This is a genomic window from Pseudomonas sp. PDM15, assembly GCF_014851565.1.
Lineage (GTDB): Bacteria > Pseudomonadota > Gammaproteobacteria > Pseudomonadales > Pseudomonadaceae > Aquipseudomonas.
The window spans coordinates 56,335-112,464 of the sequence record NZ_JACVAA010000002.1 but is presented as its reverse complement, the minus strand read 5'-3'; the positions used below and the strand labels follow the sequence as shown (position 1 = coordinate 112,464).

Here is a 56,130-nt window from a genome sequence, read left to right as displayed (position 1 = left end):
TTCGCGCCCAGGTGGCGCAATGGATCGCCGACGACGAGGTGCAGGTGGTGCTGATCACCGGCGGTACGGGCTTTACCGGCCGCGATAGCACCCCGGAGGCGGTGCGCTGCCTGCTGGACAAGCAGGTGGATGGCTTCGGCGAGCTGTTCCGGCAGATATCCGTGGCCGATATCGGTACCTCCACCATTCAGTCACGCGCCCTGGCCGGCTTGGCCAACGGCACCCTGGTGTGCTGCCTGCCGGGTTCGACCAACGCTTGCCGGACCGCCTGGGACGGCATCCTCGGCGAGCAGCTGGACAACCGCCACCGCCCCTGCAATTTCGTCCCGCATCTGAAGCAGGCTTCCGCCTGCGAGAGCCGCGGATGAGCCTGCTGCCTGTTGAAGAGGCGCTGCAGCGCCTGCTCACGCTGGCCGAGGCCACGCCCATTCATGGTCGAGAAATAGTCGCGCTGGCCGCCGCCGACGGTCGTGTGCTAGCCACCGATCTGGTGGCCGGCCTCGACCTGCCGCCCTGGCCGAACAGCGCCATGGACGGCTACGCCCTCCGCCTGGCCGATGGCCAGGGCGGGCCGCTGCCGATCAGTCAGCGCATCCTCGCCGGCCAGGCTTCCGAGCCACTGCAACCCGGCACCTGTGCGCGCATCTTCACCGGTGCACCCATGCCGGCTGGGGCCGACACAGTGGAGATGCAGGAGAACGTCGAGCTGCTGGCCGATGGCCGAGTGCATTTCCGCGAGCCGCTCAAGGCCGGGCAGAACGTCCGCCCTCAAGGCCAGGAGACCCGCGCCGGCGAAATGCTGCTGCACGCCGGCACCCGCCTGGGCCCGGTCGTGTTGGGTCTGGCCGCGTCGCTCGGCAGCGCTGTTCTGGCGGTGCGGCGCAAGCCGCGAGTGGCGGTGATCTCCACGGGGGACGAGTTGATCGAGCCCGGCCACCCGCTGGGTCCGGGGCAGATCTACAACAGCAATCGCAGCCTGCTCTGCGCCTGGCTGCAACGCCTGGGCTGCGAGGTGCGCGATGCCGGCATCCTGCCGGACGATGCGCAGCGCACCCGCGAAGCGCTGGCGGCGCTGGGTGATGCCGACCTGATCCTGTCCACCGGCGGCGTGTCGGTGGGCGAGGCCGACTACCTCGGCCAGGTCTTGCACGAGGAGGGTGAGCTGGCCCTGTGGAAGCTGGCGATCAAGCCGGGCAAGCCACTGACCTGCGGCCACTTCCGTGGTGTGCCGGTGCTGGGGTTGCCGGGCAATCCGGCCTCGACTCTGGTGACCTTCGGCCTGCTGGCGCGTCCCTATCTGCTGCGTCGCCTCGGCGTGCAGCGGGTCGAACCGTTGGCGTTTCAGGTGCCGGCCGGCTTCGCCTGGAACTCGGCGGGTAAGCGTCGCGAATACTTGCGTGCACGCATCGAGGATGGTCGCGCCGTGCTCTACCCGAACCAGAGCTCCGGTGTGCTGCGCAGCGCCGCCTGGGCCGATGGCCTGGTAGAGGTGCTGGAAGACCGTACCTATGCCGAAGGCGACTCGCTGCGCTTCATCCCACTGGGCGAGCTGCTGGCCTGAGCTTGAGCGCGCTGCTCTAGAGCGGCGCGCCCTTGCGGCTTTCGCGGTATTCGCCCGGCGTCATCCCGGTCCACGCCTTGAAGCTGCGGTGGAACGAGCGCGACTCGGTGAAGCCCAGGTAGCTGGCAATATCTTGGATCGCCAGGTCGCTGCGCAGCAGGTAGTGCTCGGCAAGCTCCTGGCGCAGCTGGTCGAGGATTTCCTGGTAGCTGGTGCCGGCCTGCTGCAGATGGCGCTGCAGGGTGCGCACCGTCATATGGAATTTCTCGGCGACCTTTTCCTTGCGCGGCAGACCGTCCTTGAGCAGCAGGCGCAGGGCGTTCTTCACCCGTTGCGGTAGCGGCTCGTTGTCGTCCAGCCCGGCCATCATAGTCAGCGCGTGTTCTTCCAGGGTGCGCAGCAGGTTGGCGTCGGCCTGGCGCAGGGGAATGCTCAGGTAGTCCAGTGGCACCAGCAGGGCATTGCTCGGTTGGCTGAACAGCACCGGGCAGCCAAATACCTCTTCGTAGTCCGCCTGCGGCGCCTCGTCAGGGCGCGCGTGTTCGAACCAGACTTCGCGCGGCGAGCGGTCCATGTCGGCGATCCAGCGGGCGTAGAGCATCCACGACGCCAGCACGTTCTCCACCATGTGCCGGCGGATGCCCGGGTGCTCGTGGCGGCAGTTCCAGATCAGCCGCACATGGTCGCCGGCCAGCTCCAACTGGCTAGTACCCATGTCGCCGACCAGTTTCTCGTAGGGCACGATGCGGCTCATCGCCTCGCCGAGGGTGGCGCAGTTCATGGTGATGTAGCCGAGCACGCTCCATGAGCCGGGTTGCACGTAGCGCGCGGCATGCAGGCCGAACAGCGGGTCCCCGGAAACCTGCATCAGGTGCTCCAGCAGGCGCTCGTGGACCTCGCTGGGCAGGCGCTTGCCGTTGTCCGCCAGGTCCTCGGCGCTGATGCCGGCGACGGCGCGAGCATTCTCAACGTCCAGGCCGAGATGTTCGGCGTGGCGCAGGTACTTGAGCAGGGCGGGGACCGAGGTATAGCCGAGGGTCAGCATGGTCGATTCTTGTTGTTCTGCTTGTCTTGATTGGCGACAGCCGCTGTCCCGATTCGACAGTGACCGGAGCGGGCGGCTGGCTAGTATAGGCAGCCATCGATCATCAGCGGAACTGTGAGGAAAGGACGGATGCGACGTTGGAACGGATGGGGCGACGAAGCCACCCAGGTAGAACTGCCGGCCCATGGCGGCGCCTTCCTTGCCGAGCGCGTCGGCGCCGGCCAGCGCCTGGCGGACGCCAGCCTGGAGCAGGTGCTGGCGCGCGTACCGCAGTCGCGCCTGGTCACCCGCCATCCGCTGGTCAGCATCGATGCGGAGGTGCGCGTGCGCCATGCCCGTGGCCAGAGCCTGCCGGACTGGCTGGCCATGCGCTCCGGCGATTTCGGCGTGTTCCCCGATGGCGTGGCCCTTCCGGAAACCGCGGCGCAGATCCGCGAGCTGCTGGTCTGGGCGCAGCAGCAGGACGCCATCGTCATCCCCTACGGCGGTGGCACCTCGGTGGCCGGTCACATCAATCCGGCGGCCGGCGACAAGCCGGTACTGACCCTGTCGCTGGAGCGCATGACCCAGCTGCTCGACCTCGACGAGCAGAGCCAGATCGCCACCTTCGGCCCTGGCGCTAGCGGCCCGCAGGTGGAGGCGCAGCTGCGCGCTCGCGGCTACACCCTCGGCCACTTCCCGCAGTCCTGGGAGCTGTCCACGCTCGGCGGCTGGGTGGCCAGCCGCTCCAGCGGCCAGCAGTCGCTGCGCTACGGGCGCATCGAGCAGCTGTTTGCCGGCGGCAAGGTCGAGACCTTCGCCGGCACCCTGGAGATTCCGACCTTCCCGGCATCGGCCGCCGGTCCGGACCTGCGCGAGTTGATCCTCGGCAGCGAAGGACGCTTTGGGGTGATCTCCGAAGTGCGCGTGCGGGTGACCAAGCTGGCCGAGCAAGAGAAGTTCTTCGCTGTGTTCCTGCCCAGTTGGCAGCAGGCCCTCGCCGGTATCCGTGCTCTGGCCCAGGCGCGCGTGCCGCTGTCGATGCTGCGCCTTTCCAACGCCATCGAGACCGAGACCCAGCTGGCCCTGGCCGGCCATCCGGAGCAGATCGCTTGGCTTGAGAAATACCTGGCCTTGCGTGGCGCCCGCGTCGGCAAGTGCATGCTGACCTTCGGCGTCACCGGCAATCGCGCGCAGAACGCCCTGTCGGTCAAGCAGGCCAAGCGCATCCTGCGCGCCGAGGGCGGCGTGTTCACCGGCACCCTGCTGGGCAAGAAGTGGGCGGAAAACCGTTTCCGTTTCCCCTACCTGCGCCATGGCCTGTGGGAGGCCGGCTACGCGGTGGACACCCTGGAGACGGCGACCGACTGGAGCAACGTCGACAACCTGCTGAACAAGGTTGAGGCCAGCCTGCGTCAGGGCCTGGCGGACGAGGGCGAGCAGGTCCACGTGTTCACCCACCTGTCCCACGTCTATGGCGAGGGCTCGAGCATCTACACCACCTACGTGTTCCGCCCGGGCAGCAGCTACGAGCAGACCCTGGTGCGCTGGAGCAAGCTCAAGCACGCGGCCTGCCAGACCATTGCCGGCAACCGCGGCACTATCAGCCACCAGCACGGCGTCGGTCGCGACCACGCGCCGTATCTGGCGGCGGAGAAGGGCGAGCTGGGCATGGCGGCGCTCAAGGCCATGGCCCAGCACTTCGACCCCGAGCAGCGTCTGGCCCCTGGCGTTCTGCTGAAAACCCATGAATAAGCCCGCTGCGCACCCCGAGAGTGGCGTGACTCGCTACGCTCGCCCTGCGGGCCTGCCTGCGGCAGTTCAGCCGCAAGCGGCTGTGAGGCGGTGCTCGCTCCTCGCCTATCGCCTTAATATGTCTCGCCGCTGCGCTCCCTCCGCCTTGCTCTCGGGGCGCTCGAGGCTTCTTCAAGGGTTTCGATAATGCAGAGCTGGAACGCCACCTGGCGTGAAACCGCGCTGCCGGAGCTGGCGGCGCGTGACTGGGACCTGATCGTGGTCGGCGGCGGCATCACCGGTGCCGGCATCCTGCGCGAGGCGGCCCGACGTGGCTGGAGCTGCCTGCTGTTGGAGCAACGCGATTTCGCCTGGGGCACCTCCAGTCGTTCGTCAAAGATGGTCCACGGCGGCCTGCGCTACATCGCCAAGGGCCAGCTGGCGCTGACCCGCGACTCGGTGCGCGAGCGCCAGCGCCTGCTCGGCGAGGCGCCGGGCCTGGTCGACCCGCTGCCGTTTCTATTCCCGCATTACCGTGGCCGCTTCCCCGGTCCCAAGGTGTTTGGCGGCCTGCTCGGTGTGTACGACGCCCTGGCCGGCCAGCGCCTGCACCGCTATCACCCGCTGGCCGAGCTGCGCTATCTAGCGCCGGGCCTGCAGGAGCAGACGCTGCTCGGTGCGACCCGCTTCACCGATGCGGTCACCGACGATGCGCGCCTGGTCATGCGTGTGCTGGGCGAGGCGCGTGCCGATGGCGGCGAGGCGCTCAATGGCATGCGGGTGGTCGAGCTGAGTCGCGACAACGGCCGGGTGGTCGGGTTGGTGGCCGAGGATGTGGAGAGCGGCCAGCACGTTGCCTTCCGCGCCCGCGCCGTGGCCCAGGCCACCGGTGCCTGGGCCGACGAGCTGCGGCAGAAGACCGGCCTGGAACATATCCGCCCGCTGCGCGGCAGCCATCTGCTGCTGCCTGCCTGGCGTCTGCCGGTGGCCCAGGCCATCAGCTTTATGCACGCCGACGACAAGCGCCCGGTGTTCGTCTTTCCCTGGGAAGGCGCCACGGTGGTCGGCACTACCGACCTGGACCACGGCGAGTCGCTGGGCCAGGATGCGTGCATCAGCGCCGAAGAAGTGGATTACCTGCTGGCGGCCTGCGCCAGCGTGTTTCCGCATGCCGGCATCGGACGCGCCGATGTGCTGTCCACCTGGGCCGGCGTGCGCCCGGTGGTCAGCGAAGGGGAGAGCACCGGGCGCAAGCCCTCGGACGAGAAGCGCGAGCACGCCCTGTGGAGCGAGCCTGGCTGCGTGACCCTGGCCGGCGGCAAGCTGACCACCTTCCGCCTGCTGGCCCTGGAAGTGTTGCGCGCCTGCGCGCCCATGGTTGGCCGCGAGGTGACGGATGCCGGTCAGCAGGTGTTCCGTAGCGCTAAGCCTCAGGTGCTAGCGGGTCTGGGTATGGCCCAGCAGCGCCGCCTGACCGGTCGCCATGGTGCTGCACTGCCGCGCCTGGCGCGGATGATCGACGAACTTGGCAATGCCTGCATCGGTGCCAGCAACACGCTGTGGGCCGAACTGGCCCTTGCCTGCGACGAGGAGCTGGTGCTGCACCTGGATGACCTGCTGCTGCGCCGCACCCGTATCGGCCTGCTGCTAGCGGGCGGTGCCGTGGACGAGCTGCCGCGCATCCGCGAGCTGTGCCAGCCGCGCCTGGGCTGGAGCGATGCGCGCTGGGACGAAGAACAACAACGCTATCTGGCGCTGTGGCATAGCTGCTACAGCCTGCCTTGAACTGCCTGGAAACCGACGTGACCGAACAACGCTACCTGCTGGCCATCGACAACGGCACCCAAAGCGTACGCGCGCTGCTCTTCGACCTGGCCGGCAACTTGGTCGGCAAGGGCAAGGTGGAGCTCGAGCCCTACTATTCCGAGCATCCCGGCTGGGCCGAGCAGGACCCGGAGTACTACTGGGCCAGTCTCGGCGAGGCCTGTCGGCGGCTGTGGGCCAGCGTCGAGATCGACAGAAGCCAGATCGCCGGCGTTTCGGTCACCACCCAGCGCGGCACCCTGATCAACGTGGATGAGGCCGGCAAGCCGCTGCGCCCGGCCATTCTCTGGCTGGACCAGCGTCGCGCCGAGGTGGAGGGCAGCATCACCGGGCCCTGGGGCTGGCTGTTCAAGCTGATCCGCGAAGAGGCGACGGTGGACTACTTCCGCGCTCAGGCCGAGGCTAACTGGGTCGCTCAACAGCAGCCGGACATCTGGGCGCGCACCCACAAGTTCCTGCTGCTCTCGGGCTTCCTCACCCACCGCCTGAGCGGGCGTTTCGTCGACTCGGTGGGCAGTTGCGTGGCCTACCTGCCGTTCGACTACAAGCGCCTGTGCTGGGCCAAGCCCAGCGACTGGAAGTGGCAGGCCATCCCGGTGCGCCCGGACATGCTGCCGGAGCTGGTCAAGCCGGGCGAGCGCATCGGCAGCATTACCGCCGAGGCCAGCGCCCATACCGGCATCCCCGAAGGGTTGCCGCTGATCGCCGCGGCCTCGGACAAGGCTTGCGAGGTGATCGGCGCCGGTGGCGTAGAGCCGAGCACGGCGTGCCTGTCCTACGGCACCACGGCGACCATCAACACCACCCGTGCCAAATACCTAGAGACCATCCCGCTGATTCCGCCATACCCGGCGGCGATTCCCGATCATTTCAACACCGAGGTCATGATCTTCCGTGGCTTCTGGATGGTTAGCTGGTTCAAGGAACAGTTCGGCCATGCCGAGCGCCAGCGTGGCCTGGAGCTGGGCGTGGAGGCCGAGACGCTGTTCGACGAGCTGGTCAACAGCGTGCCGCCGGGCTCCATGGGCCTGACCCTGCAGCCGTTCTGGTCGCCGGGCATCCGCGAGCCGGGGCTGGAGGCCAAGGGCTCGATCATCGGCTTCGGCGATGTACACACCCGCGCGCACCTGTACCGGGCGATCCTCGAAGGCCTGGCCTACGCCCTGCGCCAGGGCCGCGAGCGCATCGAGAAGCGCTCCGGCACCCGTATCGAACGCCTGCGTATCTCCGGTGGCGGCTCGCAGAGCGATGCGGCCATGCAGCTGACCGCCGATATCTTCAACCTACCGGCCGAGCGCCCGCACCTGTACGAGACCTCCGGCCTGGGCGCGGCCATCGACTGCGCCGTCGGCCTCGGCCTGCACCCGGACTTCCCCACGGCCATTGCCGCCATGACCCGCGTCGGCAAGGTGTTCCAGCCCAACCCGCAGGCGGTGGCGGTCTACGAGCGGCTGTACCGCGAGGTCTACCTGCGCATGTACAAGCAGCTCAAGCCGCTCTACGGCAGCATTCGCGAGATCACCGGGTATCCCGCATAGCCATTGCCTAAGCGCAGCGCGGCGGTGGAAACTGCCGGGGCATAGCTGACGACAGGGATGTGCATGAAGATCGTATGGGGATTGGTGATCGGGATTTCGATCCTGCATTACACAGTGATGGGCTATGCAGGCGACTACCCCTCGCGTGAGGCGGAGAACCTGATGGCCTGGGCCTTCGCCCTGACGCTGGCCTACTGGTGCCTGGCTGACGCCAAACGGCGTGGTTACCACCCTCCCTACGAGTTTGGCGCCTTCCTGTTCTTCCTTTGGCCGTTGGTCCTGCCGGTTTACTTGATACACAGTCGTGGCTGGCGGGGCTTGCTGCCTTGCGCTGGCTTATTTCTGCTGTCACTGCTTCCTTGGCTGAGTGGAGAGGCTGCGTACTATCTGGGCTGAGGCCCGCTAGGCTCCGCGAACGGCACTTTCAGTTAATGGCAGCAGTCTGCTTTATTCGGAGCAACGGGAGGGAGTTCATGGCTGTAGAGCGCAAGGCGCTGCTGATCCTGCATGGCAAGCAGGCGCAGAACGAGGAGGTGAGGGCCGCGGTGATGGCGCTGCGCGAGAACGGCTGGGAGCTGGCCGTGCGCCTGACCTGGGAAGGCGGCGATGCCGCCCGGCTGGTGGATGAGGCGCTGGCCGCCGGCTATCCGACTCTGATCGCCGGAGGCGGCGACGGCACCCTGCGCGAGGTGGCCGAGGCCATGGCGCTGGCGGGTAGCGACGCTTCCCTGGCCTTGCTGCCGCTGGGCACCGCCAATGACTTCTGCCGCGCCGCCGGGATTCCGCTGCCTCCGGCGGAGGCCTTGTCTCTGCTGGAGTTCGAGCCGCGTTCGATCGATCTGGGCGAGGTGGACGGGCAGTTGTTCCTCAACATGGCCACTGGCGGCTTTGGCTCCAAGGTCACCGCCAATACCTCGGAAGAGCTGAAGAAGATGCTCGGTGGCGCCGCGTATTTCCTCACCGGGCTGACGCGCTTTCCCGAGGTGCATTCCGCTTTCGGCCGCTTCAGTGGGCCCGGCTTCACCTGGGAGGGGGATTTCCTCGCCCTCGGCATCGGCAACGGGCGCCAGGCCGGCGGCGGCCACGTGATGTGCCCGCAGGCGCAGATCAATGATGGTTTGCTGGATATCTGCATAGTGCCGGCGCCACAGGACGTGGTCGGTACCCTGGGCACGCTGCTGTCCGGTGGCATCCTCGGACTGGAGTCGGTGTCGATCAGCGCGCGTTTGCCGTGGCTGGACGTGGAGGCACCGGAAGGGCTGGACATCAATCTGGACGGCGAGCCCATGGAAGGCCAGCGTCTGCGCTTCTCCGCGCGCTCGGGCGCACTGCGCCTACACCTGCCTGATATCTCTCCCCTGCTGCAGGGCAGCTAGGCTAGTCGTCGGCGCGGATGATGCCCTCGCGCAGGGCGTACAGCACCAGCCCCGGCACGTCGTGGATATCCAGGCGCTTCATGATCTGTGCGCGGTGCGCTTCCACCGTCTTCACGCTGAGATTGAGGCCCTCGGCAATGGCGCGGGTCGAGGTGCCGCGCGTGATCAGGCGCAGGATCTCCACCTGACGCTGGGTCAAGCCATGGTCGCTCGAGGGCTGTTCGTTGGACAGCGCCTGTTCGATCACCGGTTGAGCGATGGCCGAACTCAGGTAGCGTTCGCCGCGACCGATGGCGCAGAGCGCCAGGTGCAGCTCGGCCATGGCTGCGTCCTTCAGCAGATAGCCATGGGCGCCGCGGCGCAAGGCGTCGAGTACCACTCCGGCTTCGTTGTGCATGGAGAGCATCAACACCTTGCTGGTGGGCGCGACCTCGGCCAGCGGCTTGATGGCGTCCAGGCCACTGACGTCCTTCATCGAGATATCGAGCAGGATGATGTCCGGTTTCAGTTCGCGGGCCTGTTCGACCACCTGCTGACCGTCCTCGGCCTCACCGACGATCTCGAAGCCGGGTAATTCATCCACCATTGCGCGCACACCGATTCGGATCAGCGCGTGGTCGTCCGCGAGGAGGACGCGGCAGCTCATGGCCGCGCCCCAACGGTTGCTCTGTAGCAGGCTGCGCAAGGCGCAAAAGGGGAAAGCATCGTTCGGTTCCCTCCCGTTCTGCCCCGTTTTCCGACAGGGCGTCGACCAGAGGTCGACGTCGGGGCTAGGTGATTTCACTCTAGCTAAGGATTCGTCCGATTGGTCAAGGTTCTGCCGAAAAGACCTACGGTCATGTCCGTCCGTACTGGACGATCAGCGCCGGCAGGCTCTGCAGCGCCTCGCTGCTCTGCGCTGCGCCCAGGCGCAGAGCCTCCTTGGGCATGCCGAAAACCACGCAGCTGGCTTCGTCCTGGGCGACGGTGCGGGCGCCGGCCTCGCGCATGGCCAGCAGACCGCGGGCGCCGTCGTCGCCCATGCCGGTCATGATCACGCCCAGGGCGTTTGGCCCGGCGTGGCGGGCGACGGAACGGAACAGCACGTCCACCGACGGCTTGTGCCGGTTCACTGGTGGCCCGTCGAGCACTTCGACGAAGTACTGCGCGCCGCTGCGCTTGATCTGCATGTGGCGGCCGCCTGGCGCTACCAGGGCCAGGCCGATGCGCACCCGGTCCATGTGCTTGGCCTCGCGCACCTCGATGCGACAGATACTGTCGAGACGCTGGGCGAACGCGGCGGTGAACTTCTCCGGCATGTGCTGGACGATGACGATGCCCGGGCAGTCCACCGGCAACTGGCGCAGCAGTACCTCCAGAGCCTGGGTGCCCCCTGTGGACGTGCCGAGGGCGACCACCCGGTCGGTGGTGGCGAAGCCGACGCTGCCGCTGCGTTCAGCCTTGGCTGTTCCCGGCGCTGGGGCTACTGCGGTACTGGTCGGTACCGCCGAGGTCCGGGGCATGGCGCGCGGATGGCAGCGGGCGGCGGTTTCGATCTGCTTGATCAGGTCGCCGGAAATCTGTTGCAGGCTGTCTTTCAGGCCCAGGCGGGCTTTGGTGAATACGCCAACCGCGCCGGCGGCCAGCGCCTCCAGGGTGATATTGGCGCCAGCCTCGGTGAGCGTGGAGCAGATGATCGCCGGCGTCGGGCGCTCGGCCATGATCTTGCGCAGGAAGGTAATGCCGTCCATGCGCGGCATCTCCACGTCCAGCACCAGCACGTCGGGCCAATCCCTGTTCATCTTTTCCAGGGCGAACAGCGGATCGGCGGCCTGGCCGCTCACGCACATGCCCGGGTGGCCGTCGATGCAGGCGGTGAGCACCTGACGGACCAGGGCCGAGTCGTCGACGATGAAGACCTTGATCATGGCAGCCTCAGGTGCGCTCGAACACGGAAGGGCGAACGTTGCGCAGCGGCAGCTGGAAGCCGTGCAGGCTCTCGGCATGGCCGATGAACAGCAGGCCTCCGGGGCGCAGTCGACCGACCAGGCGTTCGACGATGGCGCGCTTGTCCGGGTTGCTGAAGTAGATCAGCACGTTGCGCAGGAAAATCACGTTGAAGGGTCCGACTTCCGACGGCAGGTCGCGCATCAGGTTGAGTTCGGCGAAGGCCACCCGATGGCGCAGCGGCTGGCCGATGCGAAAGCTACCCTCGTGGCCGCCGACCCCTCGCAGGCAGTGGCGTTGCAGCCAGCCGGCAGGGAACTGGGCGGACTGGTCCAGTGGGTAGATGGCCTGGCGAGCGCGCTCCAGCACGCGCTGGCTGAGATCGCTGGCGAAGATCGACCAGTGCGGGGTGCGAGCGTGTTCGGCAAGAGTCATAGCCATGCTGTAGGCCTCCTCGCCGGAAGAGCTGGCAGCGCTCCACAGGTGGATCGGGCCGCGCTGGCTGGCGACCCATTCGCCAAGGAAGTCGAAGTGCTTGGGCTCGCGGAAGAAGTAGGTCTCGTTGGTGGTCAGCAGGTCGATCACCAACCGGCGTTCGCTCTGGTTGGCCGGCTGGCGCAGGAAGTTGACGTACTCGTAGAAGTCGCCCTGGTCCAGCTCGCGCAGGCGCGACATCAGGCGTCCGGCCACCAGCATGCGCTTGCTATCGGCCATGTGGATGCCGGAAACCTCCACCATCATCTGCTGCAGGTAGCGGAACTCGTCGTCGGACAGCTTGGGCAGGTGCCGATGGACCATTAGCCCGCCTGTTGCGCCAGGCTCAGCTGACGGATGTCGTCCAGCGACAGCACCCGGCGCACGTCGACGATAATGGTGAAACCCTGCTCGTCGCGAGCCATACCGGCGATGAAGTCGGTGCGAATGCCGGTGCCGAACGGCGGAGCCTGCTCCACGTCGCGTGGGTCGATATCGAGCACGGCGTCCACCGCATCGACCACCAGGCCGATGCGCTGGGCCTGGCCGTTGCCATCTAGCTCCAGCTCGATGATGACGATGCAGGTGCGCTTGCCCGGCTCGGTCAGGTCGAGGCCAAAGCGCGCTGCCAGGTCGAGCACCGGCACCACGTTGCCGCGCAGGTTGATCACGCCGTGGATGAAGGCGGGCATCATCGGTACGGCCGTGACCTGGCCGTATTCGATGATCTCCCGCACCAGTTCGATCGGCAGGGCATAGCGCGCCTGGCGCACGCGGAATGAAAGGTGCTGGACACTGTCGTCCAGTACCTCGTTGCTGCGGGTAGCGGTGATGGCGTTCATGCAACCCCCATCAGTTGAAGCTGACGAACTGGCCTTCGTCCGGCAGTGCCTGCTGCGGACGGCGCTCGGGGCGGCGCAGTTCGCGCAGGTTGCTCGGTCGCGGCGGCTCGGCGCGGCGCGATGCGAAGCCGGCGGGTTGGTTGTCCAGGCGGAAGTAGCCGATCAGTTCCAGCAATTGACCGGCCTGGGAGTTCATTTCCTCGGCGGTAGCGGCCAGCTCCTCGGAGGCGGAGGCGTTCTGCTGGGTGATCTGGTTCATCTGGCCCATGGCAATGTTGATCTGCGCCGCGCCGCTGCTCTGCTCCTGCGAGGCGGCGGTGATTTCCTGGACCAGGTCCGAGGTCTTCTGGATGTTCGGTACGATTTCGTCGAGCAGGGCACCGGCCTGCTCGGCCAGATGCACGCTGCTACCGGCCACGCCGCCGATCTCCTGGGCGGCGATCTGGCTGCGCTCGGCCAGCTTGCGCACCTCGGCGGCGACCACCGCGAAGCCCTTGCCATGGTCGCCGGCGCGGGCGGCCTCGATGGCGGCGTTGAGCGCCAGCAGATTGGTCTGGTAGGCGATGTCGTCGATGATGCCGATCTTGTCGGCGATCTGCTTCATCGCCTGGACCATCTCGCGCACGGCGTTGCCACCCTGCACGGCATCGTTGGCGGCCTTGCCGGCGATGCCATCGGTAACCCGCGCGCTGTCGGTGTTCTGGGCGATGGAGGCGGACATCTGCTCGACCGAGGCGCTGGTCTCCTCGACACTGGCGGCCTGTTCGGTGGCAGCCTGGCTTAGCGACTGCGAGGTGGCGCTGACTTCCTCGGAAGCCGAGGACAACGAGTCGGCAGCGCTGCGTACATCGGCCATGACGCTGCGCAGGCGCTCGGTCATATGCTTCATCGAGGCCAGCAGACGGCCGGTTTCGTCGCGGCTGTCGGCTTCTACCGTCACGCTCAGGTCGCCTTCGGCCAGACTGTCGGCGACGCTCACGGCGCGGTTCAACGGACGGGTGATGGAGCGGGTGACCAGTATGCCGATGGTGAAGCCGAGGCCGGCAGCGATCAGGATCAGCACGATCATCTGGGTGCGCGAGCCAGTGTAGATTTCGGTGATGCTGTCGTTGGCCTCCTTGGCGCGGGCCTTCTTCTGGCCTACCAGTTCGGCGATGGTCGCGTCGGCCGCACTGCCATGAGCGCGCAGCTGCGGCATCAGGGCAGTGAAGGCGCTGTTCTGGGTCAGGTCAGTATTCTTGTTGGCTTCCAGTATCTGTAGCGCGGTTTTTTCGTATTCACTGAGCTGGGTGTCGAGCTCCGCCAGTCTGGCCAGCGATTGCTCGCTGTTGAAGCTGGCTCGTGCCTTGTCCAGATTCATGTGCAGTGCCTTGATCGCTTCGTGCACTTGCGCGGCTGTGCTCTCGCGCTCCGGCAGCGAGGTGGCCAGCAGGTTGCTGCGCAGGTGGCGGCCCAGGTAGATGAGGTCCATGTTGGCGCTCATCATGCTGTCCAGCGCCTGCATCTCGCGACTGTACATCCTGTCCGACAGCTCGTTGACCTTGGCCAGGTTGATGATGCCGAGTGCGCCGACCAGGGCGGTGAGGAGCACCACCAGGGTGAATCCGGCGATCAGCCGTACGCCGATCTTCATATTGCGGATGAATTGCATGGTGGATCTCCTACGACCCCATCAGGTCGGGTCGCGGTTGGGGGGAACGGAATTCGCTTTCGATGTGCTGTTGCAACTGGCGCAGCAGGCTGGGTATATCGAGGATCAGGGCGATCTGCCCGGAGCCGAGGATGGTCGAGCCGCTGATGCCCTGCAGATGCTGGAACAGCAGGCCAAGCGGTTTGATCACGGTCTGCAGCTCGCCGTGCAGGCGGTCGACGATCAGCCCGGCCTGATGCCTACCCAGACTGACCACCAGAATGTTGCGTCGGCCGTGGGCGGGCGATGGCAACTCGAAGTGGGCGGCCAGGTCGATGCATGGCAGCGGTTTGCCGCGCAGGTTGAGGTAGCCGTAGCGGCCGTCGAGAGTGACGTCCAGCTCCAGGCATTCGGTGACCAGTTCCAGCGGAATGACGAAGTGCTCATCGCCGATGCCGACCAGGAAGCCGTCGATGATCGCCAAGGTCAGCGGCAGGCGGATGCGGAAGGTGCAGCCCAGGCCTGGGCGAGATTCGATCTCGATGCTGCCGCGCAAGGCGTCGATAGCGCTGCGTACCACGTCCATCCCGACTCCGCGGCCGGACAGATCGGACACCGCATCGGCAGTGGAGAAGCCAGCGGCGAAGATCAGCATGTGGGTGTCCGCTTCGCTGAGGCTGGTCTGCGGGTCGAGCAGACCGCGTTCGATGGCCTTCTCGCGGATGCGTTCGGTATTCAGGCCACGACCGTCATCCTCCACCTCGATCACGATCATGCCGGAGTCGTGGTAGGCATTGAGGCTCAGGCGACCTTCGGCCGATTTGCCGGCGGCCAGGCGCTGCTCGGCGGATTCGATGCCGTGGTCGATGGCATTGCGCACCAGGTGGGTGAGGGGATCGGCCAGTTTGTCGATGACCGAGCGGTCCAGTTCTGTGTCGGCACCGTGGATCTCCAGGCGGATCTGCTTGCCAAGTTGCTGGCTGACATCGCGCACCACTCGGTGGAAGCGGTTGAAGGTGTCGCCGATCTCGATCATGCGCAGCTTCAGCGCCGCCTCGCGGATGGCTTCCACATGCTGGTTGACCGTCTGGCTGCTCTCGATGCAGTCGGTGCTGCCCTGTAGTTGCGCCTGCAGTTGGGCGCCGGCGGCGCTGATCACCAGCTCGCCGACCAGGTTGATCAGCTCGTCCAGCTTGTTGGCGGCGACGCGGATATGGCTGCTCTCGCGTGGCGCCTTTTCGCGCGCCGACTGCTGCTTGGCGAGCGCGGCATTGACCGCCTTGGGTGGCACCATGCCGGTTTCGACCAGCACTGAGCCAAGCGGTGACTTGAGCCCGTCCTGCACGTCGTTCTGCAGGCTCAGACCTTCGGCCAGTTCATGTTCGGTGAGCAGGCCACCGGCGATGAGGATGCGGCCGATGCGCTCGTCGGTTTCCGGCAGGTCCTGGATCAGCTGGATGTATTCGTCCAGCGCGCTTTCTGGCGGCAGGATGCGCAGGGTGCAGAAGTCGCGGATGAACTCGAAGACGTCCTCGATCTCGGCCTTGCTGGCCGAGCTGCACAGGGCGATCTCCAGGCCCAGGTAGCAGCTTTCCGGGTCCATTTCGGCCAGATCGGGCATCTGCTCGGCGAGTGTCTCCAGGTGCAGGATCTCGCCCAGTCGGCCCAGGTAACGGACGAAGGAGGCAGGGTCGAAGCCGTTGCGCAGCAAATCCGCGTGGAAACGCAGGGAGATGTGCCAGGCCCCGGCGGAGTCGCAGGTGGCGCAGCGCTCCAGGCTGCCGCGGCTTGCGCAATCGTCATCGCTGTCGCGGGTGGCGATCAGTAATGGGGTATCGGTCTGCTCGGCCAGGGCAGCGAGCAACTGGCCCTGGTGCGCTTCGTCCACCGGCAGCTCGCCGCTGTCCGGGTCGATCAGCTCAAGCATCGAGCTGATCTCGTCGAGGCAGCGCAACATCAGCGAGACCATCGGCGGGGTCAGTTGGCGCTGGCCGTCGCGCACCGCCATCAGCAGGTTCTCCAGGTGGTGAGTGAAGTTCACCAGTGGGGTGAGGGTGAACAGCCCCGCCGACCCCTTGAGCGTGTGCATGGCGCGGAACAGTCCGTTGATGGCCTGCTGGTCGTCCGGCGCCTGATCCAACACCAGCAGGTACTCCTCGGCTTGCTTGGCCAGGTCGCGGCCTTCCTCGATGAAGCCGCGCAGCAACTGGCTCCACTGCTCTTCATCGAACATGGTCTTCTCCCACCGGCAAGAGGTCGTCCAGGCGCAGCAGGCCCAACAGCTCGCGTACCGGCTCGGTGGGCTCTGCCAGGCGCAGGTCGCCACCCGCCGCACGCAGGTGCCGATGTGCCGCCAGGAGCAGCTGCGCGCCAGCGCTGTCGATTTCCTGTAGCGCGGTCAGGTCCAGCTGCCAGGTGTCATCGCGGCCGCCGGCAAAGGCGGAGAGCAGGGCATCGCGCGCCTCGGCCACCTCGTAGATGGTCAGGCTGCCGCCGAGGTTCAGGCGGGCGGGGGCGGGCTGGCTCAGGTCAAACATCTCAGCTGGCCAGTTTCTCGACGGCCGAGAGCAACTGCTGGGGCTGGAACGGCTTGACGATCCAGGCCTTGGCGCCGGCAGCCTGGCCTTCGGCCTTCTTGCCCTGTTCGCTCTCGGTGGTGAGCATGACGATGGGGGTGAAGCGGTACTCGTTGCGGGTCTTGATCTCCTTGACCAGGCCGATGCCGTCGAGGTTGGGCATGTTCACGTCACTGATGATCAGGTTGATCTTCTGGCCGTTGAGTTTGCTCAGGGCGTCGCGGCCGTCGACTGCCTCGATGACCTGATGCCCGGCATTGGTGAGGGTCATCTTCACCAGTTGGCGCATGGACGTGGAGTCGTCGACGATCAGAATGGTCTTGCTCATGGTGGTCTCTCGGAAAAGGGGAATGCTCAGAAGAAGGTGATGTCGTCTTGCCTTGCCGCCGTCGCGCCGCGGCGCCCGTGGCGCTCCTCGGCGGTGGTGAACTGGCGGCGCAGGTCAGCCAGCCAGCGCTCGGGATGGAGGTCTGGCTGGTCTTCCTGGGCGGTTCGCTGCAGCCGGCCGAGATCGGCCTGGAGGTGGTCCAGCATCTGGTCCGCGCGGTCCTGGAACTGCAGGCTGACGACGATTTCCTGGATGTCGGCCTGAGTCACTCGCACGTCCTGCTGCAGCCGGCGGGTGGTTTCGGTGAGCTCGTCGAGGCTGCCGGTCAGGCCCTGCATCAGCTCGCCGGTGACTTGGTCGAGGTAGCGCAGGTTGCCTTCTTCGCTGCCGGATAGTTCCTCGGCGGCGGTGACGGTGCCGCGGATCGCGCCATTGATCTCGCCGACCTTCTCGACCATGCGCTGGCCGGTTTCGGCGGACAGGCTCGACAGCTTGCGCACTTCGTCGGCGACCACCGAAAAGCCGCGGCCATATTCGCCGGCCCGAGCCGCCTCGATAGCGGCGTTGAGGGCCAGCAGGTTGGTCTGGCTGGCGATGTCCTGCACGTGCTTGGACATGGTCTGCAGCTCACTGGCGTACTGGTTGAGGCTGCCGATGGTGGCGAGCAACTGGCGTTTGCGCTCGCCGGCGGTATGGAAAGCCTCGGATACCTCGTCGAGGCGCTGATTGGCGTGGCGCAATCCTTCGGTGATGCCGCCCCCGCCGATCACGCTCTCGGAGTGCCCGAGGGTGTGCTCGAGGCGCTGGCTCAGGCTGGCGAAGCGTTCGAACAGGCGGCCGATGTTGTCCTGCAATACGTGGCGAACCTGGCCGAGATTGTCGGCCCAGGCGGGCAGCACCACCTGCAGCAGCGGTGGATAAGCGGGCGGTTCGGCCTGCACGGGTATCGGCGCGGTATCTGCGGGGGTGATTGCGCTGAGCCTGGGTCTCAATGGAAGAGCGGCCCCGGCACCGAGCAGGAGGCCGGCTCCGGCCAGCCACGGTTGGGTGAACAGGGTGCCGGCGCTGGCGAGCGCCAGGCCGAACCAGAGTAGGCAATAGGCAAGCACTGGGCGGAGGCCTCGGGGTGGTCGACTGGATGCTGCGAACGATAGAAGCGCAGATGCATCGACGAAATCGGGGCTTCCCCTAGACGCCCCTAAGGGTGGCTCCGATGCGCGTGTCTGGTATGACCAAGCAGTCGCTGGCATGATGGCATTCGGCCGCCTTCAGTCTCGCTGCGGTCGGCCGATATCTGGCAGAGCCCCTAGCGCAGGGCTCGGCTAGACTGATGAAACACAACAGGAGTAGGCGATGGCCGGCATTCTCGATACGGTGGATCAACGCACCCAACTGGTGGGCGAGAACCGTCTGGAAATCCTCATGTTCCGCCTGGCCGGGCGCCAGCTGTTCGCGATCAACGTGTTCAAGGTGCAGGAAGTCCTGCAACTGCCCAAGCTGACCCTGATGCCGCACCGCCACCCCTACGTCTGCGGGGTGGTCAACTTGCGTGGCCAGACCCTGCCGGTGATCGACCTGTCCCAGGCCATCGGCATGCGCCCGATCACGCCGAGCGAGAACAGCACCATCATCGTCACCGAGTACAACCGCTCGGTGCAGGCCTTCCTGGTCGGTGGCGTGGACCGCATCCTCAACCTCAACTGGGAATCCATCTTGCCGCCGCCGGGCGGGGCAGGGCGCCAGCACTACCTGACGGCGATCACCAAGGTCGACGACCAGATCGTCGAGATCATCGACGTGGAGAAGGTGCTGGCGGAAATTGCGCCTATGAGCACCAAGGTCTCCGACGAGAAGCTGGCCGACCCGCTGCTGGCCAAGGCCGTGGGCCGCGAGGTGCTGCTGGTGGACGACTCCAGCGTGGCCCTCAATCAGCTGCGCGAGACCCTGTCGCAGCTGGGCATCAAGACCCACAGCGCCAGCGACGGCCTCAAGGGCCTGCAGCAGCTGAAGAAGTGGGCCGACACCGGCGAGGTGATGACCGACAAGCTGCTGATGATCTTCACCGACGCGGAGATGCCGGAGATGGACGGCTATCGCCTGACCACCGAGATCCGCAACGACCCGCGCCTCAAGGATCTCTACGTGGTGCTGCACACCTCGCTGTCCGGCAGCTTCAACGAAGCGATGGTGAAGAAGGTCGGCTGCGACAACTTCCTCTCCAAGTTCCAGCCGGACAAGCTGGTCGACGTGATCCGCCAGCGTCTGGAGCTCGACGCCTGACGTGTTCCGGCAGGGCGCGCTCGACGCTCTGCCGTATCTTTCACACGCCAATCGCTGCCGGCAATACGCCTGCGCTCATGGTGCCCCAGCGGCGCCCGCCGACCATGAGCGGCACGTACATCACGAAGATCACGGTCGTGGTGCCCGGTAGCACGAAGGTTCCCATGCTCACATGGCTGCACTTGCGCATGTTCTCGTGCTCCACCGCCGAGCCGAAGAAGCGCAGGTGCGTGCTCTTCGCCGCATCGATGGCCGGATCGCCGCAGGGCTCCTGCGAGGCCGCGCTGCGGGCGGCGGCCAGGTAGCCACGGTCATTGACCGGCACGATGTACAGCACGCCGTCCTTGCCGCCGGTATCCCACTGGTCCAGCAGAGGCTGGATCTGCCGACGATAGGGTTCCGCCCAGCTCACGTTGTGCTTGGGCGGGTTGCTGTTGGCGATCGCCTTGTAGTTGTGATCGAACAGGTCGACGCCGGAGGTTTGCAGCGCGTCCAGTCGAGCCTCGATATCGGCGCGCCGCAGCATGAGCATGTCGACGATCGCCTCCAGGCGACCGTGGCCCAGGCGGAAGCCGCTGAGGTCCTGCAACAGCAGGTTGGCGCTGTCGCGGGTACGGTCGGCCTGGGTGAAGCTCTGCTGCATGCAGGCGCTGATGGTCAGGCTGAGGTCGCGTATGCGGCTACTGTGCTGGTGGGTCTCGGCATTGGTCGCGGTCAGCTCCTCGAGGGCGCTGCTGACCATCAGCAGGTCGTCGTTGGCGCGCTGGAAGTCCTCGACCATGGTGGCGAACTGGTCGGCGGCGACGCCGACCGCCGCGCCTGCGGTGGTGCTCTGTTCGTGCATGTCCCGGGTCTGGCGTTCGGCACCGGACATGGCGCTGGCCATCTGCTCCATCAGTTGCCCGATCTGCTGGGCCGCGCTGCCGACCTTGAGCGAGAGATTGCGTACCTCGTCGGCGACCACGGCGAAGCCGCGGCCCTGTTCGCCGGCCCGCGCCGCCTCAATGGCAGCGTTGAGCGCCAGCATGTTGGTCTGCGCGGAGAAGTCCTGCACCGTGGTGAGGATTTCCCGCACCCGCGTGGAGGTGTTCTCCAGCGCCGCGATGTTGTGCTGAAAGCCGTCCATGGTCTGGCTGATCGCCTGCATGTGCCGGCAGGCGTCGCCGAGCTGGCTTTGCGACTGGCGCGCCAGGTCCAGGTTGCGGCTGTTCATCTCGGTGATGCTGCCGGTGCGCGCAGAAATGTCCTGCAGGGCGCCGGTGGTCTGCTCGCTGGCCTGGAAGATCAGTTCGGAGAGATTCTGTTGCTGCTGCGCATCCTGCGCCGCGCGCTCCGATTGCAGGCGGCTGCCGGCCGACGTGGCGGCGACCTGCAGGCTGTTTTGCTGCAGCCGCGCGATGTTGTCGCGCAGGCGTCCGGTCAGGCTCTGCAGGACCTGTGCGCTGCCGTCCGGCGACTCCGCAGCGGCATGGCCGGTCAGGTCGATCAGGCTGCCATTGATTGCGGCAAGGCGCTCGCTCAGTATGTTCACTCGTTGCGCCTTATGCAGGCGCCAGCCGAGGATGAAGATCGGCAGGGCCATGGCCAGCGCGACCAGGCGCAGGCCGTTGTCCGCCTGGGTCAGCACCGCGGCGATCAGAAACAGCTGGCAGAACACCTGCAGCGGGTAGGCACCGGGGATGGTGGAACGGGCCGGCTCGGCCGGAATGGCGGCAATCTGATGGGCGGGCATGAGTACACCTGCAGCACTGTTATTGGTTTTATGTGGCTTGAACTCGCGCGGGCATGGTTGCAAAAAGTGTGACGCCGAGCACATCGCTCCTTCGGTTGAACGAGCGATTAATCCTTTCTTCCTACGCGAGGCTTTCATGCAGCTGTCCGCCCTCTATCGCTACCCACTCAAATCCGCCCGCGGTGAAAGTCTGAGCAGTTCGCCGCTGGAGGCGTTGGGCCTGCGCGGCGATCGCCGCTGGATGCTGGTGGAGCCGGAGAGCGGGCGCTTCCTCACCCAGCGCCTGCTGCCGCAGATGAGCCAGCTCAGCGCGCTCTACAACGCCGAGGGCGGGCTGAGCCTGAGCGCACCGGGCTTCGGTAGTCTGGATGTGCCGTTGCCGGACCCGGAGGAGGGCCTGCGCGGGGTGACCGTGTGGCGCGACAGCCTGCGCGTGCCGGATGCCGGCGAGGCGGCTGCCGAGTGGCTGAGCGCCTTTATCGGTCGGCCCTGCCGCCTGGTGCAGGTGCCCGAGGCGCGGGCGCGGCAGGTCGACACCGGCCACGCCCAGCCTGGCGACAAGGTGGCGTTTTCCGACGGTTTCCCCTTGCTGCTGATTGGCCAGGCGTCGCTGGAGGACCTGTCCGCGCGGGTCGGCAGGCCGCTGGAGATGCTGCGTTTTCGTCCCAACCTGGTGATCGAGGGCAGCGCGCCCTATGCCGAGGACGGCTGGAAGCGCATTCGCATCGGTGAGCTGGAGTTCGAGGTGGCCAAGGGTTGCAGCCGTTGCATTCTCACCACCATCGACCCCCAGACCGGTGAGCGCAACGCCGACCGCGAGCCGCTGACCACCCTCAAGACCTACCGTGAGCGCAATGGCGAGGTGTACTTCGGGCAGAACCTGTTGCCGCGCGGCGTGGGTGAGCTGCGCGTGGGCATGTCGGTGGAAGTGCTGGAGTAGGGCCGTAGCAGAAACGAGAAGGGCGCCCATGGGCGCCCTTTCTTTTGGTGCGGCGAAGGCCGGTTACTGATCGTCGAAGAACCGCTCATGCCAGTCCACAAGTGGCTGTGGCGCGCCGAGCTTCTGGCCGTAGATCACTGAGTAGGACAGCACGTTCTGTACGTACTGGCGGGTCTCGTCGAACGGAATATTCTCCACCCACACGTCGAAGGCCAGGTGGTCGGCGCCCTTCAGCCACTGGCGCACGCGCCCCGGGCCAGCGTTGTAGGCGGCGGAGGCGAGCACGCGGTTGCCGTTGAACTGGCCATGCACCTGGCTCAGGTAGGCGGCGCCGAGCTGGATGTTCTTGTCCGGCACCAAGGCCTGTTTGGGATCGCCCAGGGGAATGCCGAACTTGCGTGCGGTTTCCTTGGCGGTACCCGGCATCAGCTGCATCAGGCCCATGGCGCCGACCGGCGAGCGGGCGTCAGCCATGAATGCGCTCTCCTGGCGGGTGATGGCGAACACCCAGCTGGAATGCAGGCCGCGCAGCTTGGCCTGCTGGGTCAGGCTGCTCTTGTGCGCCATGGGGAAGCGGATATCCAGGTCGTCCCAGTACTTGGCCTGGCTGATGGTGCGGATGGCCGGGAAGTACCACTGCTTGTCGTAGGCCAGCTTGGCCTGGGCCACCAATTCCTCGCGGCTGAACAGGCGGCTGACGTGGTACCACTCTCGGCGGCCGTCGACGATCTGGCCGCGGTCGTGGAATTCCAGTGCGCGGCGGATGCCGGCGGTGTTGCGCACCTTCTGCACCAGCTGCGGGTCGAGGACCATCGGCTTGTTGTTCAGGCTGTAGGGCGCCTGGATGCGGTCGGCGGCGAGGAAGCCGTAGAAGTCGCGCTCCTTGGCCAGCGGCTGATACAGGGCGATCGCCTGCTGGTCCTGCGGCTGGGCCAGTTGCAGGCTGCGGGCGTGCCAGTAGCGCCAGCGGCTGGTGGTGGCCAGGTCCGCCGGCAGGCGGCTGGTCAGCTGGTAGGCCTCGTCCCAGCGGCCATGGCGCAGCAGCAGGCGGGCGCGCCATTCGGATACGGTGTTGTCGCGCAGCTCCGGGTCGTACTGGGCCATGATCTGCAGGGCGCGCACGTCGAAGCGCTTGGCCAGGGTCAGGCCGATCTCGCGGGCGATGGCGACTTTCTCCTCGGCGGAGAAGGGCAGTTTGCTGGCGTAGATCTCGAGCAGGCTCAGGGCCTTCTCCGGATCCTGGCGGGCCAGGCGGCGCAGGCCGAGGCCGGCGGCGTCGGCCATGTGGCGGTCGGCGGGGGTGAAGCGGGCGGTCTGGCTCATCATCTGCGGCTTCTGCGCCGCTTCGATCATCAGCTGGCCCTGTTTGGCGTAGGTCGGCAGTCCCTTCACCAGGTAGCTGGCCAGGCCATAGTTACGAGCCTCGGCGGCCAGCTTGGCGCGCTTCCAGCGATTCTCCTCGGTGAGCTGGCCATCGGCGCGCCACAGCCCGAACAGGGTGTCGCAGGCCTCGGGCTGGGACTTGCCCATCAGCCACAGCTTCTCCGCGGCGACGCGGGCCTCCGCCTTCATGCCCTGCTTATACAGGTACTGACCGTAGAGACAGTCCAGCTCGGTGAAGTTGAGCTTGGGATCGTAATGGTTGGCGAAGGTCTGCCACTCGCCGCGCTCGGTCAGCCAGCGCAGCCAGCGCAGCTTCATCCAGCCAGCCTGGGGCAGGTCGCCGTGCTCGGTGAGGAAGGCTTCGATCTCGTCGTTGCTGGCCCATTTAAGGCGGGCGGTCAGCTCGTCATAGGCCAGGTAGGGCGTCAGCGGGTAGTCGCGCAGTGCATTGGCATAGCGCTGGTAGGGGCCCTTGTCGCCCTTGGCCAGGGCACGCTTGGCTTCGTCGTACATCTGCCGCTGCTGGGCCAGGCTGGCGGCCTGGACGCTGGACAGGCCGAGGGTGCAGGAGAGGATCGCGGAAAGCAGGCAAAACAGAGGGCGGCGCATGACACATCCGGGCAAAGGGAACGAAATGGAGCGAGGTGCTTCCAAAAAATGCGCCTAGCTTAGCCTGTTGCGCGTGGCACGAGAATGCCGGGGCTCCTGCGACAAACGCGCCAGCATTGGGCCAGCTCAACTCGGTTAGAATGCGCGCCTGTTTTCCAAGGTGGTAGTCATGACCCTGCTCAAGTTTTCCGAAGTTTCCCTGGCCTACGGCGCCATGCCCCTGCTGGACAATGTGTCCTGGCAGATCGCCCGGGGGGAGCGGGTATGCATCATCGGCCGCAACGGCACTGGCAAGTCGAGCATGCTGCGCCTGGTCAAGGGTGACCAGATGCCCGACGACGGCGAGATTTGGCGCGCTCCTGCGCTGAAAATCGGAGAATTGCCTCAGGAACTGCCGCGTGCCGACGAGCGGACCGTGTTCGACGTGGTCGCCGAGGGTCTGGCCGGCGTGGGCGAGCTGCTCGCCCGTTATCACCACCTGAGCCAAAACATCCACAACGACGAAGACCTCAACCAGCTGATGCACGTGCAGCAGGAACTGGAAGCGAAGGACGGCTGGCGCCTGCAGCAGCTGGTGGACAGCACCCTGAGCCGCTTGCAGCTGCCGGCCGACAAGACCCTGGCCGAGCTCTCCGGTGGCTGGCGCCGTCGTGTGCTGCTGGCCCAGGCGTTGGTCTCCGAGCCGGATCTGCTGCTGCTTGATGAGCCGACCAACCATCTGGACATCGGTGCCATCGCCTGGCTGGAAGAAGCGCTGAAGGACTTCGGCGGCGCCGTACTGTTCATCACCCACGACCGTTCCTTCCTGCAGAACCTGGCCACCCGCATCCTCGAGCTGGACCGCGGCGGGCTGATCGACTGGAACGGCGACTACGCCAGCTTCCTGGTGCACAAGGAGCAGCAACTGGCCGCCGAGGAGTCAGCCAACGCGCTGTTCGACAAACGTCTGGCCCAGGAGGAAGTGTGGATTCGCCAGGGCATCAAGGCCCGTCGTACTCGCAACGAGGGCCGCGTGCGCGCGCTCAAGGCCATGCGCCAGGAGCGCAGCGAGCGACGCGAACGCCAGGGCAAGGCGAGCATCCAGCTGGATGCGGCGGAGAAATCCGGCAAGCAGGTGATAGTGGCGGAAAATGTCAGTTTTGCGCACGCAGGGGGACCTGCACTGATCAGCGATTGCTCGCTGGTGCTGCAGCGCGGCGACCGCATAGGCCTGCTCGGGGCCAATGGCACCGGCAAGACCACCCTGCTCAAACTGCTGCTTGGCGATCTGCAGCCAAATAGTGGCACGATAGTGGCAGGGACCAAGTTGGAAGTGGCGTACTTCGATCAGCTGCGCCATCAGCTGGAGCCGGAAAAAACGGTAATCGACAACGTCGCAGAGGGGCGCGACTTCATCACGATCGATGGCCAGAGCCGTCACGTGCTGAGCTATCTCGGGGATTTCCTGTTCAGTCCGCAACGTGCGCGCACGCCGGTCAAGGCATTGTCCGGAGGGGAGAGGGCGCGCCTGTTGCTGGCTAAGCTGTTCAGCAAGCCTGCCAACCTGCTGGTGCTGGACGAGCCGACCAACGACCTGGACGTGGAAACCCTCGAGCTGCTCGAAGAAGTCCTGCTGAACTTCCCCGGCACCGTGTTGATGGTCAGCCACGACCGGGCCTTCCTCGACAACGTGGTGACCAGCACGCTGGTCTTCGAGGGCGAGGGCAAGGTGCGCGAATACGTCGGCGGCTACCAGGACTGGTTGCGCCAGGGCGGCTCGCCACGCCTGCTGGGCGTTGGCGAGAGCAAGTCGGGTAAAGCGGAACTGAGCGCAGTGGCACCCGCTGCGCCGGTGACAGAAACAGTGAAGGAGGCGGCTCCGGCCGCCGCGAAGAAGCTCAGCTACAAGCTGCAGCGTGAGCTGGAAGCCATCCCCGGGCAGATCGACGCCCTGGAGGTCCAGCTGGCACAACTGCAGGCACAGATCGCCGAACCGGCCTTCTACCAGCAAGCCCCGGCCATCACCGGCGCCGCCCTGGAACGCCTGCAACGCCTGCAAGAAGAACTGGACCAACTGCTGGAGCGTTGGGCCGAATTGGAAGCCTGAGAAGCCTGTCGGAGACATGCATGGCGATTGAGTACCGCATCACCCTGGATGACAACCATCAGTTCAGCTACAGGATAGAGCTGGACCGTCAGTACGACCCCCAGGGTGCCGAGGCGACGCCGAAGTGGACGCGCCTCGAACACAATCAGTGCAGCAACTGCCCACTGAAGAAAGACGAATTCAGCCGCTGCCCGGCGGCGGTCGACCTGCACAAGGTGATCGAGGACTTCCAGGGCCTGCCGGCGATCAAGAAGGCGCAGGTGTGGGTGCGTACCCCGGAGCGTGAGTACAACAAGCAGGTCGGTCTGGAAGAGGGCCTGCGGTCGCTGCTCGGGGTGATCATGGCCACCAGCGCCTGCCCGGTACTCGGCCGGCTGAAGCCGATGGCACAGAACCACCTGCCGTTCGCCAGCAGCCAGGAATTCATCCTGCGTACCATCTCGCTGTACCTGACCCGGCAGTACTTCAACTTCCGCGAAGGGCGCCGTCCAGACTGGGAGCTGAAGGGGCTGGTCAAGCAGTTCCAGCAGTTGCAGCTGGTCAATCAGGCGTTCTGGCAGCGCATCCTCGACGTCTGCGAGGGTGATTCCAACCTCAAGGCCTTCCTCACCTTCTTCTCCATGTCGTCGAGCCTGACCGTGTCCATGGAGACCCAGCTGCAGAAGATTCGCCCGCTGGTGATGAGCGCGGGCGACGCTCAGGAATAAATGACGGGGCCTGTCGCTGGGCCCTCGCTTTACTCCTTGGGTTTCTTCAGGCGCACCGCCAGTACGTCGCACGGGGCACCGTGCAGCACGTCATTGGCGGTGGAGCCGAGCAGCAGCGCCAGGCCGTGGCGGCCATGGCTGCCGACCACGATCAGATCGCAACCCTGTTCCTCGGCCAGGCGGTGAATTTCCTGGCGTGGCTGACCGTAAGTCAGGTGGCGCTGCTCTTCGCCCAGTTGCGGGTAGCGGCCGGCGAAGCTCTCCAGGCGCTCGCGGGCCTGGTCGAACTGCTGCTGCTGGAGCATCGACAGGTCCATCGGCACGTCGCCGCCGAAGGCCATGGCCATTGGCTCGACGACATGGACCAGCGAGGCCCTGGCTGCGCCGCTGGCGGCGATGGCCAAGGCCCGTTCGGCTACCGGGTGGCATTCCTCGGTCAGGTCCACGGCGATCAGGATGTGCTGGTAGGGCATCTGAGTCTCCTCCACTGAGTGGTCATGCTTGCAGTATGGCTTTGCTCACTTCATAACACAGGCTTTCTCTGCAAGTGATAGATATGACCTGGTGGATTGTGCTTCTACTTGTTGGTGCGGCGCTCAGTCCGCTGGTGTGGCTGCGTCCTTCGCCGCGCCAGCGCGGGCAGATGGAGCTGCGCCTGGCCGCGCGGCGCCTGGGCTTGGGCATGCAGCTCAGCCAGCAGGACTGGCCGCACTGGCTGACCGGTTCCCCGCCGGGCAGCTGCGCGCAATATCACCGCGCTCGCCGCCCCGGCCGCGATGACAGTTGGCTGTACTGGCAGGTCGCGCCGGGGCAGTGGTGCAACCAGTGGCGCGAGCCCTGCACCGATGCGGTCATGCTCGAACGCCTGCAAGGCCTGCCGGCCGATGTCTACAAGGTCGAGGCCGGGCCACAGATGGTGGCGCTGTACTGGGGGGAGCGCGGCGGCGAAGAGGAGCTGCGACGGGTCGCCGAAGTGCTGGCGGCGGTGGCCTGATTCCATCAGCCGCTTGCTCGCATGAACCGCTCTGGCGTCTGGGTTTAGGCGGGTTTTCTGAGCAATGCTCCCCTCTTCGGTCATTCTGTGACGTTGCACCCATTCGGGGCGCCTGCGACGGGCAATTGACAATTGTCGGGTTTTCACTGAATGTACGCCCACCCAAATCAAACGGGCGTATGAATTGAGCGCTCTGCCCTCGGTGGCAGCGCCTTTACAGCCCGATTATCGCGTTGGTGGGTGTGCTGCACCGATTGGGACTATGCTCGACGGCCTGTGCCGCGGGTGCCCCAGGCAGGTTAGCTCCGACGTGTACAGTTCAGCTTCCATACCGTGGAGATCAGTTGATGATTTACGAAGGTAAAGCCATCACGGTTAAGGCTCTTGAGGGCGGCATCGTCGAATTGAATTTCGACCTCAAGGGTGAGTCCGTTAACAAGTTCAACCGTCTGACCCTGAGCGAGCTGCGCCAGTCGGTCGACGCCATCAAGGCCGACGGTTCGATCAAGGGCGTAATCGTCACCAGCGGCAAAGACGTGTTCATCGTCGGCGCCGACATCACCGAATTCGTCGACAACTTCAAGCTGCCCGACGAAGAGCTGGTTGCCGGCAACCTCGAAGCCAACAAGATCTTCAGTGATTTCGAAGACCTGGCCGTTCCGACCGTCATCGCCATCAACGGCATCGCCCTGGGCGGCGGTTTCGAAATGTGCCTGGCTGGTGATTACCGTGTTGCCTCCGAGAGCGCCAAGATCGGCCTGCCGGAAGTCAAACTGGGCATCTACCCGGGCTTCGGTGGCACCGTGCGCCTGCCGCGCGTGATCGGTACCGACAATGCCATCGAATGGATCGCTTCCGGTAAGGAAAGCAAGGCCGTCGACGCCCTGAAAGTGGGTGCGGTCGACGCCGTCGTCGCTCCCGCCAAGCTCAAGGACGCCGCTCTGGACCTGGTCAAGCGCGCCATCTCCGGCGAGCTGGACTACAAGGCCAAGCGTCAGCCCAAGCTGGAAAAGATCAAGCTCAACGCCATCGAGCAGATGATGGCCTTCGAAACCGCCAAAGGTTTCGTCGCTGGCCAGGCCGGCCCGAACTACCCGGCCCCGGTAGAAGCCATCAAGACCATCCAGAAAGCCGCCAACTTCGGTCGCGACAAGGCCCTGGAAGTGGAAGCCGCCGGCTTCGTCAAGCTGGCCAAGACCTCCGTTGCCGAGAGCCTGGTCGGCCTGTTCCTGAATGACCAGGAGCTGAAGAAGAAGGCCAAGCAGTACGACGAGATCGCTCGCGACGTGAAACTGGCTGCCGTACTCGGCGCCGGCATCATGGGCGGCGGCATCGCCTACCAGTCGGCCTCCAAAGGCACTCCGATCCTGATGAAGGATATCCGCGAAGAGGGTATCCAGATGGGGCTGAACGAGGCCTCCAAGCTGCTCGGCAAGCGCGTCGAGAAAGGCCGCATGACTCCGGCCAAGATGGCCGAAGCCCTCAACGCCATTCGCCCGACCATGTCCTATGGCGACTTCGGTGCCGTCGACATCGTCGTCGAAGCCGTGGTCGAGAACCCGAAGGTCAAGCAGATCGTTCTGGCCGAAGTTGAAGGCGTGGTGAAGGACGATGCGATCCTCGCATCCAACACCTCCACCATCTCCATCAACCTGCTGGCCAAGGCCCTGAAGCGTCCGGAAAACTTCGTCGGCATGCACTTCTTTAACCCGGTGCACATGATGCCGCTGGTAGAAGTGATCCGTGGCGAGAAGTCCAGCGACGTGGCCGTTGCCACCACCGTGGCTTACGCCAAGAAGATGGGCAAGAACCCGATCGTGGTCAACGACTGCCCGGGCTTCCTGGTCAATCGCGTGCTGTTCCCGTACTTCGGCGGCTTCTCCAAGCTGCTGGGCTTCGGTGTCGACTTCGTGCGCATCGACAAGGTCATGGAGAAGTTCGGCTGGCCCATGGGCCCGGCATACCTGTCCGACGTAGTCGGCATCGACACCGGCCACCACGGCCGTGACGTGATGGCCGAAGGCTTCCCGGATCGTATGGCCGTTGAAGGCAAGACCGCCGTCGACGTGATGTACGAAGCCGATCGCCTGGGCCAGAAGAACGGCAAGGGCTTCTACGCCTACGAGACCGACAAGCGCGGCAAGCCGAAGAAAGTCTCCGACCCGGTCGCCTACGAGCTGCTGAAGTCCATCGTCACCGAGCAGCGCGAGCTGACCGACGAAGACATCATCAACTTCATGATGATCCCGCTGTGCCTGGAAACCGTTCGTTGCCTGGAAGACGGCATTGTCGAAACCGCAGCTGAGGCCGATATGGGCCTGATCTACGGTATCGGCTTCCCTCCCTTCCGCGGCGGTGCACTGCGTTACATCGATTCCATCGGTGTAGCCGAATTCGTTGCCCTGGCGGACAAGTACGCCGAACTGGGCGCGCTGTACCAGCCGACCGCCAAACTTCGCGAAATGGCCAAAAATGGCCAGAAGTTTTTCGGTTAATCGCGCAACGATCAGAGCGAGAGTAGAGATATGAGCCTGAATCCGAGAGACGCAGTCATTGTCGACTTCGGCCGTACGCCGATGGGTCGTTCCAAGGGCGGCATGCACCGCAACACCCGTGCCGAGACCATGTCGGCACACCTGATCAGCGGCGTCCTGGCGCGTAACACCAAGCTGGACCCGGCTGAAGTAGAAGACGTGATCTGGGGCTGCGTAAACCAGACCCTGGAACAGGGCTGGAACATCGCGCGCATGGCGTCGCTGATGACCCAGATCCCGCACACCTCTGCCGGCCAGACCGTCAGCCGCCTGTGTGGTTCTTCCATGAGCGCCCTGCACACTGCCGTGCAGGCCATCCAGACCGGCAACGGCGACGTATTCGTCGTCGGTGGTGTGGAGCACATGGGCCACGTCGGCATGATGCATGGCGTCGATCCGAACCCGCACCTGTCCCTTTACGCCGCCAAGGCGTCGGGCATGATGGGTCTGACCGCCGAAATGCTGGGCAAGATGCATGGCATCAGCCGCGAGCAGCAGGACGCCTTCGGTGAGCGTTCTCACCGTCTGGCGCACAAGGCCACCGTCGAAGGCAAGTTCAAGGATGAAATCATCCCGATGCAAGGCTACGACGAGAACGGCTTCCTCAAGGTGTTCGACTTCGACGAAACCATTCGTCCGGAGACCACCCTGGAAAGCCTGGCTGCCCTGAAGCCTGCCTTCAACCCGAAAGGCGGCACCGTGACTGCAGGTACTTCCTCGCAGATCACCGATGGTGCTTCCTGCATGATCGTCATGAGCGCCCAGCGCGCCCAGGACCTGGGCATCCAGCCGATGGCCGTGGTTCGTGCCATGGCGGTGGCCGGTGTCGACCCGGCGATCATGGGCTACGGTCCGGTGCCGTCCACTCAGAAGGCGCTCAAGCGTGCCGGCCTGAGCATGGATGACATCGACTTCGTCGAGCTGAACGAAGCCTTCGCCGCCCAGGCTCTGCCGGTGCTGAAGGACCTGAAACTCCTCGACAAGATGGAGCAGAAGGTCAACCTGCACGGCGGCGCCATCGCTCTGGGTCACCCGTTCGGCTGCTCCGGTGCGCGTATCTCCGGCACCCTGCTGAACGTGATGAAGCAGAACGGCGGTACTCTGGGCGTGTCCACCATGTGCGTGGGTCTCGGCCAGGGCATCACCACCATCTTCGAACGCGTCTAAGCGTTCGCGGGTGTGAAGACCGGGGCCTGGTGCCCCGGTTTTTGTTTTTCAGGAGTGCAAACATGCAGCTGCAACCAGGACTCTATCGCCACTACAAGGGGCCGCAGTACCGCGTATTCGGCACGGCGCGGCACTCTGAAACCGAAGAGTGGGTGGTGGTATACCAGGCGCTCTATGGCGAGTTTGGCCTGTGGGTGCGCCCGCTGGAGATGTTCTGCGGCACGGTCGAACTGGACGGCGAGACGGTCCCGCGCTTTGCTCTGATCGAGGCCGAACCGGCGGTGATCGGGCAGGAGGCGGCAGGGAGTCGCGCTTGACCGCGACTCGACAGCCACTATATATAGCGGTGCCTTTATAGGCTCCTGCCTTTTATTCTCTCTTTTTCGTATTCAGGAATTCTCCAGTCCATGGGCAAATCGCTGGTCATCGTGGAATCCCCGGCCAAGGCCAAGACCATCAACAAGTACCTGGGCAACCAGTACGTGGTGAAGTCGAGCATCGGCCATATTCGTGACCTGCCCACCAGCGGTTCCGCCAGCGCCAGCAAGGAGCCGGTCAAGCGCGGCAAGGCCGCTGCCGCCGAAGCTCCGGCCCTGTCGCCTAAGGAGAAGGCCAAGCGTCAGCTGTTCTCGCGCATGGGTGTCGATCCCGAGCATGGCTGGAAGGCCAAGTACGAGATCCTGCCCGGCAAGGAAAAGGTGATCGAGGAACTGCGCCGTCTGGCCAAGGATGCCGACACCATCTATCTCGCAACCGACTTGGATCGCGAGGGGGAAGCCATCGCCTGGCACCTGCGCGAGGCCATCGGTGGTGATGACAGCCGCTACAAGCGCGTGGTGTTCAACGAGATCACCAAGAAGGCCATCCAGGAGGCCTTCTCGCAGCCCGGCGAGCTGGATATCAACCGCGTCAATGCCCAGCAGGCGCGCCGTTTCCTCGACCGCGTGGTGGGCTACATGGTCTCGCCGCTGCTATGGGCCAAGATCGCCCGCGGCCTGTCCGCTGGTCGCGTGCAGTCGGTGGCGGTGAAGCTGGTGGTGGAGCGCGAGAAGGAAATCCGCGCCTTCGTGCCGGAAGAGTACTGGGAAGTCCACGCCGACCTGGGCACCGCCAAGAGCGACAAGGTGCGCTTCGAAGTGGTCCGCGAGAACGGCGAGGCGTTCAAGCCGCTGAACGAGGCCCAGGCCATGGCTGCCCTGGCCAAGCTCAAGGACTCCAGCTACAGCGTGGTCAAGCGCGAGGACAAGCCGACCTCGAGCAAGCCGACCGCGCCTTTCATTACCTCCACCCTGCAGCAGGCGGCGAGCAACCGCCTCGGCTTCGGCGTGAAGAAGACCATGATGATGGCCCAGCGTCTCTACGAGGCCGGCTACATCACCTATATGCGTACCGACTCGACCAACCTGTCGAACGACGCCATCGACATGGTGCGCGGCTTCATCGACAGCGAGTTCGGCAAGAAGTACCTGCCGGCCAAGCCGAACTTCTATTCGAGCAAGGAAGGCGCCCAGGAAGCGCACGAGGCGATTCGCCCGTCCGACGTCAACCTGCGTCCGACCCAGCTGTCCGGCATGGAGCGTGATGCCGAGCGCCTGTACGAACTGATCTGGCGTCAGTTCGTGGCCTGCCAGATGCCGCCAGCCGAATACCTGTCCACCAGCGTGAGCGTGGCTGCCAGTGGCTTCGAGCTGCGCGCCAAGGGCCGCATTCTGAAGTTCGACGGCTACACCAAGGTCCTGCCACAGCAGGGCAAGCCGGGCGATGACGACGTGCTGCCGGAGATGAAGGAGGGCGAGGCGCTCAAGTTGCTGAAGCTCGACCCCAGCCAGCACTTCACCAAGCCGCCGGCGCGTTTCTCCGAAGCCAGCCTGGTCAAGGAGCTGGAGAAGCGTGGGATCGGTCGCCCGTCCACCTACGCGGCAATCATCTCCACCATCCAGGAGCGTGGCTATGTAGCGGTGCAGAACCGCCGCTTCTACGCCGAGAAGATGGGCGACATCGTCACCGAGCGCCTCGACGAGAGCTTCGCCAACCTGATGGACTACGGCTTCACCGCCGCCATGGAAGAGCATCTGGACGATGTGGCCCAGGGCGAGCGCGACTGGAAGCACCTGCTCGACGAATTCTACGGCGACTTCAAGAAGAAACTGGAAGTGGCCGGCGAAGCTGACAAGGGCATGCGTGCCAACCAGCCGACCCCGACCGATATCGCCTGCCGCGATTGTGGCCGGCCGATGATGATCCGCACCGCCTCCACTGGCGTATTCCTCGGTTGCTCCGGCTACGCCCTGCCGCCGAAAGAGCGCTGCAAGGCCACCATCAACCTGATTCCGGGTGACGAGATCGCCGCAGACGACGAGGGCGAGTCCGAGTCGCGCGTGCTGCTGAACAAGCATCGCTGCCCAATCTGCGCCACGGCGATGGATGCCTACCTGCTGGACGAGACTCGCAAGCTGCATATCTGCGGCAATAATCCGGATTGCACCGGCTACGAGATCGAACAAGGCCAGTACCGCATCAAAGGCTACGAGGGTCCCAGCCTGGAGTGCGACAAGTGTGGAAGCGAGATGCAGCTGAAGACCGGCCGCTTCGGCAAGTTCTTCGGGTGCACCAATGCCAGCTGCAAGAACACCCGCAAGCTGCTCAAGAGCGGCGAGGCAGCGCCGCCCAAGATGGATGCGGTGAAGATGCCGGAGCTCAAGTGCGAGAAGGTCGACGACACCTACGTGCTGCGTGATGGTGCCTCGGGCCTGTTCCTCGCCGCCAGCGGCTTCCCCAAGAACCGCGAAACCCGCGCGCCGTTGGTGCTGGAATTGATCCCGCACAAGGACGAGATCGATCCCAAATACCACTTCCTGCTGGAGGCGCCGAAGAAGGATCCGGAAGGCCGTCCGGCGGTGATCCGCTACAGCCGCAAGACCAAGGAGCAGTATGTGCAGAGCGAGGTGGACGGCAAACCCACCGGCTGGCGCGCCTTCTTCGATGGCGGCAAGTGGAAGGTGGAAGACAAGCGCTGATCGCGTTCCAGTCGCGCACCTGAGGGTGCGCCGGCTGACCCATCTTCGAGTATCAGCAAGACGGCTTGCGAGGCGTTGTCATGGCTCACGAACTCTATACCCGTACCAATCAGAAGATCTTCTTCGCCGGTCTGGCACTGGAAAGCCTGCGCAAGGCCGAAGCCGGCGAGGCGGCGAATGCCCAGGCGCTGGTCCATGCCGAGCGCGAGGCGGCGCTGTTCCACCTGTATGGAGCGGTGCTCGGCCTGTGCCATGAGGTTGCCGGCTACTACAAGCTGGCCGAGGCCAATGCACCGCGTGTGGAGCTACTGTTGAACCAGGCGGTGCTGCAGTCCTCTCCGACTCCCGAGCTGGCGGAAATGGTGGAGATCGCCCAGCAGCCGGAAAGCTGGCTCGCCCGCCTGCTGGCCGCCTATGCCGCGCTGTTTCTGCCCCCGCAGGCGCCGAAAACCGCCAAGGTCGATCCGACCCTGCCATTGATCGCAGCGGTCAGTGTCGAGGAAAAGGTTGCCCCCCTGAGCCGTGACGAGCTGGAAAGCTGGCGTCAGCAGCTCAAGCAACTGGTGCTGCGTTACCGCGAGTCGCTCAGCGAGTGCTGAGAACCTACTTACGATCTGCTGCGTGTCGGCGATACGGCGTTAAAAACAGCTTCAGAATGCTCATTTACTATTCGTAAACTGCGCTTCCTCAACTGTTTTTGCCTTGTCTCGCTCTAGTTCCGAGATCGTAAATAGGTTCTACGGCCGTCGCTGGACTAGGGCCGGCAAGTCAGGGCTGTTACACTGGCAGCCCGCCAGGAGATCGATGTTATGCCCACTTCCTTCCTCGAAATTGTCGAATTGCCCGACGGCCGCATCATTCTGCGCCGTGCCGAGGATGAGGAAGTGCTGGTGACCCTGGACTTCTCGGCGGATGCCAAGGCTTTCCTGCAGGGACATCATGTCGAGGTGGCCAAGGCCATGCTCAATGTCGGTGTGCAGATGGCCGGCCGACTGGCCGAAGGTGAGATCGAGCAGGACGAGCAGCCGCGCGTGCTGCATTGATTATCGAGCGCCCGCAAGGGGCGCTCGATTCAAAGGCGCTATCCTATTGCGCCTTCCGCAACCCTTAATCCAGACGAATATTCAGACTCTGTGCGCTGCCCAGGCGTGCAGCACTGGTCAGGCTCGCCCGCTGATTGGGCTGCAGGCTGATCCAGCTCACCACGGTGTGGCTACGGCCCAGGCGCAGAGCTTCACGAGCTAGGTCCAGCGCTTCCTGGCCGGTGCTGGGTTGCAGTACCAGCAGGCGATCGAGATTGAGGCCGACGCTGCGCAGCCAGGCCGTGGTGATGGAGGCGGGTGGGGCGATTAGGGTCAGCCAGCGAGCATCCTGATTCAGGCTGAGCTCACGCAACACCGGCCCCAGCAGATGGCGGCAGTTGCCGAGCGAGCCGGACAGGCGCAGCTCGCTGAACGGCTCGGGTTCGTCGAGCCAGGGGTTTTCCACGACATCGTCGAGCAGCGGTGTCAGTGCATTGCCGAGAAAGGCTTCAAACAGCGGAAGTTGCGAACGATTCAGCGACTGCGGGAACTGCATGAAGCTCTCCTAATTCTCAGCGGCGAATCACGCCGACACTCAAACCTTCGATCACCAGGTCCTGCTCTTCCAGGTTCACCTCGATAGGGGCGAACTCCGGGTTTTCGGCGATCAGCAGGACCTTGCTGCCATTGCGCTGGAAGCGCTTGACGGTCACCTCGTCATCGATGCGTGCCACCACGATCTGGCCGTTGCGGGCTTCGCGGGTGGTGTGCACGGCCAGCAGATCGCCGTCGAGGATGCCGATGTCCTTCATGCTCATGCCACGCACGCGCAGCAGATAGTCGGCCTTGGGGTGGAAGAATTCCGGATTGATCTTGCAGGAATCTTCAACGTTCTGCTGGGCCAGGATTGGCGCACCGGCGGCGACCCGCCCGATCACCGGAATGCCTTCTTCTTCCGCCGCAGCCGGTTCGAAGCCGGGGATACGGATGCCACGAGAGGCGCCCGGGGTCATCTCGATCGCACCTTTGCGGGCGAGGGCCTTGAGATGCTCTTCGGCGGCGTTGGGCGACTTGAAGCCCAGTTCCTGAGCGATCTCCGCGCGGGTTGGCGGATAGCCGTTGTCTTCCAGGCAGCGTTTGATGAAGGCGAGAATTTCGGATTGGCGCGGCGTCAGTTTGAGCATGCTGGCGGTCTGTCTGTTTATACAGTTGCTGTGATTATATACAGTGATTCGATGCTGGCAACCCCTGTTTCGTTTCGAGGGTGAAATGGCCATTTCTGCCGTCCAGCGGAGCGGCTCTGGCTTTCCCTTATTTCACCTATGGTTAAATGCGTGACCGAGCAGCCATGAAAGGTCTTGTCAGACTTGACAGGGCGCCAGCCTGAAACGTATGTTTCAAACAAGTGTTTGTCAGGTGGGGATGTCATGGCTCAATCAGAAACTGTTGAGCGCATTTTGGATGCTGCCGAGCAGCTGTTCGCGGAAAAGGGCTTCGCCGAGACTTCTCTGCGCCTGATTACCAGCAAGGCCGGGGTCAACCTGGCGGCGGTCAACTATCACTTCGGCTCCAAGAAGGCGCTGATCCAGGCGGTGTTCTCGCGCTTCCTCGGTCCATTCTGCATCAGTCTCGAGCGTGAGCTGGATCGTCGCCTGGCCAAGCCGGATGCCAAGACCAGTCTCGAAGAGCTGCTGGAGATGCTGGTGGAGCAGGCCCTAGCGGTGAAGCCGCGCAGTGGTAACGACCTGTCCATCTTCATGCGTCTGCTCGGTCTGGCCTTCAGCCAGAGCCAGGGCCACCTGCGCAAGTACCTGGAAGAGGTGTACGGCAAGGTCTTCCGCCGCTACATGCTGCTGCTCAATGAGGCTGCACCCAAGCTGCCGCCGCTGGAGATCTTCTGGCGCGTGCACTTCATGCTCGGCGCGGCGGCGTTCAGCATGTCCGGTATCAAGGCCTTGCGTGCCATCGCCGAGAACGACTTCGGCGTGGATACCTCGATCGAGCAGGTGATGCGCCTGATGGTGCCGTTCCTCGCCGCCGGCATGCGTGCCGAGAGCGGGCTGAACGACGAGGTGCTGGCCACTGCCCAGTTCAAGCCGCGCAGCAAAGCGCAGGTCGCCGCCAAGGCCGTCTGATGCTGTGCCCGAGCGGGGCGATGGGCTAAGCTAGCCGCCCATGCGTCCGCTCGATTTCCTGCATATCTCCATTGCCGACCAGTGCCTGTACGGCTTCGCCGACGGGCAGCTGTGCCTGCGTCTGCCGGTTTCCACCGCGCTCAATGGTGCCGGCGAGCAAAGCGGCTCCAATTGCACGCCGCGTGGGCGCCATCAGGTGCGGGCGAAGATTGGTGATGGTCTGCCGCTTGGCGCGGTATTGCGCGGGCGGCGCTGGACCGGCGAGGTCTGGTCCGAGGCGCTGGATGTGCAGTTCCCCGGTCGCGACTGGATTCTCACCCGCATCCTCTGGCTCAGCGGTTGCGAGCCGGGCATCAATCGCCTGGGCAAGGTCGATACTTTCCGTCGCTACATCTACCTGCATGGCACGCCGGACAATCAGCCCATGGGCGTGCCGCTGTCCCACGGCTGCGTGCGCCTGCGCAACGCCGACCTGCTGGATCTCTTTCCCCGTGTACCGCCGCACTGTGCGGTGCTGATCGACGAGGCGCCGCGCCCCGAATGGGCCACCGCCGAACTCTGTTAAGGACTCTTCGTGACTACACCTCTCTACGGCTCCCTGATGCTGGACATCCAGGGCACCTGGCTGACCGCCGAAGACCGCCGCATCCTGCGCCAGCCGGAAGTCGGTGGCCTGATCCTGTTCGCCCGCAATATCGAAGACCCGCGCCAGGTGCGCGAGCTGTGTGCCTCCATTCGCGCCATGCGCCCGGACCTGCTGCTGGCGGTGGACCAGGAAGGCGGCCGCGTGCAGCGCCTGCGCAACGGCTTCGTGCGCCTGCCAGCCATGCGTGCCCTGGCCGATAACAACGACGCCGAGCAGCTGGCTGAGCACTGCGGTTGGCTGATGGCCACCGAGGTGCTGGCCGTGGGCCTGGATTTGAGCTTTGCCCCGGTGCTGGACCTGGATCACCAGCGCAGCGCCGTGGTCGGTAGCCGCAGCTTCGAAGGCGACGCCGAGCTGGCCACTCGTCTGGCCGGTGCCTTCATCCGCGGCATGGATGCGGCGGGCATGGCTGCCACCGGCAAGCATTTCCCCGGCCACGGCTGGGCCGAGGCCGACTCCCATGTGGCCATCCCGGTGGATGAGCGCAGCCTGGATGAGATTCGCGCCAAGGACCTGATCCCGTTCCAGCGCCTGAGCCAGCAGCTGGCGGCGGTGATGCCTGCTCATGTCATCTACCCGCAGGTGGACTCCGGCCCGGCCGGCTTCTCGCGGCGCTGGCTGCAGGAGATCCTGCGGGGCGAGTTGGGCTTCGATGGGGTGATCTTCAGCGACGACCTGTCCATGGCCGGTGCCCATGTGGTGGGCGATGCCGCCAGCCGTATCGAGGCGGCACTGAACGCCGGCTGCGCCATGGGCCTGGTGTGTAACGACCGCGCCTCCGCCGAGCTGGCCCTCGGGGCCCTGCAGCGCCTCAAGGTGCAGCCGCCCAAGGGCATGGCGCGCATGCGCGGCCGCGGCTTCGCTCGTACCGATTACCGCGAGCAGCCGCGCTGGCTGCAGGCTATCGCCGCCCTGCGCGCGGCGCAGCTGATCGACTGATTAAGGAAACACCGTATGACCACCTACGCCATCATCGGCGGCACCGGCCTCACTCAGCTGGAAGGCCTCACCCTCAAGCAGGCGCAAACCATCGATACGCCCTACGGGGCGCCTTCGGCCCCGGTGCTGAGCGGCGAGTACGCCGGCCACGAGGTGCTGTTCCTCGCACGCCACGGGCACCCGCACCGCATCCCGCCGCACCAGGTGAACTACCGCGCCAACCTGTGGGCGCTGAAGCAGGCTGGCGCAGAGGCGATCCTGGCGGTCAACGCAGTTGGCGGAATCCATGCAGCGATGGGCAGCGGCCACTTGTGCGTGGCGCACCAGATCATCGATTACACCTGGGGCAGGGCGCATACCTTCTTCGAGGGCGAGATCGACCACGTCACCCATATCGATTTCAGCTACCCCTACGACGAGGAACTGCGTGGCCGGCTGATCGCTGCCCTTCAGAAGCTCGGTTACCCACATAGCAGCCACGGCGTGTATGGCGCTACCCAGGGCCCGCGCCTGGAGACGGTGTCGGAGATCGCCCGCATGGAGCGCGATGGCTGCGACATCGTCGGCATGACCGGCATGCCCGAAGCCGCCCTGGCCCGCGAGCTGGAGCTGCCCTACGCCTGCCTGGCGCTGGTGGTGAACCCGGCGGCCGGCAAGTCCAGCGGCATCATCACTATGGCCGAGATCGAGGCGGAGTTGGCCCGCGGTATCGACAAGGTGCGCGCTGTGCTGGGGCATGTATTGAGCGCCTGAGCCTGCCGACCAGAAACAAAAAAGCCCCGCATCGCGGGGCTTTTTCATTTATGCAGCAAGGATCAGGGCTGGGTAACTTTCACCAGTACACCCAGGCTGCCGTTGTCCAGGTAGGTCAGCTCGCCCAGCTTGAGGCGGGTCTTCTGCCGCACGCGCTCGCTGCCGCTGAGCAGGCCGTCGGTGTCGAAGCGGTTGATCCAGAAGTCCGCTTCCAGGTCGATCAGGCGCTGTTGTTCGCTCAAGGACACCACGCCTTCCACCGGGAAGTGGCCGAACTGCTCGTTGCCGGTGCTCAGCGCGGACTTGGTCGGCACGGCTGCCAGGTTCTGCGCCCAGGCCTTGTGCAGCAGCACTTCGTAGCCATTGCCCGGGTTGAGCTTGGCGGCCTCGTCGTTCAGCGCGGTGCCGCGCTCGTTACCGGCGATGGGCGCGGCGCCCACGGCCCAGTCATCCGGCGCCGGCTGGCTGGAGGAGAGGGCTTCGCCGCCCTGGCGGAAGACCAGCACTTCGATCTGGAACAGGCCGTCGGCGAAGGCCTGGGGGGCCAGCAGGCAGAGCAGCAGGGTGAGGTGGCGAAACGCGCGCATTGGGTCAGTCCTTTCAGGCGGATTGCGGGGCGAGGCGCTCCAGCAGCGCCTCCAGGGTATTGAAGCGTTCTTCCGGGCGCTCCATCGGCACCTGGAATTTGAACAGCGTGGCGCCTTCGAACTTGTAGCGGTTCGGGGCGCTCTGGATCAGCTTGATCAGCACCAGCGGGTCGACGCAGGTGTCGGCGGCGAATTCGATGCGGCCGCCCTGAGGGCCGGCGTCGATCTTCTTGATGCCGAGCTTTTCCGCCTGCAGCTTGAGCAGGGTCAGGCGCATCAGGTTCTTGCTCGCCTCCGGCAGCAGGCCGAAGCGGTCGATCATCTCCACCTGCAGCTCCTTTAGGCCTTCTTCGTCGGCGGCCGAAGCGATGCGCTTGTAGAGGATCAGGCGGCTGTGCACATCCGGCAGGTAATCGTCGGGGATCAGCGCCGGCACCCGCAGGTTGATCTCGGCGCCGCCGCCCAGCGGTTGCTCCAGGTTCGGCTGCTCGCCCTTGCGGATGGCCTTGACCGCGCGCTCGAGCATCTCCATGTAGAGCGTGAAGCCGACGGCCTGGATCTGCCCGCTCTGGCCGTCGCCGAGCAGCTCGCCGGCGCCGCGGATTTCCAGATCGTGGGTGGCCAGGACGAAGCCCGCGCCCAGGTCTTGGGCGTTGGCTATGGCTTCCAGGCGCTTCTGCGCATCCTCGGTCATGCCCTTGCGTGGCGGGGTGAGCAGGTAGGCGTAGGCCTGGTGGTGGCTACGGCCGACGCGGCCGCGCAACTGGTGCAGCTGGGCCAGGCCGAACTTGTCGGCGCGCTCGATGAGGATGGTGTTGGCGCTCGGCACGTCGATGCCGGTCTCGATGATGGTCGAGGCCACCAGCACGTTGAAGCGCTTGTGGTAGAAGTCGCTCATCACCCGCTCCAGGTCGCGCTCGTGCATCTGCCCGTGGCCGATGCCGATGCGTGCCTCGGGCACCAGTGCGGCCAGGTCGGCGGCGCACTTCTCGATGGTCTTCACGTCGTTGTGCAGGTAGTACACCTGGCCGCCGCGCAGCAGTTCGCGTAGCAGCGCCTCCTTGATCGTGGGGTTGTTCTGCTCCATGACGAAGGTGCGCACCGACAGGCGGCGTGCCGGCGGGGTGGCGATGATCGACAGGTCGCGCATGCCCGACACCGCCATGTTCAGCGTGCGCGGGATCGGTGTGGCGGTCAGGGTGAGGATGTCGACTTCGCTGCGCAGGGCCTTGAGCTGCTCCTTCTGACGGACGCCGAAGCGGTGCTCCTCGTCGATGATGCACAGACCCAGGTCCTTGAAGCGCACATCGTCCTGCAGCAGCTTGTGGGTGCCGATGACGATATCGATCTTGCCCTCGGCCAGCTTGGCCACGGCCTCGTTGACCTCCTTGGCGCTCTTGAAGCGGCTCATCACCTCGACCGTCACCGGCCAGTCGGCGAAGCGGTCGCGGAAGCTGTTGTAGTGCTGCTGGGCGAGCAGGGTGGTGGGCACCAGCACTGCCACCTGACGGCCGCTGTGCACGGCGATAAAGGCGGCGCGCATGGCCACCTCGGTCTTGCCGAAGCCGACGTCGCCGCACACCAGGCGGTCCATCGGCTTGGCCGCCAGCATGTCCTCGCGCACCGCGTCGATGGCGTTTTGCTGGTCCGGGGTCTCCTCGAAGGGGAAGCCGGCACTGAAGGTGGCGTAGTCGGCGGCCGGGTCCTTGAACGCATAGCCTTCGCGGGCGGCGCGGCGGGCGTAGATGTCGAGCAGCTCGGCGGCTACGTCGCGCACCTGCTCGGCGGCCTTGCGCTTGGCCTTCTGCCAGGTCTCCGAGCCCAGGCGGTGCAGCGGGGCCAGGGCGTCGTCGCTGCCGGTGTAGCGGGCGATCAGGTGCAGGCTGGCCACCGGCACGTAGAGCTTGGCTTCCTCGGCGTACATCAGGGCGAGGAATTCGGCGGCCTGGCCGTCAAACTCCATGGTCACCAGGCCCAGGTAGCGGCCGACGCCATGGTCGATATGCACCACCGGCGCGCCTTCGCGCAGCTCGGTGAGGTTCTTGATCACGTTGTCGCCACCGTCGCGTGATTTCTCGCGGCGGCGGCGCTGCATCACCCGCTGGCCGAACAGCGGACTCTCGGCGACCAGGGCGATCTTGTCGAGCAGCAGGCCCTCGTCCAGCGGGGCGATGCAAATGGCCAGGCGCTCGCTGCTGTCGGTAAATTCCTTCCAGCCGGCCACTTCCACCGGTTTCAGCTTGAGGCGCGCCAGTAGCTCCAGCAGCACTTCGCGGCGACCGGCAGACTCGGCGCTAAACAGCACACGGCCCGGGTATTCCTCGATAAAGCGACGCAGTGCGGCCAACGGCTCGCTGGCCTTGGCCTGGATCGCCAGGTCGGGTAGGGCGCGGGCGTCGAAACGCTCGCGGCCGACGCCGACGTCCACGTCCTCCTGGCTGACTACCACGCGCGGCCAGTTCTTCAGGCGGGCGAAGCAGTCCTCCACCGGCAGGAAGATGTCGGCCGGCGGCAGCAGCGGGCGTTCGGGGTCGACGCGGCGATCCTCGTAGCGGTTGCGTGCGTCGGTCCAGAACTGCTCGGCGGCCTGCTCGATGCCCGGCAGAGAGAACACCTGGGTGTCGCCCGGCAGGTAGTCGAACAGAGTCCCGGTCTCCTCGAAGAACAGCGGCAGGTAGTACTCGATGCCGGCCGGGGTGATGCCGGAGGCGAGGTCCTGGTAGATCGGGCAGCGGCGGAAGTCGACGTCGAAACGTTCACGGAAGCGCCCGCGGAAGTCGGTGACGGCTTTCTTCTCCAGCGGAAACTCGCGGGCCGGCAGCAGGCGGATCGACTCCACCTTGTCCACCGAGCGCTGGGTCTCCGGGTCGAAGGTGCGCAGGGTCTCGATCTCGTCGTCGAACAGGTCAATGCGGTAGGGCGTATCGCTGCCCATGGGGAACAGGTCGATCAGCGCGCCGCGCACGGCGAACTCGCCATGCTCGTAGACGGTATCCACGCAGCGGTAGCCGGCGGCTTCCAGGCGGGCGCGCATTTCTTCCACATCGAGCTTCTGGCCGACGTCCAGCAGCAGGCCGGAGCCGAGCAGGAAGCGGGTCGGCGCCAGGCGGTGCAGGGCGGTGGCGATCGGCACCACCAACACGCCGTGCTTGATCTCCGGCAGGCGATAGAGGGTGGCGATGCGCTGGGAAATGATGTCCTGGTGCGGCGAGAACACGTCGTAGGGCAGGGTTTCCCAGTCCGGGAAGTGCAGCACCGGCAGGTCCGGGGCGAAGAACGCCAGCTCTTCCTGCAGGCGCTCGGCGCTCTGGCTGTCGGCAGTCAGCAGCAGGGTGAAGCGTTTGGCGGCGCTGGCTGCCTCGGCGACAGCCAGGCTCAGCGCGGCCCCGGGCAGGTTGCCCCAGTGCTGTTTGCCGGCGGCGCCCGGCAGTTTCGGCAAGTGCAGTACGGACACGGGTGTCACGGCCCCAGGCGAAAAGAAGGGGGCGATTGTAACGAGCGGAGGTATCTACTGTCAGTTACGACGGGCGCACATTGCTCAGTGCAGTGGGCGCCGTCATAATGTAGCCCCTTTTTTCAGCCCCTACATGTGGAAGGTAATTGCCCGTGACCCAGAAGCCCGACCAGTGTCTCGGTGAGTGGATTGATCGTGAAGCCCTCGCAGAAGCGATGATTCCTATGATCGGTCAGCTCTACCGCAACAACAGCGTGGTGACCTCGATCTACGGCCGTGGTCTGATCAACCGTTCGGTGATCGACATCCTCAAAGCCCATCGCTTCGCCCGTCACCGCCTGGCTGACGAAGGCAGCGAGCTGTCGGTTCACGATACCTTCCCGATCCTCAAGGCTATGAGCGACCTCAAGCTCGGCGCCGCCTCCGTGGACCTGGGCAAGATGGCCAGCAAGTTCAAGACCGAAGGCAACGGCCGTGCCGTCGAGCAGTTCGTCAAGGACGAGCTGGCTGACGTGGTTGGCAAGCAGAACGGCGCTGCCCGCGAAGGCACCGACGTGGTTCTGTACGGTTTCGGCCGCATCGGCCGCCTGCTGGCGCGCATCCTGATCGAGAAAACCGGTGGCGGCGACGGCCTGCGCCTGCGCGCCATTGTCGTGCGCAAGGGTTCCAGCAATGATCTGGTCAAGCGCGCCAGCCTGCTGCGCCGTGACTCGGTGCACGGCAAGTTCGATGGCACCATCACCATCGACGAGGAAAACAACACCCTGACCGCCAACGGCAACCTGATCCAGGTGATCTACGCCAAGTCGCCGACCGAAGTCGACTACACCCAGTACGGCATCAAGAATGCCCTGCTGGTCGACAACACCGGCGTATGGCGCGATGCCGATGGCCTGGGCCAGCACCTGGCCTGCCCGGGTGTCGACCGCGTCGTCCTGACCGCACCGGGCAAGGGCGCGCTGAAGAACATCGTGCACGGCATCAACCACAGCGAAATCACCGCTGACGACAAGATCATCTCGGCTGCTTCCTGCACCACCAACGCCATCGTGCCGGTGCTGAAAGCCGTCAACGATCAATACGGCATCGTCAACGGTCACGTCGAAACCGTTCACTCGTACACCAACGACCAGAACCTGATCGACAATTTCCACAAGGGCGATCGCCGTGGCCGCAGCGCCCCGCTGAACATGGTGATCACCGAGACCGGTGCCGCCACTGCAGCCGCCAAGGCCCTGCCGGTCCTGAAAGGCAAGCTGACCGGCAACGCCATTCGCGTACCGACGCCGAACGTCTCCATGGCCATCCTCAACCTGAACCTGGAGAAGGCCACTACTCGCGAAGAGATCAACGAGTACCTGCGCCAGATGGCCATGCACTCGGACCTGCAGAAGCAGATCGACTTCGTCCAGTCCCAGGAAGTGGTGTCCACCGACTTCGTCGGCTCGCGCCACGCCGGTGTGGTCGACGCCGAAGCCACCATCTGCAACGACAACCGCGTCGTGCTGTACGTGTGGTACGACAACGAGTTCGGCTATAGCTGCCAGGTGGTGCGCGTGATGGAAGAGATGGCTGGGGTCAACCCGCCGGCCTTCCCGCGCTAAGCGCCGGGTAATACGCAAAACGGGAGCTTCGGCTCCCGTTTTCGTTTTCTGCGCCTAGGCTTGCGCCTGATTGCAACGGAATTCCCTTGTGGCCAGATTCTCTGTGCTGTTCCTGATCCTGTTGCTGAACGGCTGTGGCGATGCGCTGCAGGAGTTCGGCGGGCCGACCATGGGCAGCCATTACTCGCTGAAATATGTGCAGGCCGAAGGCGCGCCGCCGCGCGAGCGTTTGCAGGCCGAGGTGGAGGGCATGCTGGTCGAGATCGACCGACAGATGTCGACCTGGCGCGCGGACTCAGACCTGTCGCGTTTCAACCAGCTGCCGGCGGGCGCATGCATGGCCATGCCCGAGCCGGTGCTGCAGCTGGTGCGCTTCGGTGCCCAGCTATCCGCCGGCAGTGAGGGCGCCTTCGATTTCACCGTGCAACCGCTGATGGACCTCTGGGGGTTCGGCGCGCAATCGCGCGGTCGTCGCGTGCCGGCCGCGGAGGAGATTGCCGCGGTGCTGCCCGCGATCGGCCAGCGCCACCTGCGCATCGACGGCGAGCGGCTGTGCAAGGATGTGTTCCTGCGCGTCGATCTCGACGCCATCGCCGCCGGCGCGGCGGTGGACCGCATCGCCGCACGCCTGAACGAATTGGGTGTGCGCAGCTTCCTGCTGGAGATCACCGGCGAGCTGAAGGCGGTCGGGCGCAAGCCGGACGGTTCGCCCTGGACGGTGGCCATCGAGGCGCCGCTCGACGAGGGGCGCGAAGAGCAGCTGCGCCTGGCTCTGGATGGTCTTGGCGCATCCACCTCCGGTGACTACCGCAATTACTTCGAGGCCGGCGGCCAGCGCTATTCGCATACCTTCGACCCGCGCACGGGGCGGCCGGTCAGCCACGACCTGGCCTCGGTCAGCGTGGTGGATGCCTCGGTGCTGCGTGCCGATGGCCTGTCGACCGCTCTGATGGTGCTGGGTCCCGAGGCGGGCATGGCCTACGCCGAACGCGAGGGTGTCGCCGCGCTGTTTATCCGGCGCGACGGGGAGCGCTTCGTCACCCGGGCGAGCACGGCTTTCGTGCGCCGCTTCGGCGAGCCGCAGGCGCCTGACGCGGGCATGTAGTGGAGAGAAAGCTCGCCTACGCCGCGACCAAGCGCTAATGTGCCGGGCAAAATTGCACGGCTAAGCTGTGTAAAGAGTTTCGAGAGCCGCGGCCATGGGGGCGCGGTCGATCCGGGCCTTGCCGATCTGTATCGAGCGGCCCGGTGCGCGATGAGGAGTAAGCATGGCGGTCTACAACTACGACGTGGTGGTGCTGGGTTCCGGTCCGGCGGGCGAGGGCGCGGCAATGAACGCGGCCAAGGCCGGGCGCAAGGTGGCGGTGGTCGACAACCGTCCGCTGGTGGGCGGCAACTGCACCCACCTCGGCACCATCCCGTCCAAGGCGCTGCGCCACTCGGTGCGGCAGATCATGCAGTACAACACCAACCCGCTGTTCCGCCAGATCGGCGAACCACGCTGGTTCTCCTTCCCCGACGTGCTGAAGAGCGCCGAGCGGGTGATCTCCAAGCAGGTCGCCTCGCGCACCAGCTACTACGCGCGCAACCGCATCGACGTGTTCTTCGGCACCGCCAGCTTCGCCGACGAGCAGACCGTGGAAGTGGTGTGCAACAGCGGCGTGGTCGAGAAGCTGGTGGCCAAGCAAGTGGTCATCGCCACCGGCTCGCGCCCCTATCGCCCGGCGGACGTGGACTTCCACCACCCGCGCATCTACGACAGCGACACCATCCTCAGCCTGACCCACACCCCGCGACGCATCATCATCTACGGCGCCGGCGTGATCGGCTCCGAGTACGCCTCGATCTTCAGCGGCCTGGGTGTGCTGGTCGACCTGATCGACAACCGCGACCAGTTGCTGAGCTTCCTCGACGACGAGATTTCCGACGCGCTCAGCTACCACCTGCGTACCAACAACGTGCTGATTCGCCACAACGAAGAGTACGAGCGCATCGAGGGTCTGGAAAACGGCGTGATCCTGCACCTCAAGTCGGGCAAGAAGATCAAGGCCGACTGCCTGCTGTGGTGCAACGGCCGTACCGGCAACACTGACCGGCTGGGCCTGGAGAACATCGGCATCAAGGTCAACAGTCGCGGCCAGATCGAGGTCGACCAGCAGTACCGCACGCAGATCAGCAACATCTTCGCCGCCGGTGACGTGATCGGCTGGCCTAGCCTGGCCAGCGCCGCCTACGACCAGGGGCGTTCGGCCGCCGGCAGCGCGGTGGAGAACGACAGCTGGCGCTTCGTCGACGACGTGCCGACCGGCATCTACACCATTCCGGAGATCAGCTCGATCGGCAAGAACGAGAAGGAACTGACTCAGGCCAAGATTCCCTACGAGGTCGGCAAGGCCTTCTTCAAGGGCATGGCGCGGGCACAGATCTCCCACGAGCCGGTGGGCATGCTGAAGATTCTGTTCCACCGCGAGACCCTGGAAATCCTTGGCGTGCACTGCTTCGGCTACCAGGCCTCGGAGATCGTGCATATCGGTCAGGCGATCATGAACCAGAAGGGCGAGGCGAACAGCATCAAGTACTTCGTCAACACCACCTTCAACTATCCGACCATGGCCGAGGCCTATCGGGTGGCGGCGTTCGACGGTCTCAACCGGCTTTTCTGAGCGGCTCCGACCGGTGGCCTGAGCCGGTCGGGGATCCCCTCAGCGACTCCCGCACCTGGCGCTGGCCGAATCGGGAGAGTTTCTGACCAGGCGCGCTGCTGCAAAAAAAACCGGCCCTCGGGCCGGTTTCTTTTTGTCCTTGAGAAGTGCGCTCAGCGCTTGAGCGTATCGACCGCCAGCCCCGGGAAGTCGGTGATGATGCTGTCCGCGCCGAAGTCGGCCAGGCGGCGCATCAGGGCCGGCTCGTTGACCGTCCAGACCGACACATGCAGGCCGGCCTTCTGCGCTTTGAGCAGGCGTTCCGGGGTGCACAGGGTCCAGTTCAGCGCGAGCATCGAGCACTCGTGGTGGGCGGCGACCTTGAGCGGGTCGAGCCAGTTGTACTCGGCGACCAGGCCGCGCGACAGTTCCGGAGTCAGGCGGCGCAGGGCGCGCAGCACTTCGCGCGAGCTGCTGGTGACGGTGACCTTGTCCTTGATGCCGAAGCGTTCGGCCAAGGCCTGGATGGCCAGCACGGTACGCGCGGCACGCACCCGCGAGGCGCTTTTGACTTCCAGCTGCCAGTGCTCGAAGGGGCACTGCTCGAACAGGGTTTCCAGCTTGGGAATGGGGCAGAGCGTCTTCCAGCCCGGGCCGCCCAGGCGTGCATCCAGATTCGTTAGCTCCTCGGCATCATGCTCCACCACTTTGCCGCGGCGGCCGGTGGTGCGCTTGAGGGTCGGGTCGTGGATCACCATCAGCTCGCCATCGCGTGACAGATGCAGATCCAGCTCGCAGCGGGTGACGCCATGTGCAAGGCATTGCTGGAAGCTGGCGAGAGTGTTTTCCGGTGCTTCGCCCTTGGCGCCGCGGTGGCCGTAGATAAGGGTCACTGTTGTTCCTTGATGGGATGGCGGGGCTGGTGGTGAAGCACACTGTTCACCACGTGGTCATACTCGAAATAGACGCTGAAGGTGCGGTAGTCCCAGCGGGTGATCGGTGGCTGGCCCACCGGCGGATGTTCCTCGTCGGCCAGGCCGAAGCGCGCCAGCACCGAGCTTCTGGATTCGCCCAGCTTGGGCAGGCCGGCGACCGCGTCGCCCTGTTGGCCGACGGGAATCTCGATGGTTTCCGCCAGTGTCGGCAACGGCAACAGCAGGGCGAGCATCAGTGGCAGGGCGCGCATCAGTCCTGCCCCCGCGCCTGGCGGCGCTCCAGTGCCTGCTTCTGCAGGATGTGGCGCGCCAGCAGCTGTCGCTGGGCGTCTGTCAGTGCCTCGAACTCGGTGCCGATCTCGAACTGGCCATCGTCTCGATTGTGGCAGTGCACGACCTTGGCGCGCAGCAGCAGGCCGAGGGCCTGGGGCATCAGCACCATCTTGATCGCCAGATGGCTGCCAGCCGGTATCACCTGGCCGTGATTGAAGCTGATGCCGCCCTCGGAGATGGACACCCGCCGCGGCGCACCGATGTCGCGCAGCAGGCTCTGCGCCACGGCCTGGCCGAGCAGGTCGATGCGCTTGTTCATCACCTTGAGGTAATTGGCCAGGGTGCGGTCGCGCTCGCTGATATGCCGCAGCAGGTGCTGCGACTCGAAGTCCATCAGGTGCAGTTCGCTGAGCAAATTGAACAGCGGAGAATTATCGTGCAGCGGGTCACTGGCGTGAGCTTCGGCCCTGGAGAGCAGGCTGAAATCCAGTGCGATCGTATCCTCGATACGGTAGTATTCGCGGCGATCATCGGCGTCTTGAATCGACATGGCGAACCCATGGCAGCAGTGGTGGTCTGAGTGTAAAGCCGCGCGCCAAGCCCCGCCACAAGGACGTTTCTCTCTTTCCGCCAGCGAACCCTTCACTCATGTTCAGACCCCTGCCGTTCTTTATCGGCGTGCGTTATACGCAGGCCCGGCGCCGCAGCCTGTTTGTCTCCTTCATCTCCCTCACCTCCATCATCGGCCTGGCCCTTGGCGTGCTGGTGATGATCGTCGTGCTGTCGGTCATGAACGGTTTCGACCGCGAGATGCGCGACCGCGTTCTGGGCATGGTGCCCCACGCCACCCTCGACAGCCCCACGCCGATCAAGGACTGGCGCACCATCGGCGAAGGCCTGCTGCGTCACCCGCAGGTGGCCGCCATTGCTCCCTTCACTCAGATGCAGGGCCTGCTGACCCACAACGGCCAGGTGCAGAAGGTGCTGGTCAACGCCATCGACCCGGTCGAGGAAGGCAAGGTGTCGATCATTGGCGACTACTTCCTCAAGGATCAGGGCGCGCTCGATTCGCTCAAGGCCGGCGGCTTCGGCATCGTCATCGGCGACCTGGCGGCGAAGAAGCTCGGTCTGAAGATCGGCGACAAGGTCACCTTCGTCGCGCCCGAGGTGGCCGTGACGCCCGCCGGCATGTTCCCGCGCATGAAGCGCTTTACCGTGGTCGGCATCTTCCATGTCGGCGCCGGCGAGATCGACGGCCATGTGGTGATGACCCACGTACAGGACGCCGGCCGCCTGCTGCGCCTCAAGCCGGGCGAGGTGCAGGGCATCCGCCTGAAATTGCATGACCTGTTCCAGGCGCCCCAGGTGGCCTGGGAACTGGCCACCCTGTTGCGCGAGCAGGACTTCTACGCCCGCGACTGGACCCGCACCCACGGCAACCTGTACCAGGCCATCCGTATGGAGAAGACCATGATCGGCCTGCTGCTGCTGCTGATCGTCGCAGTGGCCGCCTTCAACATCATCTCCACCCTGGTGATGGTGGTGACCGACAAGAAGTCCGACATCGCCATCCTGCGTACCCTCGGCGCCACGCCGCGGCAGATCATGCTGACCTTCATGGTCCAGGGCTCGGTGATTGGCATCGTCGGTACCCTGGTCGGCGGCGTGCTCGGCGTGCTCGCCGCGCTCAACGTCAGCGGGGCGATCAAGGGCCTGGAAAATCTGCTCGGCATCCAGTTCCTCAATGCCGAGGTGTACTTCATCGATTACCTGCCCTCGCAGGTGCAGGGCTCGGATGTGGCGCTGGTCTGCGGTGCCGCCCTGGTCCTGAGTTTCCTTGCCACCCTTTACCCGGCCTGGCGTGCGGCGCGCACCCAGCCAGCGGAGGCTTTGCGTTATGAGTGACAAGTCCGTCCTGAGTTGCCGCAACCTGGGCAAGAGCTACGAGGAAGGCCCGCAGACGGTCGAGGTGCTGGCCAATGTCGAGCTGGAGTTGCTGCCCGGCGAGCGCGTGGCCATCGTCGGTTCCTCCGGCTCGGGCAAGAGCACGCTGCTGAACATGCTCGGCGGCCTGGATACGCCGAGCAAGGGCAGCGTCTGGCTGGCCGGCGAGGAACTCTCTGCGCTCAACGAAAAAGCCCGCGGCCTGCTGCGCAACCGCGCGCTGGGCTTCGTCTACCAATTCCACCACCTGCTGCCGGAATTCACCGCGCTGGAAAACGTGTGCATGCCGCTGCTGATCGGCAAGACCCCGATACCGGAAGCACGCCAGCGTGCCACCGCGCTGCTGGAGCGGGTCGGCCTCGGGCATCGCCTGTCACACAAGCCGGCCGAGCTGTCCGGTGGCGAACGCCAGCGCGTGGCCATTGCCCGCGCCCTGGTCAACAACCCGGCGCTGGTACTGCTCGACGAGCCGACCGGCAACCTCGACCAGCACACCGCCCAGGGTATCCAGGACCTGATGCGCGAGCTCAGCTCCTCGTCGCAGACCGCCTTCCTGGTGGTGACCCATGACCCGCAACTGGCAGGGCAGATGGATCGCGTGCTGCGCCTGGAAGACGGCAAGCTGGTGGCTGCCTGATATGTTCCGGCCACTCGCGATCTTCGTCGGCGCCCGTTACACCCGGGCCAAGCGGCGCAATCATTACATCTCCTTCATCTCGCTGACCTCGATGATCGGCCTGGCGCTTGGCGTGCTGGCGATGATCGTGGTGTTGTCGGTGATGAACGGCTTCCAGAAGGAAATGAGCTCGCGCATCCTCGGCATGGTGCCGCACGCCACCCTGTCCGCGGAGCAGCCGCTGGATGACTGGCAGGCGGTGGCCGCCGCTGCCATGAAGCACAAGCAGGTGACCGGCGCTGCGCCCTTCGCCGAACTGGAAGGCATGTTCTCCTACAAGGGCACCATGCAGCCGATCCAGATCAATGGCATCGATCCGGCCGAGGAGCAAAAGGTCTCGATCATTGGCCGGCATATGGTCCAGGGCCGCCTGGAAGACCTCAAGCCGGGCGAGTTCGGTGTAGTGCTCGGCGAGATCAGCGCGCGGCGCTTCCGTCTCAATGTCGGCGACAAGCTGACCCTGATCGTCCCGGAGCTGAGCAACGCCGCCGGCGGCATCACGCCCCGCATGCTGCGCCTGTCCGTGGTCGGCGTGTTCAAGGTCGGTGCCGAGCTGGATGGCAGCCTGGCGCTGATCAATATCGCCGACGCCTCCAGCATCCAGCGTATGAGCGAAGGGCAGGTGCAAAGCGTGCGCATCGCCCTCAGGGACCTGTACCAGGCGCCGCAGGTGTCTTCCTCCATCGCCAAGGAGCTGGGCGCCGGCTTCAAGTCGATCGACTGGACCCGTACCCAGGGCAGCCTGTTCAGCGCCATGCAGATGGAGAAGACCATGATCGGCCTGCTCCTGCTGCTGATCATCGCGGTGGCCGCCTTCAACATCATCGCCACGCTGATCATGGTGGTCGCCGACAAGCGTGCCGACATCGCCATCCTGCGTACCCTGGGTGCCACGCCGGGGCAGATCATGGCCACCTTCATGGTCCAGGGCACGGTGATCGGCAGCATCGGCACCCTGATCGGTGGCGTGCTGGGCGTGATCGTCGCGCTCAATGTCAGCAGCTGGGTGGCCTGGCTGGAGCAGGTGAGCGGCGCGCACATCTTCAGCTCGGACGTGTACTTCATCAGCAGCCTGCCGTCCGACCTGCGCGGCCTGGACGTGTTGCTGATCTGCGGCGCGGCGCTGAGCATGAGCTTCCTCGCCACGCTGTACCCGTCCTGGCGTGCCTCACGCACCCAGCCGGCCGAAGCGCTGCGCTACGAGTGAAGAAAAAAACGCCGCGATCATCGCGGCGTTTTTCATTCAGTTGGCAGCTTGGCGACGGCGCTCAGCGCGCTTGCGCCAGCTGTGCGCCACCCACCAACGCCAGTACAGCATGGTCACCCCGTAGCCCAGCGAGCCCAGCAGTGCGCCGGTGACCACCGAGCCGAGCAGGAAGGGTTTCCAGACGATGGCCAGCTCGCCGCTGATCCATTCCCAGGTCAGCTCGTCCGGCAGTTCCATCGGCGGAATGCCGAGCAGCCAGCTGCCCATCTTGTAGGTGCAGTAGAAGATCGGCGGCATGGTGAAGGGGTTGGTCAGCCAGACCAGGCCCACCGAGATCGGCAGGTTGGCGCGGATCGGAATCGCCAGGCAGGCGGCGATCAGCATCTGCGCAGGCGCCGGGATGAACGCGGCGAACAGGCCGGCAGCCATGGCACGCGCCACCGAATGGCGGTTCAGGTGCCAGAGGTTGGGGTCGTGCAGCAAGGCGCCGAGGAAGCGCAGTGACTTGTGTTCCCGGATCGTCTCCGGATTGGGCATGTAGCGTTTGAACAGACGACGAGGCATGGGCAGTCTCGGGAAAAACGAGCGGCTATTATGCACCGATGGTCGCAGGCAGGCTTGGCCGCATTGTGACAACCGATAACCCAGGATGGGAAACGATGCGCACAGGGATGCTCGCGCTGGGCGCAGGCCTGGCCTGCCTGCCGTTACTGCCGGAGCTGCCGCCGACCTGGCTGTTGCTGGCGCTGCTGCCTATCGCGCTGATGCTGTTGCCCTGGCGCAGCTATCCCGTCTCCTTCTTTCTGTTCGGTTTCGTCTGGGCCTGCTATAGCGCTCAGGTGGCGCTGGATGATCGCCTGCTCCCCGAACTGGATGGTCGCACCCTGTGGCTGGAAGGGCGGGTAAGTGGTCTGCCGGAGGTTGGTGAGGGTGTGGTGCGCTTTCAGCTGGAAGGCGCGACGGCTCGTGAGCATCAATTGCCGCAGCGGCTGCGCCTGTCCTGGTATGACCGCCCGCCGCTGCTAGCCGGCGAGCGCTGGCGCCTGGCGGTCAAGCTCAAGCGCCCGCGTGGCCTGGTCAATCCGCAGGGCTTCGATTACGAGGCTTGGCTGCTGGCTCAGCGCATCGGCGCTACCGGCACCATCAAGCAGGGTGAGCGGCTGAGCGAGGCGTCGGGACCTTCGGCCTGGCGCGACCAGCTGCGTCAGCGCCTTCTCAGCGTCGAGGCGCACGGCCGTGCCGGCGGGTTGGCGGCGCTGGTGCTCGGTGATGACTCCGGGCTAAGTCGAGCCGATTGGCGCACGCTGCAGGACACCGGTACCGTGCACCTGCTGGTGATCTCCGGCCAGCACGTGGCGCTGCTCGCCGCCGTGCTCTATGGCCTGGTCGCTGGACTGGCTCGGCTCGGTCTGTGGCCGCGCCTGCTGCCATGGTTGCCCTGGGCCTGCGGCCTGGCCTTCGCCGGGGCGCTGGGTTATGGCCTGCTGGCCGGTTTCGAGGTGCCGGTACGGCGCGCCTGTGTGATGGTGGCGCTGGTGTTGCTCTGGCGTCTGCGCTTCCGGCATCTAGGGCTGTGGTGGCCGTTGGCGCTGGCGTTCATTCTGGTGCTGCTGGTCGAACCTCTGGCCAGCCTGCAGGCAGGCTTCTGGTTGTCGTTCGGCGCGGTGGCGGTTCTGGTCTGGGTATTCGGCGGGCGGCTCGGCGCGTGGCCCTGGTGGCGGGTCTGGTGGCGCGCGCAGTGGACGCTGGCGCTGGGCATGCTGCCGCTGTTCTTCGCCCTCGGTCTGCCGTTGAGCCTGAGCGGCCCGCTGGCCAACCTGATCGCGGTGCCCTGGGTCAGTCTGCTGGTGGTGCCGTTGGCGCTGCTCGGCACCCTGCTGTTGCCGGTGCCCTGGTTGGGTGAGGGGCTGCTGTGGCTGGCCGGCGGTCTGCTGGAAATCCTGTTCCAGTCGCTGGCCTGGATTGCGTCGTTGCTACCGGCCTGGGTGCCCACCGCGCTGCCGCTCTGGTGCTGGCTGATCGGCAGTCTGGGCGTGCTGTTGTGCCTCGCACCGGCCGGCGTGCCGCTGCGGGCGTTGGGCTTGGCGATGCTGCTGGCGTTCGTTGCACCGCCGCGTGAACGAATTCCGCCGGGGCAGGCGGAGGTCTGGCAGTTGGATGTCGGTCAGGGTCTGGCCGTGCTGGTGCGCACCCGCGAGCATGCACTGCTGTACGACGCCGGGCCGCGTTTCGGCGATTTCGACCTGGGTGAGCGAGTCGTGCTGCCGTCGCTGCGCCAGCTGGGTGTGTCTCGAGTCGATCTGATGCTGCTCAGCCACGCCGACAGCGATCATGCCGGAGGCGCCGAGGCGCTGGCGCGTGGTCTGCCGATCGACCGCGTACTGAGTGGCGAGGCGGCTGTATTGCCGGCGCACTTGGCGGCGCAGCCTTGCATCGATGGGGCGAGCTGGAGCTGGGATGGCGTGCGTTTCACCACCTGGCGCTGGGCTGGGGCGGGAGAGGGCAACCCGGCGTCCTGTCTGCTCAAGGTCGAGGCAGCAGGCGAGCGGCTGCTGCTGAGCGGCGATATAGATGAGGCGACGGAGACGGCGCTGCTGGCGGTCGGTCGCGATCTGCGCGCCGAGTGGCTGCAGGTACCGCACCATGGCAGCCGCAGCTCGTCGTCGGCGGCGTTTCTCGATGCGGTGGCGCCGCGGGCTGCGTTGCTGTCGCGAGGCTGGCACAACCCCTTCGGTCATCCGCATCCGGGTGTGCTGGCGCGTTATCGTGAGCGCGACATCACTCTCTATGACAGCGCCGAGCGTGGCGCCGTGCGCCTGCTGCTGGGCTCGGACGAAGGCGTTTCCAGCTGGCGCGAGCGTCCGCGTTTCTGGCGGGAAAAATGAGAACCGGGGTGGTCTGCGCCGACTCGACCCTATGCTAGAGTGGCGCCACTTTTCCGAGTGGGGATGCACTGCCGTGTGGGAGCTGGTCAAATCTGGTGGCTGGATGATGCTGCCGATCATTCTGAGTTCTATCGTTGCCGCCGGCA

51 protein-coding genes (2 of these 51 cut by a window edge) are annotated in these 56,130 nt (G+C 65.3%); 30 read left to right on the top strand and 21 right to left on the bottom strand.

The annotated features are described in order from the left end of the window. Together moaB and glp are read left to right on the top strand one after the other, a co-directional pair. Positions 1-368, top strand: the 3' portion of a protein-coding gene (gene moaB, locus IB232_RS04545; RefSeq protein WP_192397370.1) for a molybdenum cofactor biosynthesis protein B. The gene continues 172 nt to the left of window position 1, outside the view; only the last 368 of its 540 coding nucleotides appear in the window; the start codon falls outside the window, past its left edge; its stop codon occupies positions 366-368. Further along, a complete protein-coding gene (glp, locus tag IB232_RS04540) occupies positions 365-1,561 on the top strand; it encodes a gephyrin-like molybdotransferase Glp (protein ID WP_192397369.1) in 1,197 nt (398 codons plus the stop codon). The genes moaB and glp overlap by 4 nt, the downstream gene beginning before the upstream one ends. Positions 1,562-1,577: 16 nt before the next feature. On the opposite strand, the gene IB232_RS04535 is transcribed toward glp, so the two are convergent. After that, complete coding sequence (locus IB232_RS04535) at positions 1,578-2,606, bottom strand: AraC family transcriptional regulator (protein WP_192397368.1); 1,029 nt, start codon at positions 2,604-2,606, stop codon at positions 1,578-1,580. 129 nt (positions 2,607-2,735) lie between these two features. On the opposite strand from IB232_RS04535, the gene IB232_RS04530 reads away from it, so the two are divergent. From IB232_RS04530 to yegS, 5 genes are all read left to right on the top strand, one after another. Next, complete coding sequence (locus IB232_RS04530; RefSeq protein ID WP_192397367.1) at positions 2,736-4,340, top strand: FAD-binding oxidoreductase; 1,605 nt, start codon at positions 2,736-2,738, stop codon at positions 4,338-4,340. 186 nt (positions 4,341-4,526) lie between these two features. Continuing rightward, a complete protein-coding gene (locus IB232_RS04525; protein ID WP_192397366.1) occupies positions 4,527-6,104 on the top strand; it encodes a glycerol-3-phosphate dehydrogenase/oxidase in 1,578 nt (525 codons plus the stop codon). A 17-nt stretch (positions 6,105-6,121) separates the two neighbouring features. Next, a complete protein-coding gene (locus IB232_RS04520; RefSeq protein ID WP_192397365.1) occupies positions 6,122-7,681 on the top strand; it encodes an FGGY-family carbohydrate kinase in 1,560 nt (519 codons plus the stop codon). A 63-nt stretch (positions 7,682-7,744) separates the two neighbouring features. Beyond that, entirely contained in the window at positions 7,745-8,077 is a 333-nt protein-coding gene (locus IB232_RS04515) for a hypothetical protein (protein ID WP_192397364.1), read from the top strand. A gap of 77 nt (positions 8,078-8,154) precedes the next feature. Continuing rightward, entirely contained in the window at positions 8,155-9,057 is a 903-nt protein-coding gene (gene yegS, locus IB232_RS04510) for a lipid kinase YegS (protein WP_192397363.1), read from the top strand. A gap of 1 nt (position 9,058) precedes the next feature. Here yegS and IB232_RS04505 read toward each other — a convergent pair whose 3' ends face one another. From IB232_RS04505 to IB232_RS04465, 9 genes are all read right to left on the bottom strand, one after another. After that, positions 9,059-9,703, bottom strand: coding sequence for a response regulator transcription factor (locus IB232_RS04505; protein WP_192397362.1), 645 nt, complete (start codon positions 9,701-9,703; stop codon positions 9,059-9,061). A gap of 190 nt (positions 9,704-9,893) precedes the next feature. Continuing rightward, positions 9,894-10,964 carry a protein-glutamate methylesterase/protein-glutamine glutaminase gene (locus IB232_RS04500; RefSeq protein ID WP_192397361.1) on the bottom strand — a complete coding sequence of 357 codons (1,071 nt, stop codon included), beginning with the start codon at positions 10,962-10,964 and terminating at the stop codon, positions 9,894-9,896. Positions 10,965-10,971: 7 nt separating this feature from the next. Next, complete coding sequence (locus IB232_RS04495; RefSeq protein ID WP_192397360.1) at positions 10,972-11,781, bottom strand: CheR family methyltransferase; 810 nt, start codon at positions 11,779-11,781, stop codon at positions 10,972-10,974. Next, positions 11,781-12,299: a chemotaxis protein CheW gene (locus IB232_RS04490; protein ID WP_192397359.1), complete on the bottom strand. Its 519-nt coding sequence runs from the start codon at positions 12,297-12,299 to the stop codon at positions 11,781-11,783. Before IB232_RS04490 ends, IB232_RS04495 begins: the two co-directional genes overlap by 1 nt. A 10-nt stretch (positions 12,300-12,309) precedes the next feature. Beyond that, a complete protein-coding gene (locus IB232_RS04485) occupies positions 12,310-13,950 on the bottom strand; it encodes a methyl-accepting chemotaxis protein (RefSeq protein WP_192397358.1) in 1,641 nt (546 codons plus the stop codon). A gap of 10 nt (positions 13,951-13,960) precedes the next feature. After that, complete coding sequence (locus tag IB232_RS04480; RefSeq protein WP_192397357.1) at positions 13,961-16,162, bottom strand: chemotaxis protein CheA; 2,202 nt, start codon at positions 16,160-16,162, stop codon at positions 13,961-13,963. Further along, positions 16,152-16,466 (bottom strand): lipid asymmetry maintenance protein MlaB, encoded by a 315-nt coding sequence (locus IB232_RS04475; RefSeq protein WP_192397356.1) that lies wholly within the window; start codon positions 16,464-16,466, stop codon positions 16,152-16,154. Before IB232_RS04475 ends, IB232_RS04480 begins: the two co-directional genes overlap by 11 nt. A gap of 1 nt (position 16,467) precedes the next feature. Next, positions 16,468-16,833, bottom strand: coding sequence for a response regulator (locus tag IB232_RS04470; RefSeq protein ID WP_192397355.1), 366 nt, complete (start codon positions 16,831-16,833; stop codon positions 16,468-16,470). 26 nt (positions 16,834-16,859) lie between these two features. After that, positions 16,860-18,083, bottom strand: a complete 1,224-nt coding sequence (locus tag IB232_RS04465; protein ID WP_192397354.1) for a methyl-accepting chemotaxis protein — start codon at positions 18,081-18,083, stop codon at positions 16,860-16,862. A 103-nt stretch (positions 18,084-18,186) separates the two neighbouring features. On the opposite strand from IB232_RS04465, the gene IB232_RS04460 reads away from it, so the two are divergent. Beyond that, positions 18,187-19,113, top strand: a complete 927-nt coding sequence (locus IB232_RS04460) for a chemotaxis protein CheV (RefSeq protein ID WP_192397353.1) — start codon at positions 18,187-18,189, stop codon at positions 19,111-19,113. A 40-nt stretch (positions 19,114-19,153) separates the two neighbouring features. On the opposite strand, the gene IB232_RS23870 is transcribed toward IB232_RS04460, so the two are convergent. Continuing rightward, positions 19,154-20,239 (bottom strand): methyl-accepting chemotaxis protein, encoded by a 1,086-nt coding sequence (locus tag IB232_RS23870; RefSeq protein WP_412547712.1) that lies wholly within the window; start codon positions 20,237-20,239, stop codon positions 19,154-19,156. Positions 20,240-20,981: 742 nt separating this feature from the next. Here IB232_RS23870 and IB232_RS04450 point away from each other — a divergent pair. Further along, a complete protein-coding gene (locus tag IB232_RS04450; protein WP_192397351.1) occupies positions 20,982-21,785 on the top strand; it encodes an MOSC domain-containing protein in 804 nt (267 codons plus the stop codon). A 63-nt stretch (positions 21,786-21,848) separates the two neighbouring features. On the opposite strand, the gene IB232_RS04445 is transcribed toward IB232_RS04450, so the two are convergent. After that, positions 21,849-23,777, bottom strand: a complete 1,929-nt coding sequence (locus IB232_RS04445; protein ID WP_192397350.1) for a transglycosylase SLT domain-containing protein — start codon at positions 23,775-23,777, stop codon at positions 21,849-21,851. Positions 23,778-23,946: 169 nt separating this feature from the next. On the opposite strand from IB232_RS04445, the gene IB232_RS04440 reads away from it, so the two are divergent. Beyond that, positions 23,947-25,863, top strand: a complete 1,917-nt coding sequence (locus tag IB232_RS04440; RefSeq protein ID WP_192397349.1) for an ATP-binding cassette domain-containing protein — start codon at positions 23,947-23,949, stop codon at positions 25,861-25,863. A gap of 20 nt (positions 25,864-25,883) precedes the next feature. Next, on the top strand, positions 25,884-26,570 hold the full coding sequence (locus IB232_RS04435; protein WP_192397348.1) for a DUF6901 family protein: 687 nt from the start codon (positions 25,884-25,886) through the stop codon (positions 26,568-26,570). 29 nt (positions 26,571-26,599) lie between these two features. Here the strand turns inward: IB232_RS04435 and IB232_RS04430 are convergent, their stop codons facing one another. Further along, entirely contained in the window at positions 26,600-27,043 is a 444-nt protein-coding gene (locus IB232_RS04430) for a universal stress protein (protein WP_192397347.1), read from the bottom strand. Positions 27,044-27,126: 83 nt separating this feature from the next. Here IB232_RS04430 and IB232_RS04425 point away from each other — a divergent pair, with 83 nt between their 5' ends. The 7 genes from IB232_RS04425 to IB232_RS04395 all read left to right on the top strand — a co-directional run bounded on the left by IB232_RS04425 (position 27,127) and on the right by IB232_RS04395 (position 35,325). Next, entirely contained in the window at positions 27,127-27,564 is a 438-nt protein-coding gene (locus IB232_RS04425; protein WP_192397346.1) for a hypothetical protein, read from the top strand. 347 nt (positions 27,565-27,911) lie between these two features. Next, positions 27,912-30,059: a fatty acid oxidation complex subunit alpha FadB gene (fadB, locus tag IB232_RS04420; protein WP_192397345.1), complete on the top strand. Its 2,148-nt coding sequence runs from the start codon at positions 27,912-27,914 to the stop codon at positions 30,057-30,059. A gap of 30 nt (positions 30,060-30,089) precedes the next feature. Then, positions 30,090-31,265: an acetyl-CoA C-acyltransferase FadA gene (gene fadA / locus IB232_RS04415; RefSeq protein WP_068826336.1), complete on the top strand. Its 1,176-nt coding sequence runs from the start codon at positions 30,090-30,092 to the stop codon at positions 31,263-31,265. A gap of 62 nt (positions 31,266-31,327) precedes the next feature. Next, positions 31,328-31,582 carry a DUF1653 domain-containing protein gene (locus IB232_RS04410; protein WP_192397344.1) on the top strand — a complete coding sequence of 85 codons (255 nt, stop codon included), beginning with the start codon at positions 31,328-31,330 and terminating at the stop codon, positions 31,580-31,582. Between the two features lie 90 nt (positions 31,583-31,672). Beyond that, complete coding sequence (gene topA, locus IB232_RS04405; protein ID WP_192397343.1) at positions 31,673-34,282, top strand: type I DNA topoisomerase; 2,610 nt, start codon at positions 31,673-31,675, stop codon at positions 34,280-34,282. A gap of 80 nt (positions 34,283-34,362) precedes the next feature. Then, on the top strand, positions 34,363-34,881 hold the full coding sequence (locus IB232_RS04400) for a DUF6586 family protein (protein ID WP_192397342.1): 519 nt from the start codon (positions 34,363-34,365) through the stop codon (positions 34,879-34,881). 210 nt (positions 34,882-35,091) lie between these two features. Further along, positions 35,092-35,325 (top strand): hypothetical protein, encoded by a 234-nt coding sequence (locus IB232_RS04395; RefSeq protein WP_137971787.1) that lies wholly within the window; start codon positions 35,092-35,094, stop codon positions 35,323-35,325. Between the two features lie 64 nt (positions 35,326-35,389). Here IB232_RS04395 and sulA read toward each other — a convergent pair whose 3' ends face one another. After that, positions 35,390-35,860, bottom strand: a complete 471-nt coding sequence (gene sulA / locus IB232_RS04390) for an SOS-induced cell division inhibitor SulA (RefSeq protein WP_192397341.1) — start codon at positions 35,858-35,860, stop codon at positions 35,390-35,392. A 16-nt stretch (positions 35,861-35,876) separates the two neighbouring features. Then, positions 35,877-36,488, bottom strand: coding sequence for a transcriptional repressor LexA (gene lexA, locus IB232_RS04385; RefSeq protein ID WP_192397340.1), 612 nt, complete (start codon positions 36,486-36,488; stop codon positions 35,877-35,879). 243 nt (positions 36,489-36,731) lie between these two features. On the opposite strand from lexA, the gene IB232_RS04380 reads away from it, so the two are divergent. The 4 genes from IB232_RS04380 to IB232_RS04365 are packed head-to-tail and all read left to right on the top strand — an operon-like array spanning position 36,732 to position 39,777. Next, entirely contained in the window at positions 36,732-37,439 is a 708-nt protein-coding gene (locus IB232_RS04380; RefSeq protein WP_192397339.1) for a TetR/AcrR family transcriptional regulator, read from the top strand. Between the two features lie 40 nt (positions 37,440-37,479). Continuing rightward, positions 37,480-38,004, top strand: coding sequence for a L,D-transpeptidase (locus IB232_RS04375; RefSeq protein WP_192397338.1), 525 nt, complete (start codon positions 37,480-37,482; stop codon positions 38,002-38,004). A 36-nt stretch (positions 38,005-38,040) separates the two neighbouring features. Then, positions 38,041-39,024, top strand: coding sequence for a beta-N-acetylhexosaminidase (gene nagZ, locus IB232_RS04370; protein WP_192397967.1), 984 nt, complete (start codon positions 38,041-38,043; stop codon positions 39,022-39,024). A 15-nt stretch (positions 39,025-39,039) separates the two neighbouring features. After that, on the top strand, positions 39,040-39,777 hold the full coding sequence (locus IB232_RS04365; RefSeq protein ID WP_192397337.1) for an S-methyl-5'-thioinosine phosphorylase: 738 nt from the start codon (positions 39,040-39,042) through the stop codon (positions 39,775-39,777). A gap of 62 nt (positions 39,778-39,839) precedes the next feature. Here the strand turns inward: IB232_RS04365 and IB232_RS04360 are convergent, their stop codons facing one another. Continuing rightward, positions 39,840-40,364 carry a CsiV family protein gene (locus tag IB232_RS04360; protein ID WP_192397336.1) on the bottom strand — a complete coding sequence of 175 codons (525 nt, stop codon included), beginning with the start codon at positions 40,362-40,364 and terminating at the stop codon, positions 39,840-39,842. Between the two features lie 13 nt (positions 40,365-40,377). Next, the gene (mfd, locus tag IB232_RS04355) at positions 40,378-43,818 is read right to left on the bottom strand and encodes a transcription-repair coupling factor (protein ID WP_192397335.1); all 3,441 of its coding nucleotides are present in this window, start codon (positions 43,816-43,818) and stop codon (positions 40,378-40,380) included. 152 nt (positions 43,819-43,970) lie between these two features. Between mfd and IB232_RS04350 the strand changes: the two genes are divergently transcribed. From IB232_RS04350 to sthA, 3 genes are all read left to right on the top strand, one after another. After that, positions 43,971-45,422 carry a glyceraldehyde-3-phosphate dehydrogenase gene (locus IB232_RS04350; RefSeq protein ID WP_192397334.1) on the top strand — a complete coding sequence of 484 codons (1,452 nt, stop codon included), beginning with the start codon at positions 43,971-43,973 and terminating at the stop codon, positions 45,420-45,422. Positions 45,423-45,510: 88 nt separating this feature from the next. Then, entirely contained in the window at positions 45,511-46,527 is a 1,017-nt protein-coding gene (locus tag IB232_RS04345; RefSeq protein WP_318652232.1) for an FAD:protein FMN transferase, read from the top strand. Between the two features lie 163 nt (positions 46,528-46,690). Beyond that, positions 46,691-48,085 carry a Si-specific NAD(P)(+) transhydrogenase gene (sthA, locus tag IB232_RS04340; protein WP_192397333.1) on the top strand — a complete coding sequence of 465 codons (1,395 nt, stop codon included), beginning with the start codon at positions 46,691-46,693 and terminating at the stop codon, positions 48,083-48,085. Between the two features lie 152 nt (positions 48,086-48,237). Here sthA and IB232_RS04335 read toward each other — a convergent pair whose 3' ends face one another. Genes IB232_RS04335 through IB232_RS04325 form a run of 3 tightly spaced genes read right to left on the bottom strand, consistent with a single transcriptional unit; the run spans position 48,238 to position 49,822 of the window. Beyond that, on the bottom strand, positions 48,238-48,957 hold the full coding sequence (locus tag IB232_RS04335; RefSeq protein WP_192397332.1) for a glycerophosphodiester phosphodiesterase: 720 nt from the start codon (positions 48,955-48,957) through the stop codon (positions 48,238-48,240). Next, on the bottom strand, positions 48,954-49,250 hold the full coding sequence (locus tag IB232_RS04330) for a phosphodiesterase (RefSeq protein WP_192397331.1): 297 nt from the start codon (positions 49,248-49,250) through the stop codon (positions 48,954-48,956). The genes IB232_RS04335 and IB232_RS04330 overlap by 4 nt, the downstream gene beginning before the upstream one ends. Continuing rightward, positions 49,250-49,822, bottom strand: a complete 573-nt coding sequence (locus IB232_RS04325) for a PilZ domain-containing protein (protein WP_192397330.1) — start codon at positions 49,820-49,822, stop codon at positions 49,250-49,252. Before IB232_RS04325 ends, IB232_RS04330 begins: the two co-directional genes overlap by 1 nt. Before the next feature lie 98 nt (positions 49,823-49,920). Between IB232_RS04325 and IB232_RS04320 the strand changes: the two genes are divergently transcribed. Genes IB232_RS04320 through IB232_RS04310 form a run of 3 tightly spaced genes read left to right on the top strand, consistent with a single transcriptional unit; the run spans position 49,921 to position 53,099 of the window. Then, on the top strand, positions 49,921-51,177 hold the full coding sequence (locus IB232_RS04320) for a lipoprotein-releasing ABC transporter permease subunit (protein WP_192397329.1): 1,257 nt from the start codon (positions 49,921-49,923) through the stop codon (positions 51,175-51,177). Next, entirely contained in the window at positions 51,170-51,853 is a 684-nt protein-coding gene (gene lolD, locus IB232_RS04315; RefSeq protein WP_137971801.1) for a lipoprotein-releasing ABC transporter ATP-binding protein LolD, read from the top strand. Before IB232_RS04320 ends, lolD begins: the two co-directional genes overlap by 8 nt. 1 nt (position 51,854) lies before the next feature. Beyond that, on the top strand, positions 51,855-53,099 hold the full coding sequence (locus IB232_RS04310) for a lipoprotein-releasing ABC transporter permease subunit (protein WP_192397328.1): 1,245 nt from the start codon (positions 51,855-51,857) through the stop codon (positions 53,097-53,099). Positions 53,100-53,135: 36 nt separating this feature from the next. Here IB232_RS04310 and IB232_RS04305 read toward each other — a convergent pair whose 3' ends face one another. Next, entirely contained in the window at positions 53,136-53,663 is a 528-nt protein-coding gene (locus IB232_RS04305) for a DUF2062 domain-containing protein (RefSeq protein WP_192397327.1), read from the bottom strand. A gap of 95 nt (positions 53,664-53,758) precedes the next feature. Here IB232_RS04305 and IB232_RS04300 point away from each other — a divergent pair, with 95 nt between their 5' ends. Further along, a complete protein-coding gene (locus IB232_RS04300; protein WP_192397326.1) occupies positions 53,759-55,984 on the top strand; it encodes a DNA internalization-related competence protein ComEC/Rec2 in 2,226 nt (741 codons plus the stop codon). A 73-nt stretch (positions 55,985-56,057) separates the two neighbouring features. Beyond that, positions 56,058-56,130, top strand: the beginning of a protein-coding gene (locus IB232_RS04295; protein WP_192397325.1) for a MotA/TolQ/ExbB proton channel family protein. It continues 599 nt past the right edge of the window; only the first 73 of its 672 coding nucleotides appear in the window; its start codon is at positions 56,058-56,060; its stop codon lies off the right edge, out of view.

Coding starts and splice junctions, on each gene's coding strand:
- IB232_RS04480 (WP_192397357.1), bottom strand. CDS start 16,162: ATGTTCGATGAAGAGCAGTGGAGCCAGTTGCTGCGCGGCTTCATCGAG.
- IB232_RS04330 (WP_192397331.1), bottom strand. CDS start 49,250: ATGCGCGCCCTGCCACTGATGCTCGCCCTGCTGTTGCCGTTGCCGACA.
- sthA (WP_192397333.1), top strand. CDS start 46,691: ATGGCGGTCTACAACTACGACGTGGTGGTGCTGGGTTCCGGTCCGGCG.
- IB232_RS04465 (WP_192397354.1), bottom strand. CDS start 18,083: ATGCCAGCGACTGCTTGGTCATACCAGACACGCGCATCGGAGCCACCC.
- glp (WP_192397369.1), top strand. CDS start 365: ATGAGCCTGCTGCCTGTTGAAGAGGCGCTGCAGCGCCTGCTCACGCTG.
- IB232_RS04505 (WP_192397362.1), bottom strand. CDS start 9,703: ATGAGCTGCCGCGTCCTCCTCGCGGACGACCACGCGCTGATCCGAATC.
- IB232_RS04375 (WP_192397338.1), top strand. CDS start 37,480: ATGCGTCCGCTCGATTTCCTGCATATCTCCATTGCCGACCAGTGCCTG.
- IB232_RS04475 (WP_192397356.1), bottom strand. CDS start 16,466: ATGTTTGACCTGAGCCAGCCCGCCCCCGCCCGCCTGAACCTCGGCGGC.
- IB232_RS04430 (WP_192397347.1), bottom strand. CDS start 27,043: ATGCCCTACCAGCACATCCTGATCGCCGTGGACCTGACCGAGGAATGC.
- IB232_RS04400 (WP_192397342.1), top strand. CDS start 34,363: ATGGCTCACGAACTCTATACCCGTACCAATCAGAAGATCTTCTTCGCC.
- IB232_RS04410 (WP_192397344.1), top strand. CDS start 31,328: ATGCAGCTGCAACCAGGACTCTATCGCCACTACAAGGGGCCGCAGTAC.
- IB232_RS23870 (WP_412547712.1), bottom strand. CDS start 20,239: ATGGACGGCTTTCAGCACAACATCGCGGCGCTGGAGAACACCTCCACG.
- IB232_RS04325 (WP_192397330.1), bottom strand. CDS start 49,822: ATGTCGATTCAAGACGCCGATGATCGCCGCGAATACTACCGTATCGAG.
- IB232_RS04450 (WP_192397351.1), top strand. CDS start 20,982: ATGCAGCTGTCCGCCCTCTATCGCTACCCACTCAAATCCGCCCGCGGT.
- topA (WP_192397343.1), top strand. CDS start 31,673: ATGGGCAAATCGCTGGTCATCGTGGAATCCCCGGCCAAGGCCAAGACC.
- IB232_RS04530 (WP_192397367.1), top strand. CDS start 2,736: ATGCGACGTTGGAACGGATGGGGCGACGAAGCCACCCAGGTAGAACTG.
- fadB (WP_192397345.1), top strand. CDS start 27,912: ATGATTTACGAAGGTAAAGCCATCACGGTTAAGGCTCTTGAGGGCGGC.
- IB232_RS04460 (WP_192397353.1), top strand. CDS start 18,187: ATGGCCGGCATTCTCGATACGGTGGATCAACGCACCCAACTGGTGGGC.
- IB232_RS04525 (WP_192397366.1), top strand. CDS start 4,527: ATGCAGAGCTGGAACGCCACCTGGCGTGAAACCGCGCTGCCGGAGCTG.
- IB232_RS04445 (WP_192397350.1), bottom strand. CDS start 23,777: ATGCGCCGCCCTCTGTTTTGCCTGCTTTCCGCGATCCTCTCCTGCACC.
- IB232_RS04440 (WP_192397349.1), top strand. CDS start 23,947: ATGACCCTGCTCAAGTTTTCCGAAGTTTCCCTGGCCTACGGCGCCATG.
- IB232_RS04470 (WP_192397355.1), bottom strand. CDS start 16,833: ATGAGCAAGACCATTCTGATCGTCGACGACTCCACGTCCATGCGCCAA.
- IB232_RS04500 (WP_192397361.1), bottom strand. CDS start 10,964: ATGATCAAGGTCTTCATCGTCGACGACTCGGCCCTGGTCCGTCAGGTG.
- IB232_RS04320 (WP_192397329.1), top strand. CDS start 49,921: ATGTTCAGACCCCTGCCGTTCTTTATCGGCGTGCGTTATACGCAGGCC.
- lolD (WP_137971801.1), top strand. CDS start 51,170: ATGAGTGACAAGTCCGTCCTGAGTTGCCGCAACCTGGGCAAGAGCTAC.
- IB232_RS04310 (WP_192397328.1), top strand. CDS start 51,855: ATGTTCCGGCCACTCGCGATCTTCGTCGGCGCCCGTTACACCCGGGCC.
- IB232_RS04485 (WP_192397358.1), bottom strand. CDS start 13,950: ATGCAATTCATCCGCAATATGAAGATCGGCGTACGGCTGATCGCCGGA.
- IB232_RS04490 (WP_192397359.1), bottom strand. CDS start 12,299: ATGAACGCCATCACCGCTACCCGCAGCAACGAGGTACTGGACGACAGT.
- IB232_RS04380 (WP_192397339.1), top strand. CDS start 36,732: ATGGCTCAATCAGAAACTGTTGAGCGCATTTTGGATGCTGCCGAGCAG.
- IB232_RS04300 (WP_192397326.1), top strand. CDS start 53,759: ATGCGCACAGGGATGCTCGCGCTGGGCGCAGGCCTGGCCTGCCTGCCG.
- nagZ (WP_192397967.1), top strand. CDS start 38,041: ATGCTGGACATCCAGGGCACCTGGCTGACCGCCGAAGACCGCCGCATC.
- yegS (WP_192397363.1), top strand. CDS start 8,155: ATGGCTGTAGAGCGCAAGGCGCTGCTGATCCTGCATGGCAAGCAGGCG.
- IB232_RS04425 (WP_192397346.1), top strand. CDS start 27,127: ATGACCTGGTGGATTGTGCTTCTACTTGTTGGTGCGGCGCTCAGTCCG.
- IB232_RS04395 (WP_137971787.1), top strand. CDS start 35,092: ATGCCCACTTCCTTCCTCGAAATTGTCGAATTGCCCGACGGCCGCATC.
- IB232_RS04305 (WP_192397327.1), bottom strand. CDS start 53,663: ATGCCTCGTCGTCTGTTCAAACGCTACATGCCCAATCCGGAGACGATC.
- IB232_RS04535 (WP_192397368.1), bottom strand. CDS start 2,606: ATGCTGACCCTCGGCTATACCTCGGTCCCCGCCCTGCTCAAGTACCTG.
- IB232_RS04515 (WP_192397364.1), top strand. CDS start 7,745: ATGAAGATCGTATGGGGATTGGTGATCGGGATTTCGATCCTGCATTAC.
- IB232_RS04435 (WP_192397348.1), top strand. CDS start 25,884: ATGGCGATTGAGTACCGCATCACCCTGGATGACAACCATCAGTTCAGC.
- IB232_RS04365 (WP_192397337.1), top strand. CDS start 39,040: ATGACCACCTACGCCATCATCGGCGGCACCGGCCTCACTCAGCTGGAA.
- lexA (WP_192397340.1), bottom strand. CDS start 36,488: ATGCTCAAACTGACGCCGCGCCAATCCGAAATTCTCGCCTTCATCAAA.
- IB232_RS04495 (WP_192397360.1), bottom strand. CDS start 11,781: ATGGTCCATCGGCACCTGCCCAAGCTGTCCGACGACGAGTTCCGCTAC.
- sulA (WP_192397341.1), bottom strand. CDS start 35,860: ATGCAGTTCCCGCAGTCGCTGAATCGTTCGCAACTTCCGCTGTTTGAA.
- IB232_RS04360 (WP_192397336.1), bottom strand. CDS start 40,364: ATGCGCGCGTTTCGCCACCTCACCCTGCTGCTCTGCCTGCTGGCCCCC.
- fadA (WP_068826336.1), top strand. CDS start 30,090: ATGAGCCTGAATCCGAGAGACGCAGTCATTGTCGACTTCGGCCGTACG.